We start from the raw sequence: 42,524 nt of genomic DNA on the forward strand, positions 1-42,524 counted from the left end.
ACCCTCGACGCAGGCATTCAGCTCTCGACTACCAAGCCCCGAACGATGTCCACTACAGTTACCGGCAGCACGACAACGCGGCCTGAATTTAACCATCTCCAGTGTCCGAAATCCCCGCGGCAGATCACAACTCCGCCGTTCCGGGCTCGACGCCCACTACCGCTCCGAACCGTGCCCCTTGCAGGTCACCGATGTACTGTGGGTTGACTTGAAACGGGATCGTCGTGGGTGCCGCGGAGGCTGGGGCCACCGAAACGAGCAGCGGGCTCGCCAATGCCAAAGCAGCAACGACTGAGGTCTGGATGGCGCGTTTTCCTATCATGCTTACGCATTGTATGGGCGCGTCATCGACGCCTGTGGACATTTCTATGGGCCCGACCGCGCGCGGCCAATGGCACCGTCGCTCACAGATCCTGTTGTCTTTCAGCAGATCGTTCGGACGACCCGGCGGCCATCAGGCGCTGTCAGGATGCGCAGCAACGCATTTTGGGCGAATGGTGCTGCTGAAATCACCTGCGCGGCGCGATCGGAGTGTTTGTTCACATTGTCGCTGATCAAAGCGATTCGTCCGGGGTCGAACGGCGTGCGATACCAATGTGGTCGTGGTCCTGGTCGCATAGGATCCGCTTCTATGACGACACAAGCGGACCGGAATCACGAACTGATCAAAGGCGCGTTGCTCGCGGGGTTCATCTCGGGATTCATCTGGATGGCGATCACCGTGCTGGTGGGGAGCTTCTCCAAAGGTGCCATCGTCGGTGGTGGATTAGGCTTCCTGGTGGGCACTGCCCTGGTCACGGCCATCATCACCAAGCTTCTACGAGGCCGAGCCCGACCCTGACGCCGACCGCGCTCGCGTGGAGCATCGCACGTACCCGTTTAGGTTTTCGTCCACCTGCGGCCCTTTGTCTCGGATTCTACGATCAAACATGGATTATTTAGAGCGCTATCAACCAGGACGCCGCGAGGCTGGTCAGCGGACTGCTTATGTCAGTTTCAGTTTCAGAAGAAGACTGATCGGACCGCCTGCTGCGGGTATCGAATACAGCTCGGATCCGTGGTGGCCACCACGACTGCTGGAAAACCATGGTGGTGCCGTCGGGAGAGAAGGCGGGATCGGCGTTCCAAAACTGATCTCGCAAAACGACAGTCGATCCCCCCAACCACCGGCACCGCGACGATGTAGCCGACGATAACGAACACCACGCCGGCGCGGTCGGGTGTGAAGACCGCACCGAATACGCTGTCTTGGCGGGACAGAAGCCGAACGTCACTGTCATCGAAGTTCATCACGCTGATCCCGTCGACACTGTTGAATGGGACCGTCGAACCGTCCGGTGAGAACACCGGCTAATAGCCCCCCCCTCGTACAGTGTCCGCGACTACCCTAGCGCCAGGTCGACGGTCTCGAAGTATTGGCCCTTTAGCCGTCTGCGTCATCGAGCAACCGCCCGAGAAGTGACCGCGCATACTCGGGCTCCTCGACCAACAGGTTGCGACCTCCCGGATTCGCATGGGATTCGGTATTTCCAAATTCAAGCGAGTGGCTGTAGGTGCTCCGCCGACCATCGACACGCAAGGTAATGCCTGCCCACACAGTCATCGGCCGCCCACGCCGCTTAGCGGTCCGAACGCTTGCCCACACCACTTACAGCTGGCATCGACGTAGTGGTGTCCGTCTTCACGTTCGCACTCGTCCACTGCGCATCCGCTGCCGCAGGAGAGCATCTGGCCACACCGGCACCGCTCACCGTCACAGCCAGGATGGTGGAGCGCTCCCGGCGGTGCAGCACAGTCGTGACACTTGACTCTCCCATTGGGTATTCGACTGGGCCGCCATGAGCAACCCACCGAATCGAGCATTTCCACCTCGCACGCCATGCACATCGCCATGCCTTGCAGAGTCGCACAGAGCACCGACATCAATGGTTGGGACTGGACCGAGCTTCGGGCGACTATCGGGCAGTCCAGAGCGCAAATTGCGTAACCCTATATGCCTGGGATCGCCATAGACGTCTCGAACATGCCTTCAAAGGCCGCGTTCGGACTAGTTTCGACAACGTCGTCATGCACACGAAAAAGACGGTCCCGAATCTCTCCGGAACCGCCTCTGACCTGGATTTCTGTGTCGGGCTGACAGGAATTGAACCTGCGACCCCTTGACCCCCAGCTAGATGCGATGGCTTCCTATGGGTCCACCTGGAACCACTACTGCAGCCCCACCAGCGCGAACGGTCCATCCGCGGCCACAGCAATCCAGGTACATCCGGAACGACTTGTGACACCCTCGTGACACTTCCGAACGACGAAATCGGCGCACTTGACCGCACCGAGTGTCACGCCTTCCAATGCGGCGAGTGTGCGTGCATGTCACCGACCGCGGCCGTGCCGTCCACCCAGCGCCTCGTCAGTCCATATGGATCCAAGCAACCGACAGAAATTCTGGCTAACAGCCAGCAACCCTGAACGCAATACCCGCGAAAGCCACTGCACCACTCGGTCAGACTCAAGTGCGCGCATACAAGGCGAAACTGCTGATTTACTATGAAACGCGCATCCACTGCCGTCCCCACGCGTCCAGAATCAGCACTCAACCGTCATCACGGCCCTTGTCGCCGCCGAACCTGCGTCGGCCTGGATTAGTCGGTTGATGTCGAGGAGCGTGACATCGGGGTCTGCGTGTTAGAAACCGGATTCGTCGGCCCGACCGGTGCCCTTCAGGCGGTGTCGATCGTGCTGCCGACTGCACGGTTCCGTGAGAAGTTCGAGCGAGCGGTCGACGCTTTGCGGCGCGTCAATCCGCGCATCGGGTCCGCTTCCGGAATCACACGCTGAACGGACGCATCGGCCGCCGACGTACGACCCGCCCAGACCAACCCGAGGACGGCGACGACACACACCGCGGCCGACGACGCGAACACCGACAGCAGCTCGTGCGCACCGCCTGCCGCGATCGCGGTGCCGCCCAACACAGGACCGGCGAATGCGCCGATGAACGACGTTCCGTTGGACCATCCGAGCGCGGTCGCGCGGACGGAGAGCGGAAAGATGTCTGCGGTCGTCGTGTGCACGAGGTTCATGGTCGAGTGTCCGCCGAGTCCCGTCAGCGCGACGCAAGCAATGGTTCCTGGCAGAGACAGCGGCAGCACGAGAATTCCCACGAGACCTACGAAGGTGCAGCTGCTCGTCGCTACCGCCACGATGGACGATCCGCGGCGATCTGCGGCCCACGCCGCAACGAACGACCCTGCGACAGCAGCGCCGGTGAGGGTGAAGGTCAGTAACAGCGCCACGCGCAGTGAGTAGCCGAGATCGACCATTGCCTGCGTTGCCCACACGTTGAGACCCTGCCAGGCAACCATGTTCGCGATAGCGCAGGCAGCGATGACGAGCGTGGCTACGAGCCCGCGTCCGACGAACATGACCCGCAACTTCCGGCCGGTCGACCACAGACGCCCGGCGATCTCCTGCGGCGTGTCGGTAGGAATTGTCATGAGCGCGACAGCAACCATGATGGCCAGGGCCGTACTCGCGCCGACGAAGAACATCGGCCGCCACCCGAACGCGGGCAGGATGGGGATGGCCAGAAGCGACGCCACGACACCGCCGAGGGGAATGCCCGCCATCGTGATCGTCACGACGAGCGAGGCACGTCGGGCCGAGGAACTGTTGCGGGCCGCGGTCATCGCGGTGGTCAACGAACCGCCGATGCCGATTCCCGTGACGAAACGCGCCGCCGCGAGCATGGGAACGCTGATCGCCGATCCGGTCAGCACCGCCCCGGCGGCGAACAGTGCGATTGCGAACAGCAGCACGCGTTTTCGTCCCAGTCTGTCGGCGGCCCACGGCGCGGCCACCGACCCCACTATCGCACCGATGTACACCAGGCCGCCGATCAATCCAGTGGTCTGGTCGGTGAGACCGAGTGCGGTGTCGTCGAGCAGAAGGGGAATCACGGATCCGTAGACGATGAGGTTGAAGCCTTCGATGACGGTGATGAACATGCACAGCACGATCACCCAGGGATGAGAACGGGTTTCGGCATCTGTCCCGATCGGCGAGGGCGAGGTGTTGGGCTGCATTAGAGGTTCTCCTGGTTCGGTCGTACTTCGAGCGCGGACCGGCACTGCTGCGTCGGTGCGGTCGCTGTCCTGGTGACGGTTTGCTCCGATTCACGTTCAAACTTGAGTCGACGACCGGGTTCGGTGCACATGTACTTCCCGGTCAACCAAGATGAGACCTCGCGCATTACGGGAATACCACCCGAAACATTCGGGTATTTGATTTTCCGTCGTGATTGCCGTCACTGTCAACCCCTAGGCTCGGGGGCGTGTCATATTTGGCGCGTCGAGCTGCGTTCGGCGAGGACTACCTCGCGGCGGTCCTCGCCGCCAAATCCAATGCCCGCGCCGAGTCCGGCGCGCGGTTGCGCATCAGAGGCGCCGGGTTCCCGGCGATCAAAACGGTCACCGACTTCGACTTCATAGCCCAACCCGGTGTCGACCGCGGGCAGATCGCCCGACTCGAAGCCGGTGGGTGGCTCGCCGAAGCCCGCAACGTGGTCCTCCTCGGGCCGGCACAGGCAAAACTCACCCCGCGACTTCGCTCGGTGTCGCGGCCGCGCACGCCGGGCACCGGGTGGCGTTCGCGTAGGCGACTGCACGAAGATGGTAGGCATTGGGAAATGAGACGGTGCCGTTCTCATTGGGCCTTGAGCAAAGATGGTTACGAGGTCGCTGTCATCACAGACGTGGAGACTCTCTGGACCCCGCCCACCGTGATCACCCGACGCTCAAACTTGATGGAGCTGCGATTGCCGGTCAACGAGCTATCTTCATCGGCGGAATCCACGATCCGATTCTCGTCGTCAACTCGATAGTTTGCTGAACGATGCCGAAAGCCGTCGCGGCCTGCTGTATCCCGAACTCGCGTCCGGTATCGCGCGATTGGACTTCGCCATCCACAGACGGAATGCCGTAATGGGTCCGCTCGAACCTTCCGGATTTCTACTGATCAGGGGCGGGTGCAGATCGCAGATCCGTAAGCGACTGCGAGTGGACTGACAACCGAGCCGGCGCGGCCCGCCGCTATTGCGCTAAAACACCCGTACGTTTAGGGTGTTTAAAAGTGACTTGGTTCACTTCAGGCAATCGCCGAGACGAGTTGAGAGGACGTACTTTCGTGGAGAATTCTCCTGTCCAGCCGGGTGCGACAGTAGGCGCACACTTGGACCAATATGAGGTCACTCTGCCGAAAGCGGCTCACTCCGTGGTCATCTCGTTGGATGCCGTGTCCAGCGGGAAGCGCCGCAACGATGTACGGGTGCGTATGGAAGAGCCCTGGGCGCGTCCGGAGTGGGAATTGGCCAGCGATGAACCGTCGGCAATCGGCGGTGAAGAAACAGCACCGATGCCGCTCAGCATCTTCGCGACCGGAGTAGCAACGTGCTTCATGACCCAAGTCAGAAACTTCGCCCGGCAGCGGGGGGTTCATGTGAACAGTCTGAGCGTTGCGGGTTCTTTCGAATGGAAGTTCATCCCGGGACCGAGTCCGCGCGAGCCGTATACGGCGAAGTCAGGATCGGTTTGTTTGGATATCGAAATCGACTCGCCCTCACCGATGACAGACCAGCAGGCACTCATCGCAGCGGCTTCCCGTGGTTGCTTTGCAGAAGCCATGCTCAACGTTCCTGTAAACCACCGGCTGAAGTCAGGCGACGACTGGATCTCATGCGACGCCGAATGAAGTGCACCGCACCTCATTCGGAAAACTTGGTCAGCGACGCTGCGAGATCAGAGTGCGAGCGTATTGGCTCAGCGACGAGCCGGTTCCCTGGTTCACAGGTTCGAAAGCTCGGTGCGTAGGCGCGTCCGGGCTCGGTGCAACCGAGTCCTCATTGCCACGGTGGAAATGTTCAACGGTCGAGCCGTGGCAGACCCGGTGAACCCGTAAACGTCACGCAGCACGAAGACCTCTTGAAACTCGCGAGGGAGGTTACCGACCGCTTCCCATCAGCCCTCGATACGTGGGCCTGCCCGGCAAGATCGCCCGGCCCGCAATCGGATCGGTCCTTGTTCACAATCGAAGGAGAAACCCATTGACGACTTCACGCATGGCCGAGTTTCGAGATGGGTGGTCGACTTTGACCGCAGCTGCCATTGGGGTGGGAACAGGCGTGACCGGCCTCGCCGTCTACTCGACTGGACTGTTTGCCGGTGATCTGGGGCGTGAAATCGGACTCACCCCTGGCGATTACGGGCTATCCATCACCCTTCTGTCGCTGGGGATGGTGCTCGCGGCACCGGTGGTGGGCTTCGTCGTCGACCGCGTCGGAGTCAAGGTGCCCACGATCACGGGAGCGTTGTTTCTCGCGCTGACCTTTGTGGCGTTGGGGACCATTGTTCATTCTGTTCCTGCCTACATGGCGGCCATGGCGTCGATGGGTTTCTTCGGGGCTGGATCCGGACCGATCGCGTTCAGCCGCGCCGTGAGCAGTTGGTTCGATCGGTCCCGCGGGTTAGCGCTCGGTATCACCATGATGGGTGGCGGTCTCGCAGGCACCATCATTCCGATAACTATCGGCAAAGTGATCGAGCTTTACGGCTGGCAACGCGGATATCTCACGTTGGCGTGTGTAGCACTGGTGGGAGTCGTCACGTCCCTGCTGTTCCTCAGAACTAGATCGCGCTCGGCCGAGGGCTTGGTATCTGGTGCCGCCGCCCAACCGGCCCTCACCGGTAGAGATTTTTCGAGCATTCGACGTGACCCTCTGTACTGGCGATTGATCCTCACCTTCGCGCTACTGGCCATGACTGTGACCGGACTCGTCGCCTATCTGATCCCCATGCTCAGGCACTACGGAATGGGTGCGGGTCAAGCCGCGACCATGGCGTCACTGATGGGACTCGCCGGTGTGATCGGTCGACTGGGCGTGGGCTGGTTGATCGACATTCTCCGGCCAACGGCCGTCGCGGCAGGACTGCTGCTGATCTTCACCGCGAGCGTCGTGCTCTTCGCCGTCGGCGGGGTCGGGTACGCGCCGGTCTTGGCCATAGCACTCGGTTGCCTACTCGGCGGTGAACTGGACATGGTTGCATACTTCACATCTCGATACTTCGGGCTCGCAGCGTACGGCAAAGCGTTCGCCGGGCCCTATATGGCCTTTGTTCTCGGTGGAGCGATCGCACCGTTCGGCGTCGGCGTCGTGGTGGACCGAACAGGCACATACACCGTCGCTCTCTACGGAATCGCTGCACTGGCCGTCGTCTCCGCGATCACGTTCATGTTCATGCCGTCGCCACGAGGACCGCGAGCATTCGACTCGCCTGAGAATGCGATCTCGCGTCCGGCCCTTCCGGCGCACAACTAGTTACGTGTTATCAAGGCGGTGTTGCCGCGCAGAACGATCCGACTGCAAGGAAAGTGCTGTACATCGATGACCCGAGCTGAGGTAGTAGACACATCGCGTGCGCCTTGACGCGCGAGCCCTAGGCGAACGGCGCCTCGGTCCCGAGTTCGCAGCACCATCGATCACGACTGAAAGAGTATGAGCATGATGACTGATATCGACACTGCCGAAGTCGCAACAGACAGTCAGCGCATTCGTGCCCGCGAAATCCTGTCATTCGTTACAGAACTGCAGCCATGGTTGCGTGAGAACCAGTCGCTCGCGGAGTCGCAACGCAGAATTCCTCAGGAGACCATCGATCGCCTCGACGAGGGCGGAGTGTTCAGTGTTACTACGCCGAACCGCTTCGGCGGAGCCGACTTCACCACCCGTGAGGTCCACGACATCTACCGAACGCTCGGTGCCGGTTGTGGGGCGAGCGCCTGGGTCGTGTGGGCAACCGCAGGTGGCAACCTCTGGAGCTTCGCCTTTGATGACGATGTGGTGGCCCCGGTGTACAACTCACCCTGGGTTGGAAACCGGACGTTCGCGGTCGGCGGTACGAGCCGGCGCATGTCCGGTACCGCTCGACAGGTCGATGGAGGCTGGATGATCACAGGGGTGTGGCCCTTCGCGACGGGGAGCATTCACGCATCGCACGGCTATCTCGCCGTATTCTACGATGACACGGACGACTCGAAAGTCGCTATGACCCTCGTCCCGAAGAACTCTCTGGTGTGCAGAGATGATTGGGACGCAATGGGAATGGCTGCAACCGGCAGCCAGACCGTTGCCACCGACGGAGAGTTGTTCGTGCCGGACGAACGATTCAGCACCCCGGCAGTGCTTGCCTCGCGAATCGACGAACTCACCGAGAAAGGCAAAGGACCACGCCGCGGCGGCCTCCCCCGCTCGCTCGTGACGAGCACCGGCATTGCCCTCGGGATGGCCGACCACGCCTTGGATGTATTTCTCACCGGAGTCGACAAGCGCAGCATCCCCTATTCCCCGTACGCGCACCAAATCGACGCTCCGATGACCTACCACACCGTTGGTCGTGCACACACCGCAATTCGAGCAGCAGGACGAGTGGCCGACGCAGCAGTAGCGCAGTTGGACCGGTATCAAGCCGACGATACGGAACCGGCCGAGCACGAAATCACCCAGCTGCACACCGATGTGGCTTACATCTGGCACACCTGCTCGACCGCGATCGAGACATTGCTGCACGCATCCGGCGCCTCGGCGATCAGCAAGCGACTTCCACTTCAGCTGATCGCACGTAACTGTCGCGCCGGGAGCCTGCACGCAGCGAACAATCTCGACACCTGGATGGAAAACATCGGCCGCGAACTATGCGGAGTCCCGGCCGGTCCTACCTCCACCAGCGTCCTGGAGCGTCGTTCCTGATCGTCCCTCCCATACGGCCGACGGGCACAAGCATGTACTGATTCAGTCACAGCTAGGCATTGTGCCGCTACCTTAATCGCCCATTTCGAGACCAGTAGAACCGACCGGTGACGCCGTACGTCGGGTGTCAAAGCGGTTGGTCAGTCTCGCCCGTGTGCTGTGCGAGCAGACCCAGGGTACGGGCGAGAAGAGCGTCGATGAGGTTCTCGACACCGTCGTACAGTCCGGGGACCTCGGTCAGCAGCGTGTGCGCGGTACGGCGGGCCCGAATGCCGACCTCGCAATGGCCGGTATCGAGTTCTACCGAATCATGTTCCGGCACAGATGGTGCGGCGTCATGAGTGTCGTCGTTGAGCCCTCGGGGCCTCTGCCGAACGGGACTCCGGCGGGAACGGCATGTGTCTCCACCGGTCGATCGGTAGCGCCACCGGGCATGGCCGATCCGGCCACCCGGACATGTCCGAAAAGCATTGCTGCGCAGGTGATCGAGCACCAGCGTGGCCGAGGGATAGCGGTCGGCGAACCGCAACACCGTATCCCAGCATCGCCAAACGTCGGCGGGCCGAAATCCGGCCGGGTTATCTGCGGTAAGTCGCAGTCGATGGCTACCGCCGATCCAGCGGCTCTCGTCTTCGGCGATGGTGATGTCGGTGCGGTCCAGGGCTGCGATCGCGCGGTACGACAACCCGGCCGCTGCCAGCATCAACAGGACCGTGCGCGGAGTCCGAACAACTCCTCCACCGACCCCGTCGTCGGCAGACCGGCCGCGGCAGCGGCCAACCGTCGGGCACGCCCGCGCCGACGCTCGACCCGAACGGAATCGAGGGCGACGCGCAATGAGGTGACGCGGCCGGGCTCCGGGTGGCCGGCATCGGTGTGGGCGCGGTTACCGCCGAGATCCGGCGGATCTGGACCCGATCCCCGGCAGGATTGTCACCGAGGAACTCGGCAAGGGTCACCGGCGATGCAGGCAGCGGGGTCAGATCGGCGGCGAGGCACCAGTCGGTGAACAGTGCCACTCGTACCGGTACGTACTGCTCACGAGGTGGCCGCCGCGTACTGCAGGTGCCCTCGGTATCGGGTGACACCGACATCGCCGGGTACTGCTCAGCACACTGTCTGCGTGGCGGTCGGATGTCTTGTAGTGGACTTGCTTTCGGTGACCCGCGCACACGAGGCAGAAAAACGTCAGCCGCTGCATCGACGACGCTCGTGCGTTCCAGAGTTCGCGGGTAGACCGCATACGGGTGCAACAGCGATGGCGAGTGTCTGCTCTACTGTCGCTGTGAGCGATTCGAGAGATGTCACTACGCCTGAGTGCGGAGTCGGTGACACCGTACAACTGCGGGTGGGCCGCGGGGTCGTCGTAACGGGGACCGTCGTCGAAGACTTCGGTGACTTCCTGGTGCCTGCCGACAAGCTCGGACGGGATTGGGCAGCGCCGCACCGATGGGCAGTCGCCGTCGAGGGCGGCACGCTAGTGTTCGCCGATGACGACGACATCCTCGCTGTCACCGAACAGGCCTGCCCTCGTTGGCAACGAACGCTCGTCGAGGGTGGCGCCGAACTCATTGGCGCTCCCCCGCGGTTCTGGGTCGCCGATCCGACACCCCGAGTGTGCACCACGCACCCGACGTCGCATCGGTGAATTCGGTTCGGCCGAACCTCCTCGACGAACCAAACACGCGGATCGCACTCGACGCAGTCCGCGCGCTGTCGTTGTTCGTTGTTGTTGCTGCAGCATCCAGCAGTCGCGATTCGGCGGTCCTCACGGCCGCTACCGCTGCAGTCGTTCTTACTTCCCGCTACCGGCGGCGGTCACGGCACCGTCCGTGATGGTCGGCAGCACCGCTCCCCGGCAGTCGGCGTGCATCCAACACAACCCGCAAGTCGACAGTTACCGCACCGTCAAGAAAGGTGGCCCGTGTGACTGATGTGTGGGGTCATTGGCGACCTGGTAGCGACGGTCGGTGCCCTCCGAGATTGAGCATCGCCAAGGAGATGAGCGCTTCGGGGCGGACGAAGCCGAATGCGATGCGAGTGAGGAGTCGGATCTTGGTGTTCATGGATTCGACGAGTCCGTTGGACAGGCCGTGTTCGATTGCGGCAAGGATTTGTTCGCGGTGTGCGGTGACACGGCGTTGCAGGGTGACGAACGATTCGATGCGGCTGCGTCGTGCCCACTGGATCCAGCGTTCGAGTGCATCGGCGGCCTGGTCGACCGGGAGCTTGAAGACCATTCTTAAGCCTGCTTTGAGCTGGTAAGCGCGGTAGAGACGCGGATTGGTGGCTGCGATCCAGCGCAGCTTCACGCGTTGACGGCCCGTGAGGTTTTCTGGGTTTTTCCACAGCGCATAGCGGGAACGAAACAGTGCCCGGGCAGGCCCTGTGGACACGGTCGAGCGTCGTCCATTGATCCAGCCGTGCAATCGAGTGTTCCCGCGGCGCGCATTGGACCATGCCTGACGGCGTACGGTATCGAGTGCCTCGGTAGCCCAACCGACGACGTGAAAGGGGTCGGCACAGCGGATCGCGGCGGGGACATCGGTCGCGGACCACATCGGAGATCCACAAGGCCACGTCAGCGGTGACATGAGTAACGCGGGCGCACCTTCCCGCACCCGAGGACTCGAGTGCGTCGAAGATAGCGGACGGTCGCGCGGTCTCGGCCCGGATGGACCCACACCAGGCGTCCGGTGTCGTGGTCGACGACAACGGTCAGGTACTTGTGACCGCGTTTGCACGAGATCTCGTCGACCCCGATTCTTGGCAGGTCGGCCAGCGGATCGATACCGGCGGCGGTGTCGGCCCACACCCGAGCGATGATCGATCCGACTGTGCGCCAAGCGATCCGCATCAATTCGGTGATTGCCTTCTTGGAGCACTGGGTGGCCAGCCACGCGACCTGCTGATCGAAAGCGCGGGTATGCCCGGCACCGTGGCGGGCCCAGGGGACTTGGCGCACCGTCGGCATCGTTTTACCGTTCCCGACGCGCATAGCCTCGACGCCGGAGTTTGTCCTGGATCTTGAAACTGTTCAGTAGACCGGGTGCTGACGGTGCGCGCACCCGGTCACGCGTGTCGTCGGGCGGGTGTCATTCAGAGCGACGGCTGATCAGGCTGGGTTGAGGATCATGGTCGGATCGGTGCGGTGCAGGGCATCGATGGCTGCGTCGCGATCTCGAAGTTCAAGGGCGGCGACGAGGTCCTCCATTACCTGGGCCAGCCCGTCGAGGTGGACTCGGGACTCTCTCGCCTCTAATACCGCACGGAGGTAGGACGTTCCGACGTCCATGATGCTGAGGTAGAGAGTATCGAGGAGCTGACTCTTGCCGATTCCGGCGACGTACTGGTGTAGTGCCCAGCACGCCCAAATGAAGTCCGACACCGCCAGGGAATTGCGGGCTCGGCGTACTTCCCACAGTCGTTCGGCAAGAACGTCCTGGTCGTCCAGCGTCATCTGCCGCAACACCTCGTCCACCAGCAAAGGCGCGATGGCGTCGCGAATCTGTACGGCCTCGGCGAACGCATAACTGTCGTCTGCGGCGGCTCTGAACCATCCGTTCATCCGGGACAGCGGCGAAGGATCGCAGGCGAAGATGCCACCACCGGGCCCCGGCCGTGAGGTGATGACTCCGCGAGCCTGCGCAAGCTTGATCGCCTCGTTCATCGTCCCCACCGAGAATCCGCAGAGCTTCCGCAAGTCGTCTTTGCTGCCGATGCGCTCACCGGCCTGCGCGGTGGCCGCCAATCGTGCGATCTGGCCGGCTGCGGTCTCCGCTCGGGAACCGCCGATTGTCACCCGAGTCGGCATCTCTGCTGGTGGAAGCCACAAATCCCGCGAGGCCGCCGGTCCCTCCAACTCTTCGGTCTCGTCCGCCCCTGGTGTGTCGTTGGTGTGGTTCTCGCTCATCGTTCCCCTTCCGGACCTGAGATTCAGTAGGCACTGACGCTTGACAAGTGACGGCTTTCACATCACTCTATCAATTAATCATGATTTATTCGCAGTTCACGGTGCGCACCATGAACCGCGGCGCCGGAAACAGATCTCCGAACAAAGGATTCACCATGACTCTCCTCGACACCGCCGCTCCCTCGACGACACCGGAAACCGAACAACACCGTCTTGTCGCCGCAGCCCGCGACCTCGGACCTCTCCTGCTCTCGAACGCAGCACAAGCCGAAACAGATCGCCGGGTACCGCAAGCCAACATCGACGCACTACGTGACGCCGGACTGTTCGACATCACCAAACCAGCCAGGTTCGGTGGGTCGCAGGAGGGCTTTCGAACCTTCCTCGAAGTAGTACTCGAGCTCGGGCGGTGCTGCGGTTCCACAGCCTGGGTCGCCACGCTGAGCAACGTGACCTCGTACACCCTCGGTTTCTTCCCCGAAGCGGTGCAACAGGAGGTCCTGGGAGCAGATCCGCACATCGCCACCTGCGGTGTGGTCACACCCACCGCCACCTCGGTCCGCGCCGAGGGCGGGTACACAGTCACCGGCCGGTGGGGATTCGCCTCCGCCTCGAGCCACGCCAGTTGGGCCAATGTCGGAATACCGATCACCACCGAGTCCGGCGAGGCTCTGGGCCCGGGAATGGCCCTGATTCCCATGTCGGATCTCACGATCGAGGACACCTGGTATGTCGCGGGTATGTCCGGCAGCGGGAGCAACACCCTCGTCGCCGACGAGGTGTTCGTCCCCGACTCCCATGTGCTGTCCGTCATCGACGCCATGCAAGGCATCACTCCCACGGAATTCCAGGACGAGAGGCTGTACCAGTCTGCACTCGTTCCCGTACTGGCTCTGGTGCTCGTGGGCCCGGTGCTCGGCATGGCAGAAGGAGCCTACGACACCGTCATGGCGACGCTGAAGAAGAACAAGCCCATTTCCTACTCGTTCTACGAGCGCTCGATCGACGCACCCTCCACCCAATTGGCTATGGCAGAGGCGCGATCTCTGATAGATCAGGCCGAGCTGCTCGCCTTCCGGAGCGCTGATGAAGTCGACGCCGCAGCAGCAGAAGGGCGACAGATGAGCGTCCTCGAACGAGCGCGATGCCGTATGGACGCAGCACACGCAGCTAAACGATGCCGCGAGGCCGTCGAACTGCTGCTCAACGTCGGCGGCGCAGGAAGCTTCGCGCAAGTCAACCCCCTGCAACGGATCTGGCGCGACCTCGAAACCGGTTCGCGTCACGCGTTCATCAGTTTGAACATCAACGAAGAGATCTACGGCCGCGCACTGCTCGGCATCGAGGAGCAGGTGTCCCCGTTCATCTAGTCGCGACGCCCGTAGTTCGACCCATCGGCAGGAGTTGTCATGACTTTGACATCAGATGTCCAGGCGCCCACGTTCGGCTTGGATCAGTACGACCTTTCTTTCCGCCTTGCCGCGGGGGCACCGATTGTGGTGTCCCGCTCGCATGACTCCGACTGCGTAATCGTGGTTGCTGCAGCAGAATCGGTGACGACGGCGACAGCCGCTTTCATGATTCGGCACTCGTCAGGATTTCTGCAGATCGCGCTGCCGCACACCTCGTGTCAGACGCTGGTACTTCCGCCGATGAATCCGTTCGACACCAGCAGGACACGAATGTGCGTCGGAGTCGATGCAATCACCGGCACCGGCACCGGAATCTCGGCCTCGGACCGCGCCACCACAGCCCGCGCACTCATGGCACCTACCGCTGCACCCGGCGATTTCACCCGACCTGGGCACCTGGTGCCCGTCGCCGTCGGACCCGATGACAGCTCGGCGCCCACAACTGCCGCCGCAACTGCTCTCGAACTGATCCTGCACGCGGGGCTTCGGCCCGGCGCCGTATTCGCCGAACTGGTCGCCGTATCGGACCCCACCCGCATGCTCGACCCCACCGAAAGTGTGGGCTTCGCCCGAAGCCACGGGTTACCGCTGATCATCGCCTGACCTCGCGGCCCGGCCGTCACCCAAGAACGGACCGTAGCCAGCCTCGTCGGCCAGATCCGCACGCTCCCCTCAATGTTCACTCGGCCACCCCCCTCGGTGACCTCGCAATCGAAAGAGTCAGGCATACATCATGGCCCTGCACACCCTCTCCAGAGTCACCATCGGGGTTCCCAACGTCGCCGAAACCGCAGCGTTCTACGACGACTTCGGGCTCACCCGCACCGCCGGAACCCGATCGGGCCGAACCGACTCGGTCACCTTCGCCACTGTCGATGGCGGTGAACAACTCGAACTGGTCCCCGTTCCCGGTCGGCGCCGACTCATCGGAATCGATGTCGGAGTCGACGACACTGACGACCTCGACCGCATCGCACACAACCTGCACACCCTCGGCCTGATGTCGACGCGGACCGACACCGATCTGTCCGTCACCGACCCGGGCACCGACGTTCTCGTGCGAGTCGTTGTGACAAGCCGAATCGTGCAGACCCCGTTCGTCGTTCCCGCCTACAACTCGCCCGGCAACATCGCCCGCGATGCAACCCGCGCGGACGGCATCGAACGCACCGGACGTGTGCGCCCCCGCAAACTCGGACACGTCGTCATCGGGTCCACCGATCAACCGGCGAGCGAGAGATTCTTCACCGAAGGCCTGGGATTCAAGGTCAGCGACCGCATCCCCGGACTGGCAGCGTTCATGCGGTGCTCGACCGACCACCACAATGTTCTGGTCCAGGCCGCCCCGGTGACGATGCTGCACCACAGCTCGTGGCAGGTCGACGACGTCGACGAGATCGGCCGCGGTGCCACCGCAATGCTGGAGAAGGACCCGGACCGTCACATCTGGGGTCTCGGCCGTCACCACGTCGGATCCAACTTCTTCTGGTACCTGAAAGACCCCGCAGGAAACTTCAGCGAGTACTACTCCGACCTCGACTGCATCGTCGACGACCAACTGTGGACGCCGCGGGACTGGGAAGGCGCACGCGCTCTGTTCAACTGGGGCCCTCCACCGCCGCCATCGTTCCTCGCACCCGAAGACCTTGCCGGCTTGATGGCCGGAACGCACGGCTGACCGCACCCCCGGCTCACGATCTGAGGAGAAACCCGACATGGATCCACACCTGTTCAAAGAGGCAATGGCACGAGTGACAGCACCGGTCGCCATCGTCACCGCAAACGACAACGGCACCCCGCACGGAACGACCGTGAGCTCTCTGGCGTCGCTGTCTCTGACACCGGCAATGATCACCATTGCTCTCGACGAAGCCTCGGCGCTCCTCGGCATCGTGCGCCGCACGGGCGAATTCGGGGTCAACGTGCTCGCCGCGGACCAGCACGACACAGCAACACGATTCGCCAGTCGTCGAGATGACCGCTTCGCTGATACAGCATGGGAATTCACGAACGGTGTGCCGCGCATCGCCGGCAGCAGTGCCTGGCTTCACTGCACGGTCACCGCTGAAATCCCCGGTGGCGACCACACCCTGATCCTCGGCCAGGTCCACACCTGCTCGAGCCTGGACAACACCCCACTGGTTTACAGCCGACGAACCTTGGGAATCCAAGCAGCCCTTCCCATGGTTGCGGCAGTCTCATGACCGAGCATTACAGGGCCGGTTCGCACCGCCCGGTTCCCGGCCTCACTCATGCACCAGCGTCGAGATCACGCATGAACGCCGACACCGACTCCGCCAACAACCTCCGCGCCCAGATCGTCGACAGGGAAGCGCATCGCACGGCGGCACTGGTAGCCGGCCGCCTGGAAGAAGTCGCCGACATCTACGACGACAGGCTGATCTACACCCATTCCAACGGATGGCGGGACGACAAACAGAGCCTTCTCACTCGATCGAGAGACGGGTTGCGCTACGAGTCGATCGAACACCGCCTGAACCAAGTCGACCTGGTCGGCGATGTTGCGGTCACCACCGGACACCTGCGCGCCGTCGTCAGAGTAGGCAACCGTCTGCACGACATCGACTCGTTGACCTCCACAGTCTGGTCCCGACGTGACTCGGCCCCGCTGTGGACGTTGCTGCTCTTCCACTCTTCGCCCAATCCGGAAAAGGACCCACCACAGTGACACTCACGACCGAACGGACCGCGCTGATCAACGTCCGGGTATTCGACGGACACCGATTGTCCGAACCCCGCACAGTCGTCCTCGACGGCCAGGTGATCGGCACCGATGCAACCGGTGCCCGGAGCGTCGACGCAGACGGAAAAGTGTTGTTACCCGGACTCATCGACGCCCACATTCACCTCCACGGGGTCGAGACCCTGGAACACTTGACTTCATGGGGAGTGACCACAGGCTTGGACATGGCCACCTGGCCTGCGAACCTCGTCGACTCGCTCCGCAGCGTCGACGGGTTGACCGACATCCGCAGCGCCGGGCTACCCGTGATCGGCCCCGCCGGCCCGCATTCGCATTTCGGGATGCCGCCCGAGGCTGTCGTATCCGACCCGAACGCAGCGGACAGCTTCGTTGCCGCCCGGATAGCCGAGGGCGTGGACTACATCAAGATCGTGCTCGAAGCGCCCGGCGCCGGCGGACCAGAACCGGCAGTCGCCCAAGCAACTGTCAACGCTGCGCATCGGTACAACAAAAAGGTTGTCGCACACGCCTCCTCGGTCGGCGCGTACGCCTTGGCCCTCGAGATCGGCGCCGATTTCATCACTCACGTTCCGAACGGTGATGCACTCGGGCCGGACATCGTGGCCACAATGCTCGCCCAGGCCAAGGTAGCTGTCCCCACCTTGACGATGATGCACGCGCTTGCAGACCACCGCGGAAACATTGATTCGTTTGCTGCAGCATCGCGCAGCGTCGGCGACCTACACCGGGCAGGTGTGCCGATTCTGGCCGGCACCGACGCCTCGGTGCCACCTGAGGGTTTGCCTCACCTCGTCGTGCATGGAGACAGCCTGCACCACGAGCTCGAACTACTAGTCGCCGCAGGCTTGTCCACCACCGACGCACTACAGGCGGCAACGGCACTGCCTGCCCACTACTTCGGTCTCACCGACCGAGGCGTCATCGAACCCGGCATGCGCGCAGACCTCGTCCTCATCGACGGCGACCCCATCGCCGACATCCGGGCCACCCGCAACATCACCCAGATCTGGTGCGCAGGAGTCGAACACACTCCCGCAACCCGCAACGATACCTCGCCCAGAACGAGCTGAAGGGACTACGATGCCACAATCACGGGGCCCGGACCAGAATGCGACACAGTCTGATCCAGCAGCAACTCTGCCCTATTCCTCCCGCTCCGACGAAGTAGCAGTGATCGCGGTCGTCCTCCAGGAGCGAGCCGGCCGCGACACCGCCCAGTGGGACCAGATGACAGCCGCACTGGCACCGGACGCGCACGTGAGCCTGAGCTGGTTCACCGGCACCGGACACGACTTCATCGACGCGTCGAAAGAGATGTACGACCGAGGTAGTCGCGGATTCCACATGATCGGGGCGCCCAGCGTCGAGATCGTCGGCACCAGAGCCCTGGCGCACGAAGGGGTCACCGTGTACGCACGCGGAACCCTCACAGGTGTCGAATTGGACATCGCTTCGCACGGTCGCCTGTACCAACGGCTCGTCAAAGCTGACGGGCGTTGGCGCATCACTGACTTGTCCATGCTGTATTACAAGGACGTCGTCTCCCCGGTGAACCCGGGAGCGAACATCGCTGCGCTTGCGGACGTCGACTTCCCGGTCGACCGCCCGTACAAATACCTCGCCGCACTCCTACGCGAAGCCGGCTACACCATCGGCCCCGACCTACCCGGCCCGGACCGCCCCCAACTCACCGCTCGATACCTCGCGGCCCATGACATTTGGCTCCATCGAATCCAGGGATAGGACCCCATGACCACCCACCCGCGATTACCCCTGCCCGCGTACATCAGTGTCGCAGTACTGGCCTTCATTGCAGTCTCCGCCGACGGCTACGACCTCGCGATATTCGGAGCCGCAATACCCGACCTGCTGGCCTACCCCACCTGGGATCTCACTCCCGCCCGCGTCGGAGTGATCGCCAGCACCGCCATCATCGGCATGTGCATCGGCTCGATCACAGCCGGACTACTCGCAGATCGGTACGGCGCACGCCGTCTCTTCCTCGCCTGCGTCACATGGTTCTCCGTTGCCATGATCCTGTGCGCCGCCGCACCGACCGCTGAACTGCTGGGCGTTGCGCGCTTTGTCGCCGGAATTGGCCTGGGAGGGCTCGGCCCGGCGGCCATCGCACTGACGATGAGCGTCGCACCAGAACATAGGCGCAACTTCATCAACGGTGTGATGCTCACCGGCTTGCCGATCGGAAGCATTGTTGCAGCGTTGAGTGCTCTGGCCTTTCTCGAAGGCGGTGGATGGCGTGCTGTGTTCCTCATCGGCGGCGTCATACCGTTGTTCACCGTCGTCCCGCTTGGAGTTATGAAGCTACGACAGTGGGCTCCCGACGGGGCACAGTCGGCGTCCGCATCGACCACACCGAGCACACGCGCATCGCTGCGGGCCCTGGTCGCAGGCGGCGGTGCGCGCGCCCTGGTCGCGTTTATCGTCGTCACCGCCTGTTGCCAGTTGCTGTCCTACGGCCTGCTCACCTGGCTCCCGCAGATCATGAAATCGTCGGGATATTCACTCGGCTCGTCGCTGGCGTTCCTGATCATCTTCAGCATCGGCGCCATGGCCGGGAGCACGACAGGATCCTGGATCGCCGACAAAGTCGGCGGCCGGGCAGTCGTCATCATCGGGTTCGCCATCGGTGCAGCCGCGATCTTCGGACTCTCGGTCCAGCTCCCCCAGCCACTCTTGTATGCGGCGCTGTTCTTCGCCGGAGCCGGATCAGTCGGCGTCCAACCAGTCGTATACGGTTTCGCCGCAACGTATTTCCCAGCCGAAGCACGTGGGAGCGCGCTCGGATTGATTGCAGGGCTGGGCCGTATCGGCGGCATCTTCGGCCCCATCCTCGGCGGCCTCCTCGCTGGACTGCCCGCCCTGACGAACTTCTCGGTCTTCGCCACAATCGCGCTGCTAGCGTCCCTGCTGAGCTGGGCGGTCCTGACTGGCACACCGGATCGCGTGAGCCGCCCGGTGCACTCCGACAACGTCGCCGCCGAGCTGTAAACACGCACCCCACGCTTGATCTCGCAATGCAGATCCGGACGCACCCGGCGGTTACTACGCCCCGGGAACGACGTCCGACGAACGCACCGAGCCCAGGACACATCACAAGGAAGACGAACATGAGAATCGCCAACATCGACGAACGGCTCACCCTCGCAGTCGGCAGCGGGTACGTGGACGTAGCCACAGCGAGCGACGGAAAATTCGGACCCGATCCGCAAGCAATCTACGACGACTGGGCTGCTTTCGTGGACTGGGCCGCCCACCTCGACATCGACGCCCAGTCGGTGAACGAAGTTGATGTCGACACTCGCTGGGGTCCCCCGGTCCCCCGGCCCCGACAGGTCTTCGCCATCGGGTTGAACTACCACGACCACGCCGCGGAGTCAGGTCTCGCCAGCCCCACCGTCCCGCCGGTCTTCACCAAGTTTCCTTCCAGTCTGACCGGCCACAACCAGTCAGTCGTATTGCCCGCCGACACCGTGGACTGGGAAGTCGAACTGGTCGCAGTGATCGGTACGCGCTGCGACTTCGTGTCCGAGGCGGACGCGTGGGACCACATCGCCGGCGTGACCGTAGGACAGGACCTTTCCGAGCGTCAGCTGCAGCTCACTGGACCTGCTCCCCAGTTCTCGCTCGGCAAGTCCTTCCGCGGTTTCGCCCCCACCGGCCCCGAACTGGTCACAGTCGACGAGTTACCCAACCGAGACGATCTCGAGATCGGCTGCGCCCTGAGCGAGACCGAAGTGCTACAACGGGGACGCACCTCCAACCTGATATTCACCATCCCCCAGCTGATTGCACACTTGTCTGTGGTATGCCCCCTGCTGCCCGGAGACCTCATTTTCACCGGAACACCCGCCGGTGTGGGCGGCGCGCGTAACCCGAAGAAATTCCTCCGCCCCGGCGAGGTGCTTACCAGCTGGATCGAAGGGGTCGGCACCCTCCGCAACCCCATGATCGCCCAACAGAAGTGATCTCGACACCCGTCACCAACCGACCGGTTCAAGGACAGTGATGAACGTTCAATCCACCTCGATCGATAGTGTCCCAGAACAGGTCTGGACACCACGGTCATCCGAAACCGCCTCGACAAGAATCGCCGAGTTCGCAGACTTCGTCTCAGCACGGACCGGCGTCACCTACCCGGAGTACCACGACCTGTGGTCGTTCTCTACACGCCATCTCGCCGAATTCTGGGCGGCGATATGGGACTACTTCGACATCATCGCCGACGACTACTACACCGACGTCGTGACCGACACTGCCATGCCCGGAGCGAACTGGTTCCCCGGCGTACGCCTGAACTACGCCGAACACGCACTGCGCGACCGTTCTGCCACTGGACCTGCGCTGATATCCGTCAACGAGAGCGGTACCACCACCGAGACCACGTGGGAACAGCTACGAGGACAGGTGGCCGCCTTCGCGCACTGGCTTCGCCATCAAGGCGTCACGGCAGGCGATCGCGTCGTCGGATACTTACCCAACTCCGTTCACGCCGTGGTGGCGTTCCTCGGCACCGCCAGCATCGGCGCCGTCTGGTCCGCATGTGGTCAGGACTACGGCGCGGCAGGCGCTACCTCTCGCTTCGCACAATTGGAACCGGTGGTCCTCGTCGCCGCAGACGGCTACCAGTGGAACGGCCGCACGCACGACCGCCGCGACGAAGTGGCCGAACTCAGACGCAACCTGCCGAGCGTCCGCGCGGTGGTGACCGTGCCAGCCCTCGGCTTATCCCCCGGCGGAGCTGATTACGTTCCCTGGGACGAGGTGACGACCGGGACCGCGGAACTGACGTTCACACGAGTGGACTTCGACTCCCCACTGTGGGTTCTGTTCTCCTCAGGCACCACCGGCCGACCCAAAGGCATAGTGCACGGACACGGCGGCGTCACCCTCGACCACCACAAACTCCTCGGCCTCCACTACAACCTGCGCGCCGAAGACCGGTACTTCTGGTACACCACACCCAACTGGATGATGTGGAACATGGTGGTGTCCGGGCTGCTCGTCGGCGCCACCATTGTCCTCTACGACGGAAGCCCGACCCATCCCGGCCCACAGCGATTGTGGGACATCGCCGCCGAACATCGCGTCAGCGTTCTCGGCGTCAGCCCCGGCTACCTACTCACCAGCGCCAAAACGGGACTCGAACCTGGCCGCGACCACGACCTACGTGCACTGAAGGTCATCGGTTGCACCGGAGCGCCGCTAGCCGCCCAGTCCTACCAGTGGGTTCACGACCACGTCGGCGACAGCATTCAGCTGGCGTCGACGAGCGGCGGCACCGACGTCGTCAGCGGTTTCGCCGGCAGCGCCCCGACCACAGCAGTCTGGGCCGGAGAGATCTCGGCGCCGCTGCTCGGGGTGGCATTGGCCGCATGGAACGACGACGGCGTCCCGGTCATCGACGAAGTCGGCGAACTCGTCATCACCGAGCCGATGCCGTCCATGCCGATCTACTTCTGGGATGACCCAGACGGCGCTCGCTACCACGACGCCTACTTCACTACTTACCCAGGAGTGTGGCGACACGGAGACTGGATCACCGTCACCTCACATGGCAGCGTGGTCATCTCGGGACGCTCCGACTCCACCCTCAACCGTCACGGTGTCCGGCTCGGCAGCGCCGATGTCTACGACGTCGTCGAGGACCTCCCCGAAATTCGCGAAGCCTTGGTCATCGGTGCGGAACTTTCAGACGGCAGCTACTGGATGCCGCTGTTTGTCATCCTCGAGCCCGGCAGCACCCTCGACGAGGTACTGCGTGGCCGCATCACCGCCGCGATCCGCACCCACGCCTCCCCTCGGCACGTTCCCGACGAGATCATCTCAGTCCCCGCAATCCCCCATACCCGTACCGGCAAGAAACTCGAAGTGCCTGTCAAACGCTTGCTTCAGGGGACTGCTTTGCACGAAATCGCCGGAACCGACACCATCGACGACCCCGCCGCACTGCAGTACTTCACTCGCTTCGGTACAACTCGAAAGGCACACATCTGATGTGCACAGAAAGCCCGACCCGCGAGCCCGTCGCCCGCGCGGCACTGACCGACGTGCACGCACACTTCGTCACCGACCACTATGTGAGGGCCGCCAGCCACGCCGGCCATGCACATCCCGATGGAATGCCGGCGTGGCCGACCTGGAACGCCGAGGAGCATCTCGCTCTCATGGACTCGGCGAATATCACCCGATCCATTCTCTCGATCTCCTCGCCGGGAGTGCATTTCGGAGACAATGCCACTGCCCGCGCGCTTGCGCGCGAAGTCAACGATTACGCCGCCGAACTCACCACCGCCCAACCGAACCGCTTCGGCCAGTTCGCCGCACTGCCACTTCCCGACGTCGACGGTGCGATCATCGAAGCAACCTACGCACTCGACGAACTCGGTGCGGACGGTGTGACCTTCCTGTCCAACGCCCACGGAATGTATCTCGGTAATCCTCGGCTGGAACCGCTGCTCGCAGAACTTGACCGCCGGCACGCGACTGTTTTCGTTCACCCGACCTCCCCACCGAACTGGGAAGCGGTTGCACTCGGGCGACCCAGGCCATTGATGGAGTTCCTCTTCGACACCGCCCGCACCGTCACCGGCCTAGTACTGTCGGACCACCTCGACCGCTTTCCTACGATCAACTGGATCTTCACGCACGGCGGCGGCGTCATCCCTCTCCTTGCCGACCGCATCGAGCTCTTTCAAACCGCCTTCGCCGGTGGACAACCGGGCGATATTGCGACGTTGTTGTCCAGGCTGGCGTATGACAGCGCCGGAACTCCCTTCCCCATCCAACTACCCACCCTGGCGCACATCGTGGGAACAAACCGAATTCTCTACGGCAGCGACTATTGCTTTACGCCCCCTGCTGCTGTGAAGGCGCAGATCGCCGCCATCGACATGGCACCAGCACCCTCGGACGAGGGAACATGGCGTCAGGTCATGGCCGACAACTCAGAACGACTTCTACCCAGCCACGTCTACCGCGGATTGGGCTAGCTCCAGCTTCGTAAACAGGCCCACCGGAGAGAACCAAGACAAGGAGTCACGCGAGGTGAACCAATCACACCGCGCTGCGCTGCCCCCACCACGTGTGAGCGAATGGGAATGGCAGCTCAACGGAGCTTGCCGATCGATGCCGATCAGCATGTTCTACCCAGCCCGCGGCCTCAAAGGCTACGCACTGAAAAACGCGGAACGAAGTGCCAAACTCGTGTGTGCGCAATGCCCGGTAGTCGACAGGTGCCTCCAGCACGCGCTCCGAACCGGCGAGCCATACGGGATCTGGGGAGGTCAGACCGCCACCGAACGATCAAATCGCCGGACCACGTCATCACGACTGCGTTCGGCTCAGCCCCACTGTGTGAACCCAGCCTCGCGCTAGCCGGGCTGCACAGTTGCGCCCCCGGGCGCCACGTACCGGGGCAGAGGGACTTCCAGCAGATCGATGAGGTCGGGGTGTGAAGGTTGAGTTTAGTGACAACGCCCGAATACCGACAGATTGCGGATTTCAACGGTCGATGCCCGGGCTGCGATGGGATATGTTCGGCAGAGACCGTCCGAAGAACCGTTTTCCAAGACGAGTACATCACCAACGACTACGCCGCCTGCACAACCTGCCCGTGGGAGGGTTCTGCTGACATGACACGGCGCCGAAATTAGCGGTCGAATTCCACGCTCGAGCGCTAATCAGCAATATCCAGGCTAGGTTTCGATGCCGATAGCTCGGTCATACGTCGGGTTGAGGTTCGTTGGCGCCCGATAACGGATTGGTACCTCAATCTGTCTGTTGCCCAGAAGAATCGGTGTCAAAGTGGTTGATCGGTCTCGCTCGTGTGCTGTTCGAGCAGACCCAGGGTGCGGGCGAGGAGAGCGTCGATGCGGTCCTCGACATCATCGAGCAGGTCAGGGACTTCGGTCAGCAGTGTGCGCGATACGGCGGGCCGAATGCCGGCCTCGTAGTAGTCGGTATCGAGTAAGGCCGAATCATGCGCGGGCACAGGTTGTTTGGGGTCACGTGCGTCATTGATGCGGTCTCGTGGCCTCTGCCGAACGGGACTGCGGAGCGGCGCAACACCCCTGCGGCGTGCATCGGCGGGGAACGGCAGGTGTCCCCACCGATCGATCGGTACCGCCACCGGGCACGCCCGCTCCGGCCACCACAGTCACGTCCGGAAAAGTGTTGCCGCGCAGGTGATCGAGCACCAGTGTGGTCGAGGGATACCGGTCGGCGAACCGCAACACCGTGTCCCAGCGGGGCCACACCTCCGCCGGCCGGAAACCGGCAGGGCTGTCGGCGGTCAGCCGGAGTCGATGGCCACCGCCGATCCAGAGGCTGGCTTCTTCGTCGAACTCGATGTCGGTGCGGTCCAGGGCGGCGATCGCGTGGTACGACAGCCCTGCGGCCACCAGCATCAGTAGTACCGCGTCGCGGCGACCGAACAACGCCTCGGTCGACCCTGCTGTCGGTAGGCCGGCTGCAGCCGCGGCGAACTGCCGAGCACGGCGGTGTCGGCGCTCTGCTCGGGCGGAGTCGAGGGCCAGGCGCAACGCGGTGGTTCGTCCGGGCGGCGGTTGGCCGGCGTCGAGGTGGGCGCAGTTGATCGCCGAGATCCGGCGGATCTGCACCCGATCGCCGGCGGGATTGTCACCCAGGAACTCCGCGAGCGTCACCGGCGACGCCGGTAGCGGAGTCATATCGGCGGCGGCACCAGTCGGTGAATTGCGCCCACTCATAGCGGTACGACGTGTTCGACCCCGCCGCCGTGCGCCTCATCTGTAGGACGGTAGCGGGTGGGTCCGACATCGGTGGGTTCACACGGGGTCGCGAGTGTGCTTCACACCGGCGGATATTTTTGACTGCTCACGGACCGCAGCCGAAAGCTCCGCGTCACGATTTCGTTGAACAGCATTTCCGCATCGTCAGGACATCCGGACGCCATGCTCGTCGAAAACGCCCAGGCACTTGGGCCACGGGGCCTGCACTCGCCGCGCGTGTCGCCGTCGGGGAAACAGGTGTTTGCTGTAATTACTCGGACAGTTTCGCGATTGCACTGGGCCCAACGCGGCAGCCACCTCTGGCGACTACGTCGCGTTTCGCATACGCCCCCGAACCGCATTTGATCGGTACCGCGACCTGGTTTCTCCCCCTCATTTCCACTTGATCGGTTTGTTTCCGGAAACGGTTGTGGCGCAGCATTTTCTGTTAATCTCCGTTTCATGATCACGACGGGCGCCGCGGGCGCAGTCACGACGTTCCGCCGCTCTCGCCCATTGGTCGCTCTGGCTGCCGCGGTCGTGTTGGCGGCCGTCGGTTGTGGGACCGACGATCCCGCCACCTCGACGACAACAACATCGGCCGCCGCATCCACATCCGCAAGCACCGCGGGCGACTCGGAGAGTCAGACAACCGATGGGCAATTCGCGATCCCCGACTTCTACACACCGCCCGATCCGCTCCCGGGTGGAACGCACGGCGACCTGATCCGGTCTGAAGAAGTCCCGGCTCCGGACGGCGCCCGCGCGTGGAGAGTGTTGTACTTGTCCGAGCTGCACGATGGCACCCCGGTGGCAACATCTGGGATCGTTGTCTCCCCCCGCGGTCCTGCTCCCGAGGGAGGCCGCAAGGTTGTGGCGTGGGCCCACGGCACCGAAGGCGGTGGGCGCAACTGTGCACCGTCGCTTGCTGCTGATCCCGCCGTCGATTTAGTGGACTACTTCACCTACCAAAGCCCATTTCAGCAAGATGTCGGTGTCCCGGGCCTGACCGAGATGCTCGACGCCGGGTACGTCGTCGTCGCCACCGATTATCAGGGCCTGGCAACGCCCGGCGTTCAGCAGTACACAGTGCTCGAATCGGAAACGAACAACGTATGGGACTCTGTCAAAGCTGCGCAGCACCTCGAAGACACCGCCGCCGGTGACGACGTCGCGGTCCTCGGGTGGTCGCAGGGCGGCGGAGCATCGGTGTGGATGAGCCAGAACCAGGACTACGGCGCACCGCTGAATCTGGTCGGAGCGGCGGCGTTGGCCCCGGCCGCGGACAATGGCCCACAGTTCGCCCGCAAGGTTCCCCCCGGACCTCGGACTCGACGTCGCCGGCTCATGCCGTTGCGTTGCAGCTCAATGTATTCCGCGGCTTGCTCGCGGCGTACCCAGAACTGCAGGCATCGGCGATGGCCACACCGGCAGGAGAAGAAGCCCTCGTCGGTGCAGGGACACAGTGCGTCAATCATCTGGCTTACGTGCTCGAGTCCAACATCGACGATCCCGCTGCAACGCTGCTGCAGCCGACGCCGCCGCCCGCCGACTGGCAGCGACGGCTCGACGAAAACACCGCCGGCTATGTCCCCGCCACCGCACCGGTACTGGTCATGCAAGGTACCGCCGACACCGTCGTCAACCCGAACGGCACCACCCAATACATCAGCCGAGCCTGCGGATTTGCGGGCAGCTCTGTCGAATACACCGTCTACCAGGACGCGACCCACCAGACCATCCCGAAGGACGCCAAACCCGAGTACCTCGGCTGGATAGCCGACAGATTCACCGGTGACACTGCGCCGTCGAACTGCCCTGCACCCGGCACCCCCTACGCCCCGCCGGCGCCGATCCCTACCCCCGCCCCGCTGATCCCGGCGCCGTCGGCCCAGAACTCATCGACCACCCCGGCCGCAACCGCAACACCCTCGCCCACACCCTGAGATCGCTGTACACCGAGGTCCCGGCCGGCCGCTGGAACCCGGTCGCCGGAGTCGGGTAGTTCGCGACGTCGGGTTATCTAATGGCTCCTCAGGATCGCCAAATGGGCACAATATCGGTTGTGAGACACAAGGTCACGCCGTGTCACCGCGAACGCGAAACTTGCTGGCGTCCGCGCGGATCGCGGTCGGGCCGCGAGAGATATGTCAGTGTGGTCGCGCTGGACGCAGTGTCGGCTCACGGTGATTGGGGCTCGTGCCCAGGGCGACCGGATGTCTGCTGCGGTGGCTGAGGCGTGCGCTCGGATCGTCTTCCCCCGTGGCTACGCGGCCGTGTCGATAAGCGAGATGCAGGAGCGACGGGCATTCGCCGGGACCGGATCTACCGCCGTTACCACAACAGTAACGACTTGCTGGCAGAGTTCTATCGCATTGGACACCGACGCGCCAGCAAACTCAAGCAGCTTGACCGAAACCATAGGGACACCCCCAACGGTGGCGTGCTCCTGTTCGAAGGTTCTCGGCCGTGGCGCCGCTAGAGATCGCTTTTAGGAACGGCCATCTGCACGATCAACCCGGTGTCGATGAGCGAGTCCGCGCCGGCCGTCATGGTGCCTCGGTCGAACCATTTCGGGCTGGCCGGGACCCGCCGCAGAGTGCCGGGGCCGGGAAGCGGACTCCACTGGCGGTCGCAGCTCGCGATAGACCTGGGAGCGTATCTGCAGACCCACCACCACACCGGTCGTGGCCGGCAGGCCAGCGGGTGTCGATCCGCCGAGCATCGTGCCCCGGAACGTGCCCTTGAGTACGGCCATGTCCCCGATCGGTTCTCCGGATGAATTGCGGACGTAGGCGGTGATCCCTCCCGATCGAAGAGCTTGCACACGTGGGATCCAGATCGGGTGTCCCGGGAACTCGGCCGCCGCAGCTTTATCAGACACGTAGAAACTCAGGAGCCAGGTGGTGTCCGAGCCAACAGCAGGGGGCGGGACGATGCCATCTTCGATGTCGAGTGCGTCGACGGCGACGTCGATGACAAACCTGTTCGAGTTAGCGGGGGCGGGCTCGGTGTAGTTGTGCTGCACGTATTTACCCTGCGGAGTCGAGGAACCGATGGGCGAAGCCAACGGCCGCGGGGCTACCTGTCCGGTCATGCTACCCGCTGCGTAGCAAACCTCAGTCTTGGACTTCGATCGTGTAACCGGCGGGGGTTGCTTCGACAACGATGACGTCGTGACCGTCACCCGTGACGAATGCGGTGTAAATGGTGTCCGCGCCATCCATCCACACCCACCAGTTCATATTCGCTCCGCGTAGGCGGGGCACGCGCCGGTAGACCGCTCTGGAGTCCTCCACGACCGAGCCTGGGTGGAGTGCTCTTGCCGTGTCCATTACGGTTCGCCTCACCAGGTCAAGGTCCAACAGGTCGTCGATGTCCGACACCTGCGACGGGCGAAAATCTATTGGCGGAAATGGGAGTCGCAGGACCGGCGGCCGCGGCAATGCGGCGGGTGGTGGCAAGTCCAAGTCCAAGTCCCAAAACGAGCGCACCGTCTCGGACAGTGGGGATGAGTGAGGAGTGTTGGGTACCTTGCTGAACACTGCGCCGGATCGAGTCGAGGTAGTCGGTCAAGGAGTCGAAGGCGGGTTGACCTTCGTCGGCAGCGTCGGCAGCGAAGAAGCGCACGCACCCTCTCTGCGGGCCGTCGCGGGTGTCGACGTAGCAGCTACCAGTGGACCCGTCCCTGCCGAACGGAACATACGGGGCGAGGAACTTGTAGGCCGTTTCTCCGGCGCGTTGCGTCTTTATGGCGGCCGGCCATTCCTCACCCAGATCTTCGATGGAATGCAGCATTTCGAGATGGGACTGATGTTCGTAGTGCACTCCGTCGAGGGTCAACAGCTCCAAGTCCGGCAACAGTGTCCCCACGTGGTAGTCGACGCCGACCGGTATGTGTTGGCCATCGTGGAGTGAGAAGAATTCACGGAGCTCGGCTGTCCACGGGGTGGTTGCCCGTTCGGCCGCCTCGAGGTCGGTCGCAGGGCGGGGTGGGCGAACCGATGCTGCCGTGACCGGGGCCCTGTCCTGTAGGACCGACATGTACGCAGCCCACACTTCGGCGATGTCCATCCTCGAAACCTAACGTGCGTCTTCGGAAACTGCCCGGTGCGCCGAGCCCCACGAGGCCGGCGGCTCCGACTGCATCTACACGAGACCATCGAATCAGTCACCGCACGCGCGGCATCGCAATATGGCCGCAATCGAGACCAGGGACGTCGAGGCGGTGACACCACCGAAATCAATGAGGTCAAGTGATTCAAATTGGCGGCCGGTATCAGCGATATCTCCCCCGCGTCACATCACGGGTACGGACTCGATCATGCGCAGCAGCCTCGGACTGGCATCAACGACCCGACCCTACCCGAGCAGGCCCGGACACCACCACATCTCCGATACCGAACACCCGGAACACAGCCCAGACCGATCTACCAATTCTCCGCAGCAATCCACGCGATCTCTGGGCAGCGACCCCCATCGGGAGCTTCGGGCAGTTACCGCACCGTCGGTAATTTCTGACATCGAGTCAATAACGAGCCGACGGTTCACCACCGATACTGAACCTTATGCAAAGTCGCGGCCCGGCAAGCGCTGCGGCGCACTGGATTCGGTGCGCACGGTTCACGCATCTTTGCTCAAGTCGCAGACTCACACGCCACCTTTAGTCAGACTGCGATCCTGGCACATCGCGTGTCAGCCCGAAGGTGCGCGTTCGGCGAGGCTGATGGCGTCGATCCGAATGAATATGTCGGCCAGCGGTTTCTACGATCTAGGCGACGTATTTCATATTATCGACAGGTCGCAAACGGCCATTTGCATCCGATGGAGAACTGGTCGTCACGACGTTTCATACGGCCCACAAGTCCGTCTGTGGTCGTGTCGCATTAACCTTCCAGTTGTCCGGGCGGAGAACCGGCCCCCTGAGCGTTCTGAACACCAATGCGCGGGCATCGCTGTGGTCGACGCCGGTTGCGTCACCTCAGGGTTGGGTTGCAGGCCTGATGACTAGAACATGCCCGAAGCGGTACCGGTCAACTTACAGATCCCGCTCTCGTCATCAAGCCAGGAGTGGGGACAACAGCACGGCTTGTTCGAGCAGAGGCGGTACACACCGACGTAACGCTGGAGCGTGAGGCACACTGCCGGACAGAGCAATTGCCGCCACCAACGACCCGCTCCGCGATCTGATGGGTACTGCAAGACACGCGCTTTCATCGTCAATCTCGCCGACCTGAATGGCGTAACCGTTTTCTCGGACCTCGGCCAGATGAGACTCGAGTTCGGTTCGGGTCACTATCGTGTGCCGAGTCAGAGCCGTGAGCCCGGTGGACGGGAGCACCGACACGGGTCGCTTTTCTCGGCAAGCAGAATCTTTCCGAGTGCAGCGGCGTGAAGATGCCGATTGAGGAACGATTCGTCGTGCGGCAGTCGGTATTCGGGATCACCGTCTGCGATACGAAGAGCGGCATTGGTGAAATAGACAAGGTGCACGCCGAACCTGACGGTCAAACGGAAGTCCGCCAGCACGGTTCGCGCTGCGGTGCACACGGTCGGCGTGATCGCCGCGTCGATCAACACTCCGATCTTGTGACCGAGCGCAAAACCTGACAGATCCGGCAGACGAACCAGGTAGCCCTCCCCTGCCAGGATGTTGAGCAGGCGGTACGTGGTTGCCGACGGCATGTCGAGACCGGCGGCGACGTCTTTGGCCGTGACGCCGGTACCGCCTCGCGCCACGGCTTCCAGAACACGCAGGGCGCTCTGCACAGCCTTGGGTTGGCGCCCTGAGAACGCGTTCTCGTTGCCGCTCACTTCCGGACCTCCCATGGACGGTAACCGACCAGTAGGTCGCTGGCAGTTGTTTCGTCGTACACACCGACGCGGGCGCGCACCTCGCTGCCCGGGCGGGCGCGCAGGAAGAAGATCAGGTATCCCAGTACCAGCAGTAGCACATAGGCTGCGGTGGCTGACCCGGCGACGAATGTTCGCGACCACGTCGCCCAGACGACGAGGGCCGTGAGCATCGACGCAGCAGCCGCACCGGCCAGCAGTGGCATACGCGACAGCTCGCCGATTTTGCGCAGGAACAGGGGCGCCGCGATGCACACCGAGATGTAGGCGATGACATAGCCGTGTGCGGACACGGTCAGCAATCCGAGCAGTACATCGCGACTCGACGATGCACTGAGCAGGTACACGATGGGTACGACGACAATGACGGGCACCGACGCCAGCAGCGCTATGTGCGGAGTGTGAAAGCGTGCGTGAGTACGACCGAGCGCGCTCGGCATGACGCCCTCGCGTCCCATCGCGAACAAGGTCCGCGAGAGTGCAGTCGTCGATCCGAGGACACATGCGAACCACGACGCCGTGATTCCCAGCTCCATCAGAATCGACAGCGCAGCGGATGCCCCGCCAGCTGTGTCCGGCAGAGAAAGAACGATCGCCAGACCCGACGATTGTTCGATCGGCGACTGCATCTGCGCCGCGGCCGCTCCGACATACAGGATTCCCAGCGCTAACGGTGTCCACTTGACCGCCCGGGGTATTGCGGTGAGGGGGTTGCGTGCTTCCCTGGCAACAGTGCTGGCGCTCTCGAAACCAACGAACGACGTGATCGCCAGGAGAAGTGCGAAACCTATGTTCGACGAATGCTCCCCCGGCGGGTCCGACCCGGAGGGGGAGTCCCCGACGGCGTGCACGAATGCCACCGCCAGGACTGCAGTCGCGGCGATGATCGCGAAGACTTCGACTGCCAGGGTCACCCGCGTCGAGATCCGAACGCCGCGAATCATCAGAGCCAACGCAATCAATCCAACGGCGGCAGCAGCGATGGCGGTAGTAGCGGTACCGGTCGGAACACCTACCCGGCTCAACAACGCGGAAGAGTAGCTCGCAGCGCCGACAACACTCGCCATCGCGGCCGCGGCGTAACCGACGATCAACGACCACCCTGCGCCGAAGCCGGGAACTGCGCCCAACCCCTTCGCTGCATAGCTGTAGAGACCGCTGACGGCGACCATTCGTTGCGCGAATTGGCCGACGCTGTATCCGACGAGGGTCATCAGGATTGCTGCGGCAGCGAACACCGCGATCGTCGCCGTGCCGGCCTCCGGGATGACCAGAGCGGGAAGGGTGACCATGACGGCAGAAGGCGCAACGGCCGAAATGGACTGCGCAAGGACCTGAACGAAGGTCAACCGTCCACGGCCGAGACCGTCGACGGGTGACGTCGTTCTGATGGGCGGTCGATCGACCATTGAGCACCTCGTTCCTGTCCGGTGTCGGTACCCGAATCAACGTTGCACGTTAGACCAATCCGGCGCCGAACATTGGGCAACTCGGCGAACTGCGGAGCTCGTCGAATGAGAATCAGACCCTTTCATTGCTTCGCTTTTCGCGCGACACAGTTTCGCCACAGGCGGCCACATGCGAGAACTCTCGAAATCCAAATGAGAAATGTCCGTACATCCGAATGAGAATGCTCCAGCACCTCGATATCCATTCGTTTGCAAGCGTGACCTGCACCACAAGATGACCTAGTGTCGAAGCAAGGCCACACCGGATGCCCACTACGCGTCGCATTCGATCTTGTTGCCTCATAGCCACATTCATCCACATAGCGAGGAAATCATGACTGCAGTCGTAAGCTCGTCGATCGGCCTCAATGCCGAAGTACGTGACTTCATTTCGTCTCCGAAGCGCATGTTCATCGACGGCAAGTGGGTCGACTCGGCGTCGGGCAAAGTATTCGAGACCGCCGACCCCGCTACCGGCCAGGCCATCACTACTGTTCCGCACGGCGGAGCCGAGGACGTCGATCGCGCGGTTGCGGCAGCTCGTCGCGCCTTCGAATCCGGTGAATGGCGTCGGGTGACGCCCGCTCAGCGGCAGCGGCTTCTGTGGAAGATCGGCGAGGGTATTCTCGCCCGCGCCGAGCAGTTCGCGCAGCTCGAGTCCATCGACAACGGCAAGTCCGTCGCTGTTGCGCAGGCAGTCGACGTCACCTGGGCCACCGAGATCTTCTTCTACTACGCCGGCTGGGCCACCAAGATCGAAGGCCGCACAATTCCGGTGTCCGTCCCGTGGGCGCCCGGTGGACGATTCCACGCGTACACCCTCCGCGAGCCCGTCGGGGTGTGCGCACAGATCGTGCCGTGGAACTTCCCCCTGGTCATGGCCGCTTTCAAGGTCGCGCCCGCATTGACCTGCGGCAACACCTTGATCCTTAAGCCTGCCGAGCAGACGCCTCTCACAGCACTGCTTCTCGCTGAGGTCATCGCCGAGGTCGGACTACCGGACGGCGTCTTCAACGTCGTCACCGGTTTCGGCGACGCGGGTGCAGCGTTGTCCTCGCACGAGGACGTGGACAAGGTCGCATTCACCGGCTCGACCGAAGTGGGAAAGAAGATCGTCCAGGCCGCATCAGGGAATCTGAAAAAGGTTTCGCTCGAACTGGGTGGCAAGAGCCCACAGGTCATCTTCTCCGACGCTGATATGGCTGCCGCTATCCCCGGTGTTGCCAGCGGCTTCCTGTTCAATCACGGCCAGGCCTGCACTGCCGGTACACGATTGCTCATCGAGGACAACATTTTCGATGAGTTCACCGAAGGTGTAGCCGACTTCGCTCGATCGCAGAAGATCGGGCCGGGTCTCGACCCGACCAACGACATCGGCCCCCTGATCTCGGCCGAACAACTCGGCAAGGTGACCGGTTACATCGACGCTGGCATCGCCGACGGCGCCCGGGCCCTCGCCGGCGGCAGCAGGCACGGCGAACAGGGTTTTTACGTCGAGCCCACATTGTTGGTCGACGTCAAAAACGATTTCAGCGTGTACCAGGAGGAGATTTTCGGACCTGTTGCAGTCGCGGTGCCGTTCTCACAGAAGGAAGGCGTACGCGCCGCTGCAAACGACACCCCGTACGGACTGGCCGCGAGCGTATGGACGCGAGACGTCTCCAAAGCGCACGACGTGGCGGCCGAGATCAAAGCCGGAACGGTGTGGATCAACTGTCACAATGCTTTCGACACCGCGCTGCCGTTCGGCGGGTACAAGCAGTCCGGATGGGGCCGGGAGCTCGGCGAGGGCGCTATCGGTGAATACACACAGGGCAAGTCCGTCAATATCGCGCTCTGACCTGAATTCGTGGGCGGGCGGCGGGTTTCGTCGAGAAATCAGTGAATGAGAATCCGCCGCTCATCGCTCCAGTTTGCTGTCGATCAACTGTGATGCGGCGGCAACTGTGTCGACAAGTTCGCACTCCATTGTTGTTCTCGACCGTCACTTCGTCGGAAAGATATCGAACACATGAGCATCAAATCTTCTGCGTCACAGGGCGTCGACCATCAAGGCGACACTCGTAAACTGAGCGGCAAGCTCGGGCCGGGCGCGATAGTCTTCATGGTCGTCGCGGCCGCGGCCCCGCTGACCGTCATCGCGGGCACCGTCCCCCTCGGTATCGCAGTCGGGAACGGTGCCGCGTATCCCGCGTCGTACGTGGTCTGCACCGTCGTCCTGCTGCTGTTCGCCGTCGGATTCACCACGATGGCCAAACATGTCGCAGGCGCCGGAGCGTTCTACACCTACATCACCAAGGGAATAGGTCGACATGCCGGGCTTGGTTCGGCGTTTCTCGCGCTGCTGTCCTACACCGCGGTGCAGGGAGCTGTATACGGATACATCGGCGCCGCGCTCAACGATTTCGTAACCTCCCACGGCGGGCCCGAAATCTCCTGGTACGCGTACGCGATCGCCATGATGGCAGTTGTTGCGACACTGGGATACCGGCACATCGACCTCTCCGGAAAAGTGCTCGCAGTTCTGCTCGTCTGCGAAGTCGGAATCGTGCTCGTCATCGACGCCGCCGTAATTGGTAGCGAAGGCGGCGACTCCGGATTGTCAACTGTGGCGCTCAATCCCAGCGAATTTTTCTCAGGCGCTCCCGGAATTGCACTCATCTTCGCCATCGCCGGATACATCGGTTTCGAGGCAACCGCAGTGTTCCGCGACGAAGCCCGTGACCCCGCCCGAACGATTCCCCGCGCCACGTATATCGCGCTGATCGTCATCGGCGTCTTCTACGCCATCTCGAGCTGGGCGATGGTCAGTGCCTGGGGAGACGAGGGTGCGGTGGCAATTGCCACCGAGAACCCCGAGGGCATGATCACCGAAACGGCCACGAAATATGTCGGTGCCGTCGCAGGCGACCTCGTCCAAATTCTGTTGATCTCGAGCTTGTTCGCCGCGTTGCTGGCATTCCACAACGTCCTCTCCCGCTACATCTTCTCGCTCGCCAACAGCTCGGCGTTGCCCGTCAAATGCGGCAAAGCCCATGCAAAGCACTCGTCCCCGTACATCGCCTCGATCGTCCAGACTGTCTCCGCCCTGGTTCTGGTCATCGCATCCGCTGTCGCCGGTCTCGATCCAGTCACCGAGGTGTTCGCGTGGTTCGCCGGCGTGTCCTCAGTGGGCATAGTGGCGCTGATGACGATCACATCGATCGCGATCCTGGTCTACTTCCGACGGACCCGGGTCGATCGCCGACCCTGGAACACGATCATCGCTCCCGCCCTGGGATTGATCGGTCTGGCGGTACTGCTTTTCATGACAATCATTAATCTTCCGCTACTAGTGGGCGGCTCCAGCACACTCGCCGCACTGATCGGGGTGCTGCTGATCGGAGTCTTCCTCGGCGGTATCGCGGTCGCAGCGATCCGCCCCCATGCAGCGACAACTCTCGACAACACCGAAAAGAAAGAGATCGCACGATGACGCTCCTCGACACCACCACCAGCGCAGTAGTCAACCACCCGCTGAGCACCCTCACCGCCGACGAAATCGACATCGCCCGCACCGTTCTCGTCGAGGCCGGCGCCGTCGGGGACGACACACGCTTCGTGTACATGGCACTCGACGAACCCGACAAGAGCGTTGTTCACGCCTTCGAAACGGGTGACGCCATCGAGCGTCGACTACGCGTACTCCTGCTCGATCGTGCCACCGGAATCGGAACCGATTACATCGTTTCGGTGACGACCCACGACATCGTCGAACAAACTTCGTTGGACGCAGCCAACGACGGACACGTCCCCATCCTCGATGCCGAATTCGAGGACATCGAATCTCTCATGCTCAACAGCGAGCCATGGCTCGCCGCGATGAAAAAGCGCAGCATCGATCCGGCGAAGGTACGAGCAGTCCCACTCTCGGCGGGCGTATTCGGGCATGAAGACGAAATCGGTCACCGCATCGTTCGCGTACTCGCGTTCTTCCAGGAGGACGAAGCAGATTTGCCGTGGGCGCATCCGATCGACGGTGTCGTCGCCTATGTGGACCTGACCGAGCGTTCCGTCGTCAAAGTCGTGGACGAGATCGAACTTGCGGTGCCGGCCGAGCGAGGAGAATGGAACGCCGCGCCTCATGCATCCCCCACCCGCACCGATCTCAAGCCGATCGAGATCACGCAGCCCGAGGGCGCAAGCTTCTCCGTCGACGGGAACGAAATCAGCTGGGCGGACTGGAAATTCAAATTCGGATTCGATGTCCGCGAAGGCCTGACACTGCACCAGCTTTCTTTTGCCGACGATGGAACCGAGCGCCCCGTCATCTACCGCGCGTCGATCGCCGAGATGGTGGTTCCGTACGCGGACCCCTCACCGGTGCGCTACTGGCAGAACTATTTCGACCAGGGCGAGTACCTCTTCGGCCGCTACACCAACGCACTCGAACTCGGCTGCGACTGCCTCGGCGAGATCAAGTACTTCGACGTCATCATCGCCGACGAAACCGGACATCCGAAGCTGATGAAGAACGCGATCTGCTTGCACGAGGAGGACTACGGAATCCTCTGGAAGCACACCGACATGTTCAACGGGATGGCGGAGACGAGACGCTCCCGCAGACTCGTCATCTCGTTCTTCCTGACGATCGGGAACTACGACTACGGCTTCTACTGGTACCTCTACCTCGACGGCACCATAGAACTCGAAGCCAAGGCGACCGGCATTGTCTTCACCTCCGCGTACCGGGGCGAGGACGGCTACTCCACCGAAATGGCACCCGGGCTCGGAGCACCGTTCCACCAACACCTGTTCTCCGCCCGCCTCGACATGGAAGTCGACGGAAACACCAACACCGTCACCGAGGTCGACGCGGTTCCCGTACCGATGGGGCCGGAAAACCCTTGGGGCAACGCCTTCCGAGCGCAGAAGACCACCATCACCAGCGAGTCGAACGGCCAGCGGATGGCCGACAACTCGAAGGCCCGCGTGTGGCACATCACCAACCCGGAAAAGCAGAACCGACTCGGACAGGACGTCGGCTACGCGCTGCATCCCGAAGGCCAACCAGTGTTGCTCGCCGACCCATCGAGTTCGATCGCCCGACGCGCAGCATTCGCCACGAAACATCTGTGGGTCACTCCCTACGCCAAGGATGAGCGTTATCCCGCAGGAGATTTCGTCAACCAGCACCCCGGCGACAGCGGATTGCCCGCCTTCGTCGCCGGTGGCCGCGACGTCGAGGGCAAAGATCTTGTGCTGTGGCACACCTTCGGGCTCACCCACTTCCCGCGTCCCGAGGATTGGCCTGTCATGCCCGTCGACTACGCCGGGTTCAAGCTCAAGCCGGTTGGGTTCTTCGACCGTAACCCGACGTTGAACTCGCCGGCGTCGACGGCGACGCACTGCTGCACGGGCGAGTAGAGATGAGGACGTCGACCCCCGTGCGCCTCGCCCGATGGGTGGGCCGCACGGGGGCGGTCCTGGCCATGGTTTCAGCTGTTCTGCACATCGTCGGACTGCCCAGCCACGGCCCTTTACACGCATTAGCGGTGCTCACCATGGTTGTCGGATGCCTGTACTGCGCATGGCATATGTGGAATGACCCAACCGTTCTCGACTGGGCAGCAGTAGCCGCCATGAACATCGGCATGATCGCCATCCACCAGAATATGAACACGTCCGCCACGCATGCCGGGCATCACGGGGGCCCGCACTCGATCGACATGACTGCGTCCGTGGCGACACCCACAGCAGCAACCATGATCGCCGCAGCCGAAGCCGTGTTCGCCACCATCGTGCTGTTTGCGATCACACGCGGCGACTCGGCGGAAGGTCCTGCTCGTATCGCGCGGAGCCCAGCCGGACGGTCCGCTCATCGCCCCAAGCACGGGAAGAAGGTAGGTAGTTCCTCGGGCGGCGGAAATTGCAGTCTTCGCACACATTTGGGCGAGAGTTGATGGTCTCGTGTTGTCACCTACAGGTTTTGTGCGGTGACCGACGAGAATTTCCCTTTCAGCACCGCCAGCATCAGCAGTACCGCGTCGCGGTGACCGAACAACGCCTCGGTCGACCCGACAGTCGGTAAGTCGGCTGCAGCAGCGGCCAACCGTTGAGCCCTGCGGTGTCGGCGCTCTGCTCGGGCGGAGTCGAAGGCCAAGCGCAGCGCAGTGGTCCGTCCGGGCGGTGCGTGGCCGGCGTCGAGGTGGGTGCGGGTGATTGCCGAGATGCGGCGGATTTGCGCCCGGTCGCAGGCGGAGTTTGTCGGCGAGGAACTCGGCCAGTGTCACCGGCGATGCCGGTAACGGGGCATATCGGCGGCGGCGCACCAGTCGGTGAACGACGCCCACTCGTACCGATACGACGTGTTGGACCCCGCCGCTGCGCGCCGCATGTGTCGAACGGTAGCGGGTGGCTCCGACATCGGTGGGGCTTCACACCGGCGGATGTTCTTGACCGTGCACGGATCTGCAGCCGAAAGCTCCGCGCGTCACAATTTCGTCGAACAGCATTTCCGCACCGTCGCGGTTCCCTGACAAATGCACGCGACTGCGGAATGCCCACGGGTGCCGGACACGACTATCGCCAATTCGAACGCCCGGATAGACGATCGTGAAGTTCTCGTAGCCGGGTCAACCACCACCTCGGGCAACTCGAGAAGGCAGGCGTAGTCGTCTCCGACCGGGCCCAACGACTACGACGCAGCTCGGCTCGAAGCGCTCGACGCGGGGTCCTCGGCCCAATGCTGCCGCTAGCGTTCAGTGCTGCAGACCGTGGTCTCGGTTGTGTGCCAGGGTGATGACCAATGCAGGAATCGCGTTGATCAGCAACAAAAGAGCGATCACCGTGACGGCGCTCCAACCCGGGGTGAGCATCCAGAACGATTCACCTACCCTCAGTGCTCCCATGATGCTCAGAATCCACCCCGCAGTCTGGAAGCGGCGGGTGCGACGCGACGGCCGCACAAGATTCACACTGTAGACCGTCGGCAGCGGCAGTTCATCGTTCTCGTGTGTAACCCCGCGCGCAGCGACCATGTGGCACAGCACGGCGGACACGACGAAGACGATTCCTAGGATCACGGTGCCTCCCGATCGATCCGACGCCGCAGCGCCTCGAAGGCGGAGTCCGACAACTCGACACCATTGACCACGAGCACCCAGTCGAAACCGCTGCTCGACCAGGTGCGGGCGCCCGAAAAATTGGCACGAGACCACGGTTCATCCGAATGCACCCGTCGAGCCAACTGCCCGTTGTGGTCGAAACCACCGAGACTCGCGACGAACTCGCCGGTATTTTCGTTCAGTTCATGGACGTAGTTGACGTCGAGTGAGATCGTGATCTCGATGTCCAATGACTCGGCGGTCACCTGGGCGTAGAACCACGCCAGTCGCGCCGACCGAGCATCGTCGTGCTTCTGTCGCTGCCGTCGATGCTGCTCCTCGGCAGGCTCCGACGGGCCAGTCCAAGTGAACAACGCATCGTCGTGTGCGTCGACGACCTCGAACTCCGTCCACTCACTGGTCACACCCAGGTGCGGAACACCCTGATAAAGAACGATTCCCGTCTCGGCATCGACCATTGTGTGCACAGGATGCGGTTTACGTGCGGGCGGCTCCAGATCGAATTCGTAGGCGGCACGACCGAATTTTGATATCACTTCAATCGTTCCGACCGGCTTTGTGAAGTCGTCGCCGAGCCATTCGGCTGCCGGGCGCCGCGCCAACAATTCCGTCGCGTTGCCTCGGTACAGAACTGAGTCGACGGGAGCCGTCGTCGGCATCTCCCCTTCCCGAAACCGCCACGAGGTGACCCCGTCGCTGATCAAAACCGGTGAGCCGTCGCGACGTTCGACCCGCACCCTCTGCCCGCTCTTCCACACCGCGAGAGATTCGGCGTCCACGCCCCCTACTAAGGTCGGAATCGGATTCCCGCCTTGAACTCCCACGGTGACCGTACTGCGCGGTTCGCCCGTTTCGTCCACACTGCGAATTACCCCGCGGACCGGCACATCGGGCCCGTGCACCATCTGCACCAGCACCTGAACCCAAGGAACCTGGCGTGCCCGTCGACGCATCGCCTCGCGGTCCGGACCAGGAACATCTTCGACCGGGCCGTCCCAGACGAACAAATCTATCCCAAGATCGGTTCGAATCTGGAGATCCCGGACGACCAGGACGTCATGCCCGCCTCCTGTGAAGCGAAGAACCGCTCCGGTTTCGTCGTCGATGACCACCTGCGCGGAGCTTGTCTGATCCGGGTGAGCCAGTTGCACGGCCCAGGCGCTGCGACCATCCTCGACCACCGGTTCCGCAGTAGAAGGCACGAGTTTCCGAGACATATTGTCCAACAATGAATCCGAACCGAAGAACGTCGTCGGCGCGAGCGACCCGAGCAGCGGCGCGTGGAAATCGCTCCGCGACCGATGCATGACATCGCCGTGCCGCGTGACCGCCGACATGCCGTCGAACAAGTAGATCGGTTGCCCGTCGCGCTCGACGCGCCAGCGACCACCACGCCCGTGCCACACCGACCACTCGACCGCGTTGCCGTCGGGCCGGGTGGCCACCGTCGCCGACACCGACAGAGTCGCCGACGCAGCGTGGCGTCCCATCAGTTCGATCCAGGAGGGAGAGTCTGGCATCCACCAACCCTACCGCTGGGTCTGTTCCGCGTACGGGAACCGAGGCAAGCGGCCATCCGGCTCGATCGTCGCGGTAAGTCCAGCTTTGCAGTACGCACTTTCCGCACCGTTAAAATTACTTCGACGAAGGACCCGATCCGAAGGTGGATACGGACCTTGCGTGAGGGTTGCGGGATAATCGCTATGTCGTGTCAGGATAGATGCTTGCAGGGTCGAAGCTCGAAGAGAGTTGGTCGGTTTAACGTGCACAGTTCGAATGCGGTTGCCAGCCGTGGCCACTAGCAACGATGTCGCCAAGCTTGCTGGGGTATCCCAAGCGACGGTGTCCCGGGTTCTCGCGAACGGTGTAGTCAGCGACGCGACCCGTCGCAAGGTCCTTGCTGCCGCAGCTCAGGTGGGTTACGTCCCCAATCTTGGTGCGCGGGCTATGAAGACCGGGAGAGTAGACACCGTTGGAGTTGTTGTTGCGGACCTCAAGAATCCGTTCTACCCGGAGATCCTGGACGCTCTGACAACCACCCTGGACGCGGCCGGACAGAAAGTCACACTGTGGAATTCAGACGGGCCCGGAAATGATGCTGCTTTGCACGCCATACGTGCGGGATCCGTCGACGGAGTGGTATTCACGACAGTCACCGAGAACTCCGAACCGCTGAGAGAAGCATTGGCTCGGCGCAGTCCGGTTGTACTGGTGAACCGGGTAGTCGAGGGGCTTTCCTGCGATCAAGTCTCCAGTGAGAACAGAGAAGGTGGAGCCGCCGTTGCAGAGTACTTGCTGCGCCACGGACACCGCGCGGTCGCGTTACTCGGTGGCCCCACGTCCGCGAGCACTTCCCGGGACCGTGGATTGGGGTTCGAAGCGGCATTGGTCGGCTCGGGGGCTTCGCTCAAACCTGAATGGAACCAGCGTGGGCCGTTCAGTCACGAATTCGGTTTCTGCGCCATGACGGGGCTGATGAGGGGCGAGGTCGTGCCGACTGCG

Annotated in this window: 37 protein-coding genes and 4 pseudogenes; 26 read left to right on the forward strand and 15 right to left on the reverse strand. The window is 62.8% G+C overall.

Annotated elements, in window-relative coordinates:
• Positions 1-124: 124 nt before the first annotated feature.
• Positions 125-322 carry a hypothetical protein gene (locus tag QMK17_RS24070; protein ID WP_283511817.1) on the reverse strand — a complete coding sequence of 66 codons (198 nt, stop codon included), beginning with the start codon at positions 320-322 and terminating at the stop codon, positions 125-127.
• 309 nt (positions 323-631) lie between these two features.
• On the opposite strand from QMK17_RS24070, the gene QMK17_RS24075 reads away from it, so the two are divergent.
• Positions 632-841 carry a hypothetical protein gene (locus tag QMK17_RS24075; protein ID WP_283511818.1) on the forward strand — a complete coding sequence of 70 codons (210 nt, stop codon included), beginning with the start codon at positions 632-634 and terminating at the stop codon, positions 839-841.
• Between the two features lie 1,876 nt (positions 842-2,717).
• Here the strand turns inward: QMK17_RS24075 and QMK17_RS24080 are convergent.
• The gene (locus QMK17_RS24080; protein ID WP_283511819.1) at positions 2,718-4,082 is read right to left on the reverse strand and encodes an MFS transporter; all 1,365 of its coding nucleotides are present in this window, start codon (positions 4,080-4,082) and stop codon (positions 2,718-2,720) included.
• 248 nt (positions 4,083-4,330) lie between these two features.
• Between QMK17_RS24080 and QMK17_RS24085 the strand changes: the two genes are divergently transcribed.
• Positions 4,331-4,879 (forward strand): ATP-binding protein, encoded by a 549-nt coding sequence (locus QMK17_RS24085; RefSeq protein ID WP_283511820.1) that lies wholly within the window; start codon positions 4,331-4,333, stop codon positions 4,877-4,879.
• Between the two features lie 389 nt (positions 4,880-5,268).
• Positions 5,269-5,745 carry an OsmC family protein gene (locus QMK17_RS24090; RefSeq protein ID WP_283511821.1) on the forward strand — a complete coding sequence of 159 codons (477 nt, stop codon included), beginning with the start codon at positions 5,269-5,271 and terminating at the stop codon, positions 5,743-5,745.
• Between the two features lie 92 nt (positions 5,746-5,837).
• Here the strand turns inward: QMK17_RS24090 and QMK17_RS26545 are convergent.
• Positions 5,838-5,996: pseudogene (locus tag QMK17_RS26545) on the reverse strand (sigma factor-like helix-turn-helix DNA-binding protein); the annotation flags it as partial.
• A gap of 101 nt (positions 5,997-6,097) precedes the next feature.
• Here QMK17_RS26545 and QMK17_RS24095 point away from each other — a divergent pair.
• Positions 6,098-7,369 (forward strand): MFS transporter, encoded by a 1,272-nt coding sequence (locus tag QMK17_RS24095; RefSeq protein ID WP_283511822.1) that lies wholly within the window; start codon positions 6,098-6,100, stop codon positions 7,367-7,369.
• Positions 7,370-7,552: 183 nt separating this feature from the next.
• The gene (locus QMK17_RS24100) at positions 7,553-8,797 is read left to right on the forward strand and encodes an acyl-CoA dehydrogenase family protein (protein WP_283511823.1); all 1,245 of its coding nucleotides are present in this window, start codon (positions 7,553-7,555) and stop codon (positions 8,795-8,797) included.
• Between the two features lie 127 nt (positions 8,798-8,924).
• Here the strand turns inward: QMK17_RS24100 and QMK17_RS24105 are convergent, their stop codons facing one another.
• Positions 8,925-9,500, reverse strand: a complete 576-nt coding sequence (locus QMK17_RS24105; RefSeq protein ID WP_283511824.1) for a hypothetical protein — start codon at positions 9,498-9,500, stop codon at positions 8,925-8,927.
• Positions 9,501-10,082: 582 nt separating this feature from the next.
• Between QMK17_RS24105 and QMK17_RS24110 the strand changes: the two genes are divergently transcribed.
• Positions 10,083-10,445, forward strand: a complete 363-nt coding sequence (locus tag QMK17_RS24110) for a hypothetical protein (protein WP_283511825.1) — start codon at positions 10,083-10,085, stop codon at positions 10,443-10,445.
• A gap of 295 nt (positions 10,446-10,740) precedes the next feature.
• On the opposite strand, the pseudogene QMK17_RS24115 reads toward QMK17_RS24110, so the two are convergent.
• A pseudogene (locus QMK17_RS24115) lies at positions 10,741-11,762 on the reverse strand (ISL3 family transposase); the annotation flags it as partial.
• Positions 11,763-11,912: 150 nt separating this feature from the next.
• The gene (locus QMK17_RS24120; RefSeq protein WP_283511826.1) at positions 11,913-12,710 is read right to left on the reverse strand and encodes a FadR/GntR family transcriptional regulator; all 798 of its coding nucleotides are present in this window, start codon (positions 12,708-12,710) and stop codon (positions 11,913-11,915) included.
• 80 nt (positions 12,711-12,790) lie between these two features.
• Here QMK17_RS24120 and QMK17_RS24125 point away from each other — a divergent pair, with 80 nt between their 5' ends.
• From QMK17_RS24125 to QMK17_RS24185, 13 genes are all read left to right on the forward strand, one after another.
• Positions 12,791-14,080, forward strand: coding sequence for an acyl-CoA dehydrogenase family protein (locus QMK17_RS24125; RefSeq protein WP_283511827.1), 1,290 nt, complete (start codon positions 12,791-12,793; stop codon positions 14,078-14,080).
• Positions 14,081-14,119: 39 nt separating this feature from the next.
• The gene (locus QMK17_RS24130; RefSeq protein ID WP_283511828.1) at positions 14,120-14,725 is read left to right on the forward strand and encodes a 3,4-dihydroxy-2-butanone-4-phosphate synthase; all 606 of its coding nucleotides are present in this window, start codon (positions 14,120-14,122) and stop codon (positions 14,723-14,725) included.
• A gap of 130 nt (positions 14,726-14,855) precedes the next feature.
• The gene (locus QMK17_RS24135; protein ID WP_283511829.1) at positions 14,856-15,800 is read left to right on the forward strand and encodes a VOC family protein; all 945 of its coding nucleotides are present in this window, start codon (positions 14,856-14,858) and stop codon (positions 15,798-15,800) included.
• 37 nt (positions 15,801-15,837) lie between these two features.
• Positions 15,838-16,326: a flavin reductase family protein gene (locus QMK17_RS24140; RefSeq protein ID WP_283511830.1), complete on the forward strand. Its 489-nt coding sequence runs from the start codon at positions 15,838-15,840 to the stop codon at positions 16,324-16,326.
• The gene (locus QMK17_RS24145; protein WP_283511831.1) at positions 16,323-16,811 is read left to right on the forward strand and encodes a nuclear transport factor 2 family protein; all 489 of its coding nucleotides are present in this window, start codon (positions 16,323-16,325) and stop codon (positions 16,809-16,811) included. Before QMK17_RS24140 ends, QMK17_RS24145 begins: the two co-directional genes overlap by 4 nt.
• Positions 16,808-17,917: an amidohydrolase family protein gene (locus tag QMK17_RS24150; protein WP_283511832.1), complete on the forward strand. Its 1,110-nt coding sequence runs from the start codon at positions 16,808-16,810 to the stop codon at positions 17,915-17,917. The genes QMK17_RS24145 and QMK17_RS24150 overlap by 4 nt, the downstream gene beginning before the upstream one ends.
• Positions 17,918-17,927: 10 nt before the next feature.
• The gene (locus QMK17_RS24155) at positions 17,928-18,590 is read left to right on the forward strand and encodes a nuclear transport factor 2 family protein (protein WP_283511833.1); all 663 of its coding nucleotides are present in this window, start codon (positions 17,928-17,930) and stop codon (positions 18,588-18,590) included.
• 6 nt (positions 18,591-18,596) lie between these two features.
• Positions 18,597-19,856, forward strand: a complete 1,260-nt coding sequence (locus tag QMK17_RS24160) for an MFS transporter (RefSeq protein WP_283511834.1) — start codon at positions 18,597-18,599, stop codon at positions 19,854-19,856.
• A gap of 119 nt (positions 19,857-19,975) precedes the next feature.
• Entirely contained in the window at positions 19,976-20,833 is an 858-nt protein-coding gene (locus QMK17_RS24165) for a fumarylacetoacetate hydrolase family protein (RefSeq protein WP_283511835.1), read from the forward strand.
• A 40-nt stretch (positions 20,834-20,873) separates the two neighbouring features.
• Positions 20,874-22,862 (forward strand): acetoacetate--CoA ligase, encoded by a 1,989-nt coding sequence (locus QMK17_RS24170; RefSeq protein WP_283511836.1) that lies wholly within the window; start codon positions 20,874-20,876, stop codon positions 22,860-22,862.
• Positions 22,862-23,857, forward strand: a complete 996-nt coding sequence (locus tag QMK17_RS24175; RefSeq protein WP_283511837.1) for an amidohydrolase family protein — start codon at positions 22,862-22,864, stop codon at positions 23,855-23,857. Before QMK17_RS24170 ends, QMK17_RS24175 begins: the two co-directional genes overlap by 1 nt.
• A gap of 94 nt (positions 23,858-23,951) precedes the next feature.
• Positions 23,952-24,242: a WhiB family transcriptional regulator gene (locus QMK17_RS24180; RefSeq protein WP_336620187.1), complete on the forward strand. Its 291-nt coding sequence runs from the start codon at positions 23,952-23,954 to the stop codon at positions 24,240-24,242.
• 421 nt (positions 24,243-24,663) lie between these two features.
• Positions 24,664-24,837 (forward strand): hypothetical protein, encoded by a 174-nt coding sequence (locus QMK17_RS24185; RefSeq protein WP_283511839.1) that lies wholly within the window; start codon positions 24,664-24,666, stop codon positions 24,835-24,837.
• Positions 24,838-24,880: 43 nt separating this feature from the next.
• Here QMK17_RS24185 and QMK17_RS24190 read toward each other — a convergent pair whose 3' ends face one another.
• Positions 24,881-25,594, reverse strand: coding sequence for a hypothetical protein (locus tag QMK17_RS24190; RefSeq protein WP_283511840.1), 714 nt, complete (start codon positions 25,592-25,594; stop codon positions 24,881-24,883).
• A 1,035-nt stretch (positions 25,595-26,629) separates the two neighbouring features.
• On the opposite strand from QMK17_RS24190, the pseudogene QMK17_RS26550 reads away from it, so the two are divergent.
• Positions 26,630-26,842 (forward strand): annotated as a pseudogene (locus tag QMK17_RS26550) (lipase family protein); the annotation flags it as partial.
• Complete coding sequence (locus QMK17_RS24195) at positions 26,827-27,561, forward strand: alpha/beta hydrolase family protein (protein ID WP_283511841.1); 735 nt, start codon at positions 26,827-26,829, stop codon at positions 27,559-27,561. The pseudogene QMK17_RS26550 and the gene QMK17_RS24195, both read left to right, overlap by 16 nt.
• Before the next feature lie 545 nt (positions 27,562-28,106).
• Here QMK17_RS24195 and QMK17_RS24200 read toward each other — a convergent pair.
• From QMK17_RS24200 to QMK17_RS24220, 5 genes and pseudogenes are all read right to left on the reverse strand, one after another.
• The gene (locus QMK17_RS24200; RefSeq protein ID WP_283511842.1) at positions 28,107-28,712 is read right to left on the reverse strand and encodes a hypothetical protein; all 606 of its coding nucleotides are present in this window, start codon (positions 28,710-28,712) and stop codon (positions 28,107-28,109) included.
• 22 nt (positions 28,713-28,734) lie between these two features.
• Complete coding sequence (locus tag QMK17_RS24205; RefSeq protein WP_283511843.1) at positions 28,735-28,950, reverse strand: hypothetical protein; 216 nt, start codon at positions 28,948-28,950, stop codon at positions 28,735-28,737.
• A 19-nt stretch (positions 28,951-28,969) separates the two neighbouring features.
• Positions 28,970-29,689: an SMI1/KNR4 family protein gene (locus QMK17_RS24210; protein WP_283511844.1), complete on the reverse strand. Its 720-nt coding sequence runs from the start codon at positions 29,687-29,689 to the stop codon at positions 28,970-28,972.
• Positions 29,690-30,674: 985 nt separating this feature from the next.
• Positions 30,675-31,444 (reverse strand): annotated as a pseudogene (locus tag QMK17_RS24215) (IclR family transcriptional regulator).
• On the reverse strand, positions 31,426-32,877 hold the full coding sequence (locus QMK17_RS24220) for an APC family permease (RefSeq protein WP_283511845.1): 1,452 nt from the start codon (positions 32,875-32,877) through the stop codon (positions 31,426-31,428). Before QMK17_RS24220 ends, QMK17_RS24215 begins: the two are co-directional and overlap by 19 nt.
• Positions 32,878-33,250: 373 nt before the next feature.
• Between QMK17_RS24220 and QMK17_RS24225 the strand changes: the two genes are divergently transcribed.
• The 4 genes from QMK17_RS24225 to QMK17_RS24240 all read left to right on the forward strand — a co-directional run bounded on the left by QMK17_RS24225 (position 33,251) and on the right by QMK17_RS24240 (position 38,858).
• The gene (locus QMK17_RS24225; RefSeq protein WP_283511846.1) at positions 33,251-34,756 is read left to right on the forward strand and encodes an aldehyde dehydrogenase family protein; all 1,506 of its coding nucleotides are present in this window, start codon (positions 33,251-33,253) and stop codon (positions 34,754-34,756) included.
• Positions 34,757-34,927: 171 nt separating this feature from the next.
• On the forward strand, positions 34,928-36,391 hold the full coding sequence (locus QMK17_RS24230) for an APC family permease (RefSeq protein WP_283511847.1): 1,464 nt from the start codon (positions 34,928-34,930) through the stop codon (positions 36,389-36,391).
• A complete protein-coding gene (locus QMK17_RS24235) occupies positions 36,388-38,322 on the forward strand; it encodes a primary-amine oxidase (RefSeq protein ID WP_283511848.1) in 1,935 nt (644 codons plus the stop codon). The genes QMK17_RS24230 and QMK17_RS24235 overlap by 4 nt, the downstream gene beginning before the upstream one ends.
• Before the next feature lie 65 nt (positions 38,323-38,387).
• Positions 38,388-38,858 carry a hypothetical protein gene (locus QMK17_RS24240; protein WP_283511849.1) on the forward strand — a complete coding sequence of 157 codons (471 nt, stop codon included), beginning with the start codon at positions 38,388-38,390 and terminating at the stop codon, positions 38,856-38,858.
• A gap of 17 nt (positions 38,859-38,875) precedes the next feature.
• Here QMK17_RS24240 and QMK17_RS24245 read toward each other — a convergent pair whose 3' ends face one another.
• The 3 genes from QMK17_RS24245 to QMK17_RS24255 form a co-directional block, all read right to left on the reverse strand.
• The gene (locus QMK17_RS24245) at positions 38,876-39,058 is read right to left on the reverse strand and encodes a hypothetical protein (RefSeq protein ID WP_283511850.1); all 183 of its coding nucleotides are present in this window, start codon (positions 39,056-39,058) and stop codon (positions 38,876-38,878) included.
• A gap of 598 nt (positions 39,059-39,656) precedes the next feature.
• Positions 39,657-39,980, reverse strand: coding sequence for a hypothetical protein (locus QMK17_RS24250; RefSeq protein WP_283511851.1), 324 nt, complete (start codon positions 39,978-39,980; stop codon positions 39,657-39,659).
• Positions 39,977-41,542 (reverse strand): hypothetical protein, encoded by a 1,566-nt coding sequence (locus QMK17_RS24255; RefSeq protein WP_283511852.1) that lies wholly within the window; start codon positions 41,540-41,542, stop codon positions 39,977-39,979. The genes QMK17_RS24250 and QMK17_RS24255 overlap by 4 nt, the downstream gene beginning before the upstream one ends.
• 271 nt (positions 41,543-41,813) lie before the next feature.
• On the opposite strand from QMK17_RS24255, the gene QMK17_RS24260 reads away from it, so the two are divergent.
• Positions 41,814-42,524 (forward strand): LacI family DNA-binding transcriptional regulator (locus QMK17_RS24260; RefSeq protein ID WP_283511853.1); only part of this gene is annotated, 711 nt, incomplete at its 3' end.

The sequence above is a fragment of the Rhodococcus sp. G-MC3 genome (assembly GCF_030063335.1).
Taxonomy (GTDB): Bacteria; Actinomycetota; Actinomycetes; order Mycobacteriales; family Mycobacteriaceae; genus Rhodococcoides.

Bases quoted from the DNA above. Each gene is read 5' to 3' on its own strand.
- QMK17_RS24165 (WP_283511835.1), top strand. From the start codon at position 19,976: ATGAGAATCGCCAACATCGACGAACGGCTCACCCTCGCAGTCGGCAGC.
- QMK17_RS24200 (WP_283511842.1), bottom strand. From the start codon at position 28,712: ATGACCGGACAGGTAGCCCCGCGGCCGTTGGCTTCGCCCATCGGTTCC.
- QMK17_RS24145 (WP_283511831.1), top strand. From the start codon at position 16,323: ATGACCGAGCATTACAGGGCCGGTTCGCACCGCCCGGTTCCCGGCCTC.
- QMK17_RS24160 (WP_283511834.1), top strand. From the start codon at position 18,597: ATGACCACCCACCCGCGATTACCCCTGCCCGCGTACATCAGTGTCGCA.
- QMK17_RS24140 (WP_283511830.1), top strand. From the start codon at position 15,838: ATGGATCCACACCTGTTCAAAGAGGCAATGGCACGAGTGACAGCACCG.
- QMK17_RS24120 (WP_283511826.1), bottom strand. From the start codon at position 12,710: ATGAGCGAGAACCACACCAACGACACACCAGGGGCGGACGAGACCGAA.
- QMK17_RS24210 (WP_283511844.1), bottom strand. From the start codon at position 29,689: ATGGACATCGCCGAAGTGTGGGCTGCGTACATGTCGGTCCTACAGGAC.
- QMK17_RS24205 (WP_283511843.1), bottom strand. From the start codon at position 28,950: ATGGACACGGCAAGAGCACTCCACCCAGGCTCGGTCGTGGAGGACTCC.
- QMK17_RS24075 (WP_283511818.1), top strand. From the start codon at position 632: ATGACGACACAAGCGGACCGGAATCACGAACTGATCAAAGGCGCGTTG.
- QMK17_RS24105 (WP_283511824.1), bottom strand. From the start codon at position 9,500: ATGCTGGCAGCGGCCGGGTTGTCGTACCGCGCGATCGCAGCCCTGGAC.
- QMK17_RS24170 (WP_283511836.1), top strand. From the start codon at position 20,874: ATGAACGTTCAATCCACCTCGATCGATAGTGTCCCAGAACAGGTCTGG.
- QMK17_RS24190 (WP_283511840.1), bottom strand. From the start codon at position 25,594: ATGAGTGGGCGCAATTCACCGACTGGTGCCGCCGCCGATATGACTCCG.
- QMK17_RS24240 (WP_283511849.1), top strand. From the start codon at position 38,388: ATGGTTTCAGCTGTTCTGCACATCGTCGGACTGCCCAGCCACGGCCCT.
- QMK17_RS24230 (WP_283511847.1), top strand. From the start codon at position 34,928: ATGAGCATCAAATCTTCTGCGTCACAGGGCGTCGACCATCAAGGCGAC.
- QMK17_RS24100 (WP_283511823.1), top strand. From the start codon at position 7,553: ATGATGACTGATATCGACACTGCCGAAGTCGCAACAGACAGTCAGCGC.
- QMK17_RS24220 (WP_283511845.1), bottom strand. From the start codon at position 32,877: ATGGTCGATCGACCGCCCATCAGAACGACGTCACCCGTCGACGGTCTC.
- QMK17_RS24130 (WP_283511828.1), top strand. From the start codon at position 14,120: ATGACTTTGACATCAGATGTCCAGGCGCCCACGTTCGGCTTGGATCAG.
- QMK17_RS24235 (WP_283511848.1), top strand. From the start codon at position 36,388: ATGACGCTCCTCGACACCACCACCAGCGCAGTAGTCAACCACCCGCTG.
- QMK17_RS24080 (WP_283511819.1), bottom strand. From the start codon at position 4,082: ATGCAGCCCAACACCTCGCCCTCGCCGATCGGGACAGATGCCGAAACC.
- QMK17_RS24135 (WP_283511829.1), top strand. From the start codon at position 14,856: ATGGCCCTGCACACCCTCTCCAGAGTCACCATCGGGGTTCCCAACGTC.
- QMK17_RS24155 (WP_283511833.1), top strand. From the start codon at position 17,928: ATGCCACAATCACGGGGCCCGGACCAGAATGCGACACAGTCTGATCCA.
- QMK17_RS24070 (WP_283511817.1), bottom strand. From the start codon at position 322: ATGATAGGAAAACGCGCCATCCAGACCTCAGTCGTTGCTGCTTTGGCA.
- QMK17_RS24225 (WP_283511846.1), top strand. From the start codon at position 33,251: ATGACTGCAGTCGTAAGCTCGTCGATCGGCCTCAATGCCGAAGTACGT.
- QMK17_RS24255 (WP_283511852.1), bottom strand. From the start codon at position 41,542: ATGCCAGACTCTCCCTCCTGGATCGAACTGATGGGACGCCACGCTGCG.
- QMK17_RS24125 (WP_283511827.1), top strand. From the start codon at position 12,791: ATGATTTATTCGCAGTTCACGGTGCGCACCATGAACCGCGGCGCCGGA.
- QMK17_RS24175 (WP_283511837.1), top strand. From the start codon at position 22,862: ATGTGCACAGAAAGCCCGACCCGCGAGCCCGTCGCCCGCGCGGCACTG.